This window comes from Arthrobacter sp. UCD-GKA, from assembly GCF_001863355.1.
Lineage (GTDB): Bacteria > Actinomycetota > Actinomycetes > Actinomycetales > Micrococcaceae > Paeniglutamicibacter.
In genome coordinates, this window is sequence record NZ_MOLR01000007.1 from 1 (window position 1) to 57,671 (window position 57,671).

Annotated in this window: 45 protein-coding genes and 3 tRNA genes (1 of these 48 running past the window's edge); 37 read left to right on the forward strand and 11 right to left on the reverse strand. The window is 60.2% G+C overall.

Features of this window, described 5'->3' with window-relative positions; translation table 11 throughout:
• The first annotated feature begins 474 nt into the window (after positions 1 to 474).
• The 9 genes from BLJ79_RS13085 (at position 475) to thiL (ending at position 8,683) form a co-directional block, all read left to right on the forward strand.
• Positions 475 to 1,236 (forward strand): fumarylacetoacetate hydrolase family protein, encoded by a 762-nt coding sequence (locus BLJ79_RS13085; protein ID WP_071215208.1) that lies wholly within the window; start codon positions 475 to 477, stop codon positions 1,234 to 1,236.
• Between the two features lie 131 nt (positions 1,237 to 1,367).
• Positions 1,368 to 2,873: a glutamate--tRNA ligase gene (gene gltX / locus BLJ79_RS13090; protein ID WP_071215209.1), complete on the forward strand. Its 1,506-nt coding sequence runs from the start codon at positions 1,368 to 1,370 to the stop codon at positions 2,871 to 2,873.
• 19 nt (positions 2,874 to 2,892) lie between these two features.
• Positions 2,893 to 3,663, forward strand: a complete 771-nt coding sequence (locus BLJ79_RS13095; RefSeq protein WP_071215210.1) for an HAD family hydrolase — start codon at positions 2,893 to 2,895, stop codon at positions 3,661 to 3,663.
• A 115-nt stretch (positions 3,664 to 3,778) separates the two neighbouring features.
• A tRNA-Gln gene (locus tag BLJ79_RS13100) sits at positions 3,779 to 3,850 on the forward strand.
• 68 nt (positions 3,851 to 3,918) lie between these two features.
• Positions 3,919 to 3,991, forward strand: a tRNA-Glu gene (locus tag BLJ79_RS13105).
• Positions 3,992 to 4,040: 49 nt separating this feature from the next.
• A tRNA-Glu gene (locus BLJ79_RS13110) sits at positions 4,041 to 4,116 on the forward strand.
• A gap of 184 nt (positions 4,117 to 4,300) precedes the next feature.
• Positions 4,301 to 6,040 (forward strand): dynamin family protein, encoded by a 1,740-nt coding sequence (locus BLJ79_RS13115; RefSeq protein WP_071215211.1) that lies wholly within the window; start codon positions 4,301 to 4,303, stop codon positions 6,038 to 6,040.
• A 119-nt stretch (positions 6,041 to 6,159) separates the two neighbouring features.
• On the forward strand, positions 6,160 to 7,677 hold the full coding sequence (locus tag BLJ79_RS13120; protein ID WP_502686100.1) for a GTPase: 1,518 nt from the start codon (positions 6,160 to 6,162) through the stop codon (positions 7,675 to 7,677).
• Complete coding sequence (thiL, locus tag BLJ79_RS13125; RefSeq protein WP_071215213.1) at positions 7,664 to 8,683, forward strand: thiamine-phosphate kinase; 1,020 nt, start codon at positions 7,664 to 7,666, stop codon at positions 8,681 to 8,683. Before BLJ79_RS13120 ends, thiL begins: the two co-directional genes overlap by 14 nt.
• 80 nt (positions 8,684 to 8,763) lie before the next feature.
• Here the strand turns inward: thiL and BLJ79_RS13130 are convergent, their stop codons facing one another.
• Positions 8,764 to 9,483, reverse strand: a complete 720-nt coding sequence (locus BLJ79_RS13130) for an IclR family transcriptional regulator (RefSeq protein WP_071215214.1) — start codon at positions 9,481 to 9,483, stop codon at positions 8,764 to 8,766.
• A 112-nt stretch (positions 9,484 to 9,595) separates the two neighbouring features.
• Between BLJ79_RS13130 and leuC the strand changes: the two genes are divergently transcribed.
• From leuC to BLJ79_RS13160, 6 genes are all read left to right on the forward strand, one after another.
• Positions 9,596 to 11,053, forward strand: a complete 1,458-nt coding sequence (leuC, locus tag BLJ79_RS13135) for a 3-isopropylmalate dehydratase large subunit (protein WP_071215215.1) — start codon at positions 9,596 to 9,598, stop codon at positions 11,051 to 11,053.
• Between the two features lie 9 nt (positions 11,054 to 11,062).
• Positions 11,063 to 11,665: a 3-isopropylmalate dehydratase small subunit gene (leuD, locus tag BLJ79_RS13140; protein WP_071215216.1), complete on the forward strand. Its 603-nt coding sequence runs from the start codon at positions 11,063 to 11,065 to the stop codon at positions 11,663 to 11,665.
• 209 nt (positions 11,666 to 11,874) lie between these two features.
• Positions 11,875 to 13,203, forward strand: a complete 1,329-nt coding sequence (gene murA, locus BLJ79_RS13145; RefSeq protein ID WP_071215217.1) for a UDP-N-acetylglucosamine 1-carboxyvinyltransferase — start codon at positions 11,875 to 11,877, stop codon at positions 13,201 to 13,203.
• 19 nt (positions 13,204 to 13,222) lie between these two features.
• A complete protein-coding gene (locus tag BLJ79_RS13150; protein WP_071215218.1) occupies positions 13,223 to 13,990 on the forward strand; it encodes a lysophospholipid acyltransferase family protein in 768 nt (255 codons plus the stop codon).
• Positions 13,991 to 15,022 carry an NAD(P)H-dependent glycerol-3-phosphate dehydrogenase gene (locus BLJ79_RS13155; protein WP_071215219.1) on the forward strand — a complete coding sequence of 344 codons (1,032 nt, stop codon included), beginning with the start codon at positions 13,991 to 13,993 and terminating at the stop codon, positions 15,020 to 15,022.
• A complete protein-coding gene (locus BLJ79_RS13160) occupies positions 15,019 to 16,143 on the forward strand; it encodes a D-alanine--D-alanine ligase family protein (RefSeq protein ID WP_286135399.1) in 1,125 nt (374 codons plus the stop codon). The genes BLJ79_RS13155 and BLJ79_RS13160 overlap by 4 nt, the downstream gene beginning before the upstream one ends.
• 81 nt (positions 16,144 to 16,224) lie before the next feature.
• Here BLJ79_RS13160 and BLJ79_RS22445 read toward each other — a convergent pair whose 3' ends face one another.
• A complete protein-coding gene (locus BLJ79_RS22445; RefSeq protein WP_083411284.1) occupies positions 16,225 to 16,692 on the reverse strand; it encodes a DUF3515 family protein in 468 nt (155 codons plus the stop codon).
• A 149-nt stretch (positions 16,693 to 16,841) separates the two neighbouring features.
• Between BLJ79_RS22445 and BLJ79_RS13165 the strand changes: the two genes are divergently transcribed.
• From BLJ79_RS13165 to rsmD, 4 genes are read left to right on the forward strand one after another with little or no spacing between them, the layout of a single operon-like run.
• On the forward strand, positions 16,842 to 17,888 hold the full coding sequence (locus BLJ79_RS13165; RefSeq protein ID WP_071215221.1) for an LCP family protein: 1,047 nt from the start codon (positions 16,842 to 16,844) through the stop codon (positions 17,886 to 17,888).
• A 22-nt stretch (positions 17,889 to 17,910) separates the two neighbouring features.
• Positions 17,911 to 18,873, forward strand: coding sequence for a DAK2 domain-containing protein (locus BLJ79_RS13170; protein WP_071215404.1), 963 nt, complete (start codon positions 17,911 to 17,913; stop codon positions 18,871 to 18,873).
• Entirely contained in the window at positions 18,863 to 21,076 is a 2,214-nt protein-coding gene (locus BLJ79_RS13175) for an ATP-dependent DNA helicase RecG (protein ID WP_071215222.1), read from the forward strand. The genes BLJ79_RS13170 and BLJ79_RS13175 overlap by 11 nt, the downstream gene beginning before the upstream one ends.
• Before the next feature lie 7 nt (positions 21,077 to 21,083).
• On the forward strand, positions 21,084 to 21,683 hold the full coding sequence (gene rsmD, locus BLJ79_RS13180; RefSeq protein WP_071215223.1) for a 16S rRNA (guanine(966)-N(2))-methyltransferase RsmD: 600 nt from the start codon (positions 21,084 to 21,086) through the stop codon (positions 21,681 to 21,683).
• Here the strand turns inward: rsmD and BLJ79_RS13185 are convergent.
• Complete coding sequence (locus BLJ79_RS13185; protein WP_353615479.1) at positions 21,645 to 22,373, reverse strand: spermidine synthase; 729 nt, start codon at positions 22,371 to 22,373, stop codon at positions 21,645 to 21,647. The two genes, rsmD and BLJ79_RS13185, sit on opposite strands and share 39 nt — an antisense overlap.
• 53 nt (positions 22,374 to 22,426) lie before the next feature.
• Positions 22,427 to 23,638 carry an aminotransferase class I/II-fold pyridoxal phosphate-dependent enzyme gene (locus tag BLJ79_RS13190; protein ID WP_071215225.1) on the reverse strand — a complete coding sequence of 404 codons (1,212 nt, stop codon included), beginning with the start codon at positions 23,636 to 23,638 and terminating at the stop codon, positions 22,427 to 22,429.
• A gap of 117 nt (positions 23,639 to 23,755) precedes the next feature.
• Here BLJ79_RS13190 and coaD point away from each other — a divergent pair, with 117 nt between their 5' ends.
• The 10 genes from coaD (at position 23,756) to BLJ79_RS13240 (ending at position 33,029) form a co-directional block, all read left to right on the forward strand.
• Positions 23,756 to 24,232, forward strand: a complete 477-nt coding sequence (gene coaD / locus BLJ79_RS13195) for a pantetheine-phosphate adenylyltransferase (protein WP_071215226.1) — start codon at positions 23,756 to 23,758, stop codon at positions 24,230 to 24,232.
• A gap of 49 nt (positions 24,233 to 24,281) precedes the next feature.
• On the forward strand, positions 24,282 to 25,178 hold the full coding sequence (galU, locus tag BLJ79_RS13200) for a UTP--glucose-1-phosphate uridylyltransferase GalU (RefSeq protein ID WP_071215227.1): 897 nt from the start codon (positions 24,282 to 24,284) through the stop codon (positions 25,176 to 25,178).
• A gap of 139 nt (positions 25,179 to 25,317) precedes the next feature.
• Positions 25,318 to 26,373 carry an LCP family protein gene (locus BLJ79_RS13205; protein ID WP_071215228.1) on the forward strand — a complete coding sequence of 352 codons (1,056 nt, stop codon included), beginning with the start codon at positions 25,318 to 25,320 and terminating at the stop codon, positions 26,371 to 26,373.
• Positions 26,374 to 26,508: 135 nt separating this feature from the next.
• Positions 26,509 to 27,354, forward strand: a complete 846-nt coding sequence (locus BLJ79_RS13210) for an ABC transporter permease (protein ID WP_071215229.1) — start codon at positions 26,509 to 26,511, stop codon at positions 27,352 to 27,354.
• Complete coding sequence (locus tag BLJ79_RS13215; protein ID WP_083411285.1) at positions 27,338 to 28,201, forward strand: ABC transporter ATP-binding protein; 864 nt, start codon at positions 27,338 to 27,340, stop codon at positions 28,199 to 28,201. Before BLJ79_RS13210 ends, BLJ79_RS13215 begins: the two co-directional genes overlap by 17 nt.
• A 14-nt stretch (positions 28,202 to 28,215) precedes the next feature.
• Positions 28,216 to 29,244, forward strand: coding sequence for a glycosyltransferase family 2 protein (locus BLJ79_RS13220; RefSeq protein ID WP_353615480.1), 1,029 nt, complete (start codon positions 28,216 to 28,218; stop codon positions 29,242 to 29,244).
• A complete protein-coding gene (locus tag BLJ79_RS13225) occupies positions 29,241 to 30,065 on the forward strand; it encodes a CDP-alcohol phosphatidyltransferase family protein (RefSeq protein ID WP_071215230.1) in 825 nt (274 codons plus the stop codon). Before BLJ79_RS13220 ends, BLJ79_RS13225 begins: the two co-directional genes overlap by 4 nt.
• A gap of 55 nt (positions 30,066 to 30,120) precedes the next feature.
• Positions 30,121 to 30,963 (forward strand): glycosyltransferase family 2 protein, encoded by an 843-nt coding sequence (locus tag BLJ79_RS22450; protein WP_083411310.1) that lies wholly within the window; start codon positions 30,121 to 30,123, stop codon positions 30,961 to 30,963.
• A gap of 53 nt (positions 30,964 to 31,016) precedes the next feature.
• Positions 31,017 to 31,478, forward strand: a complete 462-nt coding sequence (locus BLJ79_RS13235; protein WP_071215232.1) for an FAD synthase family protein — start codon at positions 31,017 to 31,019, stop codon at positions 31,476 to 31,478.
• Between the two features lie 126 nt (positions 31,479 to 31,604).
• On the forward strand, positions 31,605 to 33,029 hold the full coding sequence (locus BLJ79_RS13240; RefSeq protein ID WP_071215233.1) for a bifunctional cytidylyltransferase/SDR family oxidoreductase: 1,425 nt from the start codon (positions 31,605 to 31,607) through the stop codon (positions 33,027 to 33,029).
• Positions 33,030 to 33,111: 82 nt separating this feature from the next.
• On the opposite strand, the gene BLJ79_RS13245 is transcribed toward BLJ79_RS13240, so the two are convergent.
• The 5 genes from BLJ79_RS13245 to BLJ79_RS13265 form a co-directional block, all read right to left on the reverse strand.
• Positions 33,112 to 36,312: a CDP-glycerol glycerophosphotransferase family protein gene (locus BLJ79_RS13245; RefSeq protein WP_071215234.1), complete on the reverse strand. Its 3,201-nt coding sequence runs from the start codon at positions 36,310 to 36,312 to the stop codon at positions 33,112 to 33,114.
• Positions 36,313 to 36,399: 87 nt separating this feature from the next.
• On the reverse strand, positions 36,400 to 37,938 hold the full coding sequence (locus BLJ79_RS13250; RefSeq protein ID WP_071215235.1) for a CDP-glycerol glycerophosphotransferase family protein: 1,539 nt from the start codon (positions 37,936 to 37,938) through the stop codon (positions 36,400 to 36,402).
• The gene (locus BLJ79_RS13255) at positions 37,935 to 41,411 is read right to left on the reverse strand and encodes a CDP-glycerol glycerophosphotransferase family protein (protein WP_139194863.1); all 3,477 of its coding nucleotides are present in this window, start codon (positions 41,409 to 41,411) and stop codon (positions 37,935 to 37,937) included. The genes BLJ79_RS13250 and BLJ79_RS13255 overlap by 4 nt, the downstream gene beginning before the upstream one ends.
• Before the next feature lie 232 nt (positions 41,412 to 41,643).
• Complete coding sequence (locus BLJ79_RS13260; RefSeq protein WP_071215237.1) at positions 41,644 to 43,452, reverse strand: glycosyltransferase; 1,809 nt, start codon at positions 43,450 to 43,452, stop codon at positions 41,644 to 41,646.
• 75 nt (positions 43,453 to 43,527) lie between these two features.
• Positions 43,528 to 44,724: a CDP-glycerol glycerophosphotransferase family protein gene (locus tag BLJ79_RS13265; RefSeq protein ID WP_139194864.1), complete on the reverse strand. Its 1,197-nt coding sequence runs from the start codon at positions 44,722 to 44,724 to the stop codon at positions 43,528 to 43,530.
• 215 nt (positions 44,725 to 44,939) lie between these two features.
• Here BLJ79_RS13265 and BLJ79_RS22455 point away from each other — a divergent pair, with 215 nt between their 5' ends.
• Genes BLJ79_RS22455 through mutM form a run of 4 tightly spaced genes read left to right on the forward strand, consistent with a single transcriptional unit; the run spans position 44,940 to position 47,341 of the window.
• On the forward strand, positions 44,940 to 45,503 hold the full coding sequence (locus tag BLJ79_RS22455; RefSeq protein WP_083411287.1) for a YceD family protein: 564 nt from the start codon (positions 44,940 to 44,942) through the stop codon (positions 45,501 to 45,503).
• A 2-nt stretch (positions 45,504 to 45,505) separates the two neighbouring features.
• Positions 45,506 to 45,709 (forward strand): 50S ribosomal protein L32, encoded by a 204-nt coding sequence (rpmF, locus tag BLJ79_RS13275; protein WP_007273166.1) that lies wholly within the window; start codon positions 45,506 to 45,508, stop codon positions 45,707 to 45,709.
• A gap of 9 nt (positions 45,710 to 45,718) precedes the next feature.
• Positions 45,719 to 46,420, forward strand: coding sequence for a ribonuclease III (rnc, locus tag BLJ79_RS13280; RefSeq protein ID WP_071215240.1), 702 nt, complete (start codon positions 45,719 to 45,721; stop codon positions 46,418 to 46,420).
• A 3-nt stretch (positions 46,421 to 46,423) separates the two neighbouring features.
• On the forward strand, positions 46,424 to 47,341 hold the full coding sequence (mutM, locus tag BLJ79_RS13285) for a bifunctional DNA-formamidopyrimidine glycosylase/DNA-(apurinic or apyrimidinic site) lyase (protein ID WP_071215241.1): 918 nt from the start codon (positions 46,424 to 46,426) through the stop codon (positions 47,339 to 47,341).
• A gap of 26 nt (positions 47,342 to 47,367) precedes the next feature.
• On the opposite strand, the gene BLJ79_RS13290 is transcribed toward mutM, so the two are convergent.
• Positions 47,368 to 48,186 (reverse strand): serine hydrolase domain-containing protein, encoded by an 819-nt coding sequence (locus tag BLJ79_RS13290; RefSeq protein WP_071215242.1) that lies wholly within the window; start codon positions 48,184 to 48,186, stop codon positions 47,368 to 47,370.
• Between the two features lie 135 nt (positions 48,187 to 48,321).
• On the opposite strand from BLJ79_RS13290, the gene smc reads away from it, so the two are divergent.
• A complete protein-coding gene (smc, locus tag BLJ79_RS13295) occupies positions 48,322 to 51,906 on the forward strand; it encodes a chromosome segregation protein SMC (protein ID WP_071215243.1) in 3,585 nt (1,194 codons plus the stop codon).
• A 52-nt stretch (positions 51,907 to 51,958) separates the two neighbouring features.
• Here the strand turns inward: smc and BLJ79_RS13300 are convergent, their stop codons facing one another.
• Complete coding sequence (locus BLJ79_RS13300; RefSeq protein WP_071215244.1) at positions 51,959 to 53,230, reverse strand: MFS transporter; 1,272 nt, start codon at positions 53,228 to 53,230, stop codon at positions 51,959 to 51,961.
• A 36-nt stretch (positions 53,231 to 53,266) separates the two neighbouring features.
• On the opposite strand from BLJ79_RS13300, the gene ftsY reads away from it, so the two are divergent.
• The 3 genes from ftsY to BLJ79_RS13315 form a co-directional block, all read left to right on the forward strand.
• Positions 53,267 to 54,460, forward strand: coding sequence for a signal recognition particle-docking protein FtsY (gene ftsY, locus BLJ79_RS13305; protein ID WP_071215245.1), 1,194 nt, complete (start codon positions 53,267 to 53,269; stop codon positions 54,458 to 54,460).
• A 6-nt stretch (positions 54,461 to 54,466) separates the two neighbouring features.
• The gene (locus BLJ79_RS13310) at positions 54,467 to 56,620 is read left to right on the forward strand and encodes an acyltransferase family protein (RefSeq protein ID WP_083411288.1); all 2,154 of its coding nucleotides are present in this window, start codon (positions 54,467 to 54,469) and stop codon (positions 56,618 to 56,620) included.
• A gap of 230 nt (positions 56,621 to 56,850) precedes the next feature.
• On the forward strand, positions 56,851 to 57,671 hold the 5' portion of the coding sequence (locus BLJ79_RS13315) for an ammonium transporter (protein ID WP_071215246.1). It continues 508 nt past the right edge of the window; only the first 821 of its 1,329 coding nucleotides appear in the window; the start codon lies at positions 56,851 to 56,853; the stop codon falls past the right edge of the window.

Genomic DNA, 57,671 nt, shown 5'->3' on the forward strand with positions numbered 1-57,671 from the left:
GGCCGACAAACCAAACTCTTGCTATCCCGCAAGGCACCCGAGGCCAAGCTCCTCCTGGAGCTCTACGAACGCTTCAAGCACCTGCAGCAACGCTTCAAGGACAGCATCCTGATCACCTGAACCGGTGAACCAACCCATCCAAACGACCAGGAAGAAGCCCAGCTCGGCCGACAAACCAAACTCTTGCTATCCCGCAAGGCACCCGAGGCCAAGCTCCTCCTGGAGCTCTACGAACGCTTCAAGCACCTGCAGCAACGCTTCAAGGACAGCATCCTGATCACCTGAACCGGTGAACCAACCCATCCAAACGACCAGGAAGAAGCCCAGCTCGGACACGTGGAACCCGACGCCCCATACCGGCGACACGGCAACCATCGGCGTGCCCCTAAACAGCAAAACCGCCAACCACGAACCAAAATACGAAATCAGCGGCTTGCCATCACCTTATGAAATGGCTGGGCTAAGCTGTAACCCATGCGTATTGCTCGTTTTGTTGTTGACAGTGACCCCATGTACGGCGTCGTGGAAGATGACGAGGTCATCGTCATCGCCGGAGACCCGTTCTTCCAAGGAATCAAACCAACCGGTGCCAAGCACAAGCTTGAGGACGTCCGCCTGCTTGCCCCGATCATTCCCCGCTCCAAAGTCGTGTGCTTCGGACGCACCTATGCAGACCATGCTGCCGAGCTCGGCAACTCCGTGCCCGCCGAGCCCTTGATGTTCCTGAAGCCGAACACCGCGGTGGTCGGCTCCGGCGATCCCATCACGTTGCCAAGCTTCTCCGAGGAAATTTCCTATGAGGGTGAGCTTGCGGTGGTCATCGGTCGCATCTGCAAGGATGTCCCGGCCGAGAAGGCCCAAGACGTGATCTTTGGCTACACCATTGCCAATGACCTCACCGCGCGCGATGCCCAGCGCACGGACGGCCAGTGGGCCCGTGCCAAGGGCTGGGACGGCTCCTGCCCGCTCGGTCCGTGGATCCAGACGGAATTGGACCACGATGACACGCAGCTGACCACCCGACTGGACGGAAAAGTCGTCCAGGACGGCAACACCTCCGAAATGGTGTGGGGGATCAACGACCTGGTGGCCTATGCCTCCCAGGCCTTTACCCTGCTTCCGGGCGACGTGATCCTCACCGGCACCCCGGCAGGCGTCGGCCTGGTCACCGAAGGACAGCGCGTGGAAGTCGAGATCGAGGGAATCGGCACGCTGAGCAACACGTTCCGCCGCTAATCTCCCTGATTGATCGCTTTCACAGTTTGGCCCCGGCTTCCGGGGCCAAACGTGGTTAAGGGGCGCTGGGTTGCGAGGACAGCCGCGTGCTGGCCGGTTGATTTCCTGTCGCGGCATAGAATGGTCACATCATGACTGATGTATCCCTCATTCCCACCGTGACCGATGAAACCCCCGTCCGCGTACGCTTCTGCCCGTCTCCGACCGGCACACCGCACGTAGGCCTGATTCGCACCGCCCTGTTCAACTGGGCCTATGCGCGCCACACCGGCGGAAAGATGATCTTCCGCATCGAAGACACCGACGCCAAGCGAGACTCCGAAGAGAGCTACCACCAATTGCTTGATGCGTTGGATTGGCTTGGGATCACCTGGGATGAGGGTGTCAACGTCGGGGGACCGCACGAGCCATACCGCCAGTCCCAGCGCGGCGACATCTACCAGGATGTCATTGCCAAGCTGCGCGCCGGCGGCCACGTCTATGAATCCTTCTCCACCCCCGAAGAAGTCGAGGAACGCCACAAGGCAGCAAGCCGCGATCCGAAACTGGGCTACGACGGCTACGACCGCGACCTGAGCGAGGAGCAGATCGCTGCATTCCGCGCCGAGGGCCGCGAGCCGGTGCTGCGCGTGCGCATGCCGGACGAAGACCTGACTTTCACGGACTTGGTCCGCGGGGAGATCACCTTCAAGGCCGGCTCGGTTCCCGACTTCGTCGTGGTCCGCGCCAACGGCCAGCCGCTCTACACGCTGGTTAACCCGGTCGATGACGCGCTGATGGGAATCACGCACGTGCTTCGTGGCGAGGACCTGCTTTCCTCCACCCCGCGCCAGATTGCCTTGTACCGTGCGTTGATTGCCATCGATGTTGCGAAGTACATGCCGCTCTTTGGCCACTTGCCTTACGTGATGGGCCAGGGAAACAAGAAGCTTTCGAAGCGCGACCCCGAATCCAGCCTCTTCCTTCACCGGGACCGCGGCTTCATTCCGGAGGGCCTGCTGAACTACCTGTCGTTGCTGGGCTGGTCGCTGAGCGCGGATGAGGACATCTTCACCCGGGACCAGCTCATCGAGGCGTTCGACGTCCACGACGTGCTGTCGAACCCGGCCCGCTTTGACATCAAGAAGGCCGAGGCCATCAACGGCACCCACGTGCGCATGCTGGAGCCGGAAGACTTCCGCGCCCGTTTGGTTCCCTACCTGCAGGCCCACGGCTTGGTGGGGGAGACGCTCACCGATCGCCAGAACGAGATCCTTGCCGAGGCGGCACCCCTTGTCCAAGAGCGCATCACGCTCCTGGGCGAGGCGCCGGAAATGCTCGAGTTCCTCTTCAGGGAGGATTCGTCCATTGAACCGGCAGCCGACGCCTTGAAGGGTCTCCCGGAGAACACCGCCGAGGTTCTTGACGCCGGCCTGGCCGCGTTGGAGGCTGCACCCGAGTGGAGCGCCGAGACCATCCAAGACGTCTTGAAATCCGCCTTGGTCGAGGGGCTTGGCATCAAGCCTCGCCACGCCTTTGGACCCATCCGCACCGCGGTGTCGGGCAAACGCATCTCCCCGCCGCTCTTTGAATCCATGGTGATCCTAGGCAAGGAATCATCCCTGAGCCGCGTACGCGCATTCCGGGCCACCCGGTAACCAGGAGCAAACAAGAATCGTGCATAACGCGACCAACGCCCTCAACCCAACTCACGGAGCATCCTCCGCGGCCCGGGTTGAGGGCGTTCTTTTTGACATTGACGACACCCTGGTGGACCTGAACTCCGCTTCGATCAAGGGCTTTCACCAGCTCACAGCAGAAGACTTCCGGGATATTCCAGCCGCACTGCGCGAGCATGCGGCCCGGGACTATGCGGATGACGGTGCGGGGGCCTACGAGCGCTACATGGCCGGGGAACTGACATTCCTTGGCCAGCGCGCCGAACGCATCCGCCGGGCCTATGGACTTGTGGGCGTGGAAGCGCCAGCGGCCGAAGCTATCGGTCTGTGGAGCGCCCGCTACGAGGACGTGGTCCAAAGCATGTGGGCACCGTTCCCCGATGTCCATGACTGCCTGGATGCGCTGGATGCGCTTTCCATTCCTTACGGAGCCGTGAGCAACAACGTGGAGGACTACCAGCGCAACAAGCTGTTGCTGGCAGGTCTCGAGCGCATCGCGGTGCTCGTGGGTTCAGACACCGCCGGTGCGCCAAAGCCGGATCCACGTCCGTTCCATGCCGGGTGCCGGCTCTTGGGAACCAGTATCGACGCCACGCTGTATGTTGGCGACAACCCGGTCAACGACGTGCAGGGTGCCAAGGCCGCGGGACTGCAGGGAATCCTATTGGATCGTGCGGCAGATCACAAAAACGGGTCTGCCGGAATTCTGCAAAATCTCGGATCCCTAGCGTCGATAATCCGCGGAAATTCGGGGTTTTTGGGTGCCTAGGCACCTAGTGAGCCCCCGATTTGTACTTTCTGCGGATCCGCCGGTATAGTTATTTCTCGTGCTGAGGCGCAGGAAAGCTTCCGAAAAGGAAAGCCGGAGAGCGAATCAAGCGCTGTGGGGTATGGTGTAATTGGCAACACACTGGTTTCTGGTACCAACATTCTAGGTTCGAGTCCTGGTACCCCAGCGTCACGGTCTTCGCGAAAGCGGAGACCGGTCTGCTTGGGGGATGAAAGTCCTCCAAGCAGAGCATACGGCCCCATCGTATAGCGGCCTAGTACGCTGCCCTCTCACGGCGGTAACGCGGGTTCGAATCCCGCTGGGGTCACGATTCAATTGAATCGGACGGCAACAGTCCTAAAACGTTGCAGCTATGCGGCCCCATCGTATAGCGGCCTAGTACGCTGCCCTCTCACGGCGGTAACGCGGGTTCGAATCCCGCTGGGGTCACCAGCGCAAAGGTTCCAAACCAAGGTTTGGAACCCTTTGTATTTAACCGGTAGTTTCGGATTTTTCCCGGCTAACTCCGCACAGCTTGCGGATAAAGAGCCCAAGTCTTTGGCATGATGTAGTGGTGACTACTAGTAATGGCTCCGGACCCGAAGGTTCGCCACACCTCTCTGCAGTTCCAGCAGACATGGAAGCCATCAATCTGCTCACCGACGTCCGTACCGATCTATCGGGCAACATCCTTCCCCTGGACATTGCGGGTGTTGCCCAGATCCGTGAAAACGCCCGCACCGCAGTGGAACAGCTCGACGACTACATCCTGCCGCGCTACCGCAGCCTAGATGCACCGCTGCTCGCCGTTGTTGGCGGATCCACCGGTGCCGGAAAATCCACGCTCGTCAACGCGATTGTGGGCCACCCGGTGACCCGTGCCGGCGCGATCCGGCCCACGACGCGCCAGCCCATACTTCTGCACCACGAGCTGGACCGCCCCTGGCTGGTAAACGACAGGATCCTTCCCGGCCTGCGTCGCATCACCGGAAGTACCGTCAGCCGCAACCAATCGATTCCGGCGAGCCTAGCCGGTGCCACACCGGACGCCGCCCTGACCGATTCAATCATCCTGCTCCAGGACGATGCCGTCCCGCGAGGCCTGGCGATCTTGGACGCCCCGGACGTGGATTCCATCTCGGATGAAAACCGCCGCCTCGCCGGTCAGCTGCTGGCCGCAGCAGACCTATGGATCTTTGTCACCACTGCCAACAGGTACGCGGACGCCGTTCCCTGGAAGCTGCTATCGGAGGCAGCTGGCCGCAACATCACCGTCGCCGTAGTCCTGGACCGGGTCCCCGCCGGAGTCGAGGACGAGATCGCCAATGACCTGCGTGGCATGCTCCAGCGAGAAGGACTCGGCGGGGCCGAGCTTTTTGTGGTTCCGGAGCTCGATCTGGACGAGATGGACATGCTGCCGGGTATCGCCGTTGCGCCGCTGAAGGCGTGGCTGGGCGAACTGGCGGACAACAGCGAATCGCGCGCCGCCATAGCCCGCCAGACCCTTGCCGGGGTTCTTGGCAAACTTGCCGACCGCGGGGACGTCATTGCCGAGGCCATGGGGGAACAGGATGCCAGCGGTAGCAGGCTGGCCCAATACGCGGAGGAAGCCTTTGCCCAGGCCCACGCCGGAATCCTCGCCAGCGTTCAAGACGGAACCTTGTTGCGTGGCGAGGTCTTGGCGCGTTGGCAAGATTTTGTGGGAACCGGTGAATTCTTCCGATCCCTCGAGTCAGGGATCGGCAGGTTGAGGGATCGGATCGGTGCCTTCTTCACCGGCAAACCCAAGCCCGTGGACAACATCGAGGCCGCCATCGAAAGTGGTCTGCATGCAGTCGTCGTCGACCAGACGGCCAAGGCGAGTGAAACCACCGAGGAACGCTGGAGAGCCGACCCCGCTGGCAAGGGGCTGGTCGGGACCGCCAATCTGGGAGCCCTCTCCGAGGGATTCTCCGACAGGGTTGCCGAGCAGGTGCGAGCCTGGCAGGGAGACCTGATGGGCATCATCCGCACCGAGGGCGCCAACAAGCGTATGACCGCTCGCATGGTGTCCTTTGGCGTCAACGGGGTTGCCGTTGCGCTCATGGTCGTGGTCTTTGCGTCCACCGCTGGCCTGACCGGGCTGGAAGTCGGTATTGCGGGCGGGTCGGCAGTGGTCGGGCAAAAACTTCTCGAGGCAATCTTTGGGGAGGACGCCGTGCGCAGGCTTACCAAGCGTGCCAAGGATTCCCTGGCGGCCCGGTGCACAGATCTTCTCGAGACGGAGAAGGAACGTTTCCTTGTCCGTTTACAAGGTATTCCCAGCACCGAGGACGCCAAACGAATGAAACAGAATTCGGCTGCCATACGCCGACTGGCCCGGGAGCAAGGTGCATGAGCCGCCGCCGTCAAACCACGACCACCAGCCCGCTCGAGCTTCGACTAGAAGCTCTCAAGGAAGCCACGGAGTTGGGGGCCGACCGCATCGACGTTGCGGTGAGTGAAGCTTCCTGGAAGATGCTCGAACGCGCATCAACGCGCAGGACACTTTCCGCGGAACACACCGTGGTCGGATTTTTTGGAGCCACCGGCAGCGGAAAGTCTTCATTGTTCAATGCCGTCGCCGGACAGGACCTCGCGAGGGCTGCAGCAACCAGGCCAACCACAAGCCAGCCACTGGCCGGAATCTGGGGCCGCACCGGTTCCGATCCGCTGCTTGATTGGTTGGGCGTCCAGGAACGCCATGTGCTTGACTCACCCTTGCGCCTGGAAAAGAAGGGAATCTTTGGATCGGAAAAGGAAGCCAGCGGGCTGATCCTCCTTGACCTGCCTGACTTCGATTCCACGGTCGCAGCAAACCGCGAGATCGCCACCAAGCTTGCCGGGCAGGTCGACGTGTTGATTTGGGTCCTTGATCCGCAAAAATACGCGGATGCCGCAGTTCACCACGACTTCATCMGACCACTGGCAACCCACGGTTCGGTCACCCTGGTGGTGCTGAACCAGATCGACAAGCTCAGGGACAATGAGCGTCAACCGGTGATGGATTCCTTGCGCTCGATACTTCTGGCAGACGGCCTGGCCAACCCAAGGTTGCTGGGGGTCTCGGCGCTGACCGGCGAAGGCTTGGACCCATTGCGCCAGGAAATTGCCCGAGTGGTCACTGAACGCGGGGCCACCACACGCCGGCTAACCGCCGACGTGGCGGGCATTGCCGAGCGGATGGGCGAAGGCTCTTCCATGAAAGAGCTTGCTCTTCCTTCGGAACCCGCGAAGAAGTCGCTCACGGGCGAACTGGCAGCAGCAGCCGGGGTCGACACCGTGGTGGATGCCGTGCGAAGCTCGTATCGTCTTGATGCCCACAAGAAAACCGGCTGGCCGCTAACCCGGTGGCTGGCAAAGGTTCGTCCGGATCCGCTGCGCCGGCTCAACCTAAAGAGCACGGAAGTGAATCCGAAGCTCAACCGCACCTCCTTGCCGGCCCCCGGCGCCGCGCAAAAGGCCCAAGCCGATACCGCGGTCCGCCGCTATGCAGACCAAGCCGGTGAAGGTGCACCCGAAGCCTGGCAGGGTTCAATCCGGCGTGCGGCGCGAGCGGGCCAGGAAACCCTGCCCGATGAATTGGATCAAGCCATAGCCAACACCGATATCGGTGCAACGAAGGGCGCCTGGTGGTGGCCGATGGTCTCCGTCATCCAATGGATTTCGCTTGTCACTGCCCTGGCCGGAGCGCTCTGGCTGGGGGCGTTGTTCGCTGCGCAATACTTCCAATTCACTGTGCCCGAGGTTCCCAAGATAGAAGGGTTCCCCGTCCCCACGCTCATGGTCGTCATCGGCATACTATTGGGAATCGTCCTGGGGCTTGCCACGGGACTGGTTGCCCGGATCGGGGCGGCGGGGCGTGCCCGAAAGGCCCGCAAAGCTCTCCACGCTTCCGTGGCAAAAGTCGCGAGCCGAGCGGTCATTGAACCGGTCGGCGCTGAAATCACCAGACACAATCTTTTTATTGGAGCCTTGGAACGTGCCAGAAACTAATGTACTGACCGTCGGAAGCCTTGGGGAAAGCGGGCTTTTGGCAAGGATCCTGCCGCGGCTGAAAGGTGCACCCGCCCTGCTTGGGCCGGGAGACGACGCCGCACTGATCTCGGCGCCGGACGGCAGGTTCGTGATCACGGTGGACACCCTGGTGCAGAACCAGGATTTCCGGTTGCGCTGGCCCAGTGGATTTGAAAGCAGCGGCTTTGACGTTGGATGGAAGTCGGCTGCCCAGAACCTGTCGGACGTGAATGCCATGGGGGCATTTGCAACATCCGCGGTGATTTCCCTGACCCTGCCCCATGAGACACCGGCATCCTGGGTGGAAAACCTGGCGGAGGGATTCAGCGCGGCCGTTCGCGACCTTGGCGCCAGCCATTGTGCAATTGCCGGGGGAGATCTCGGCCGGGGGAGCGAACTATCCATCACGGCGGCCGTCACGGGAAGCCTTGCGACCGAAAAGCCGGTGTTGCGCAGCGGCGCAAGGCCGGGTGATGTGGTGGCGGTCAACGGCGTCCTGGGAGTTGCCGCCGCAGGCCTATCACTGCTTGAGTCCCAGGTCTCCCACCTCGAGTGGACCGAAGCCGAGCGCGTGCTGGTCTTTGGCCAGCGTTGTCCGGCACCGCCATTGGCCGCCGGGCCGGAAGCTGCCTTTGCCGGAGCTACGGCGATGATGGACCTCTCGGACGGCCTGCTCAAGGACGGGCGTCGGATGGCGATTGCCAGTGGTGTGGATATTGATTTCAACACCCAGACAATGGTCAAAGACCTTCATCGCCTGGCTCCCGCTTCCGAGCGCCTTAAAAGGAATCCCATGGATTGGGTGCTCGGGGGAGGAGAAGACCACGGACTACTGGCCACGTTCCCGAGTGCCGAGAATCTGCCGAAGGGTTTCCGGGTGGTAGGCACGGTCAAGAAAAGCGCCGGTGGCATCAACGGGCCCTTGGTATTGCTTGATGGCAAGCAAACTCAATCCCCCCAGGGATTTGACCACTTCGACGGCTGAGCGGGCAGGCCTCGTAAATCCCCCAATGACGTACATGCCCAGGCATTAAGGTACAGCCCTCTTGCAGACGGGCATCGTTGCTAATCGCCGGTCTTGCGAAGTGCGTCACTCAGGGCATTGGCCGTCTGGACCACCACTTCCTGGTGCGCCCGGCCCGGTTGGCGGGAAAGACGTTCGATCGGTCCGGACATGGAAACCGCGGCGATGACACGACCCGAAGGCCCTCGGACGGGCGCCGAGACCGAAGCCACGCCGGGCTCACGCTCACCGAGACTTTGGGCCCAACCGCGGCGCCGGACTCCGGCAAGAATGGTAGGGGTGAACCGGGCTCCGTGCAGCCCATCCAACAAACGTTCGTGGTCCTCCCACGCGAGCAGGACCTGGGCGGCAGAACCGGCTTTCATGGAAAGCTGGGTTCCTACGGGAATGGTGTCCCGCAAGCCAACGGGACGTTCGGCTGAGGCCACACACACGCGGTAGTCTCCCTGCCGGCGGAACACCTGGGTGCTTTCGCCTGTGGAGTCCCTCAATTGGAGCAGCAGCGGGCCGGCCGCGGCAATCAGCCGGTCCTCACCGGCCGCCGAGGCTAGTTCGACGAGGCGACCACCCAGCACGAACCTGCCGTGGATGTCCTTGCCGACCAACCGGTGGTGCACCAGGGCCTGCGCCAGACGGTGCACGGTCGGCCTCGAGATCTTGGTCAGTGATACGAGCTGGGCCAGGGAGGTGGGCCCCGCTTCAAGGGCATTGAGGATGAGGGCCGCTTTGTCGATGACGCCAACGCCACTTGATGTGTCCATAGTTTGATATTGCAGTCTCACTATTTGAGATGCAAGTCCGTGTAGTGGATATTACGAGGGTTGCGATGGAACAGTTGAGACATAGGATTTTAATCAAGTGAGGGAGTCGGTCATGGCCGCACACCAGGCAGCACAGACGCTGGCCGAAAAAGTATGGAACGCGCACGTGGTGCGCAAGGGAGACGGGGCAGGCGCTGCGCGCCAGCCCGACCTGATCTATATCGACCTGCACCTGGTTCACGAGGTGACTTCCCCGCAGGCATTCGAGGGCCTTCGCCTCGCCGGGCGCCCGTTGCGCCGACCCGACCTGACGATCGCCACCGAGGATCACAACACCCCGACGCTGGACATTGACAAGCCGATTGCCGACCTGACCAGCCGCACGCAGATCGAGACCCTGCGCAAGAACTGCGCCGAGTTCGGCGTGCGCCTGCACTCCCTCGGTGACAAGGAACAAGGCATTGTCCACGTGGTCGGTCCCCAGCTGGGTCTCACCCAACCGGGAATGACGGTCGTCTGTGGCGACTCGCACACCTCGACCCATGGTGCCTTTGGTGCCCTGGCGTTCGGCATCGGAACCTCCGAGGTCGAGCACGTGATGGCGACCCAGTCGTTGTCATTGAAACCTTTCAAGACCATGTCGATCAACGTCGAGGGAACACTGAAGCCGGGTGTGACCGCCAAGGACATCATTCTGGCCGTGATCGCCAAAATTGGCACCGGCGGCGGACAGGGCTATGTCCTGGAATACCGGGGTTCGGCCATCCGTGCGCTGTCCATGGACGCCCGCATGACCATTTGCAACATGTCGATCGAAGCCGGCGCCCGCGCCGGCATGATCGCACCGGATGCAACGACCTATGAATATCTCAAGGGCCGCCCGCACGCCCCGCAGGGTGCCGACTGGGATTCCGCGGTGGCCGAATGGGACACGCTGGCAACCGACGAGGGCGCAAGCTTTGACGCCGAGGTGTTCCTGGATGCCGATACCTTGGAGCCCTTCGTCACCTGGGGCACTAACCCAGGTCAGGGAGTCTCACTTTCGGAGACCGTGCCGGCCCCCGAAGACTTCGAGGACGAAAACGCCCGCGCGGCCTGCGAGCGTGCGCTTGAATACATGGACCTGAAGGCCGGGACGCCCATGAAGGAGATCCGGGTGGACACCGTCTTCCTGGGTTCCTGCACCAACAGCCGGATGGAAGATCTCCGTGCGGCCGCTGCGATCATCGAGGGTCGGGAAAAGGACCCCGAGATCCGCATGATCGTGGTCCCGGGGTCCGCGCGGGTTCGCCTCGAAGCCGAGGCTGAGGGACTGGACAAGATATTCAAGGACTTTGGTGCCGAATGGCGTTTTGCCGGGTGCTCCATGTGCCTGGGCATGAATCCGGACCAGCTCGCGGAGGGGGAGCGTTGCGCTTCCACTTCCAACCGCAACTTCGAGGGTCGCCAGGGCAAGGGGGGTCGCACCCACTTGGTCTCCCCGCTTGTCGCCGCGGCCACCGCCATCCGGGGGACCCTGTCCTCGCCGTCCGACTTGGATGCCCCCGCAGCGTCCACAAAAGCAGCCTAAGGATTCATCATGGAGAAAATCACCACGCATACCGGAATTGGTGTCCCGCTGCGCCAAAGCAATGTCGACACCGACCAGATCATCCCGGCCGTCTACCTCAAGCGCATCACCCGCACCGGTTTTGAGGACGCCCTGTTTGCCGGCTGGCGCAAGGACTCTTCCTTCATCCTGAACCAGGAGCCGTTCTCCAAGGGCTCCGTCCTGGTTGCCGGCCCCGACTTCGGCACCGGGTCCTCCCGCGAACACGCGGTGTGGGCGCTGAAGGACTATGGCTTCAAGGCCGTCCTTTCGTCCCGCTTCGCTGATATCTTCCGCGGAAACTCCGGCAAACAGGGATTGGTTGCCGCCGAGGTGGCCCAGAGCGACATCGAATTGATCTGGAAGGAAATCGAGAACCATCCGGGCACCGAGGTCACGGTTGACCTCGAGGCACGTACGGTTACCTGCGGTTCGATCATTGCCCCGTTCGCCATCGACGATTACACCCGCTGGCGCCTGATGGAGGGGCTCGATGATATCGGCCTGACCCTCCAGCACGAGGAAGAGGTTACGGCCTTTGAAGCCCAGCGTCCGGCCTTCAAACCAACCACCCTGCCGGCACGTTACTCCTGAGTATTAGCTCACCGCGTAACCTGCTCTCATGTTCCGCTCATAGTCGCTGATCACCGGCGGAATGCGGTGGATCCGGCCGGTCCGGCGCCCTTAGACGCGACCGGCGTTACACCTTCCATGCAGCCCCCGGCAATGTCGGGGGCTGTATGCTTGCTTAGTCTTACCTTCGGTTTCGAAGGCCAAACAATTGTGGTGAGGTTCTTAAGTTCATGGCGAAAGTCCTAACGATTCATGGTGGCGTGCCACTCAAGGGAAAAGTGACCGTCAGGGGTGCCAAGAACCTGGTCCCCAAGGCCATGGTCGCGGCTCTTCTGGGGGATTCACCCTCTGTCTTGCGCAACGTCCCGGAAATCAAGGACGTTGCCGTTGTCACCAGCCTTCTGAAGATCCACGGTGTCACCGTGACCAAGGACGAGGCCACGGGCGACCTGACCATGGATCCCAGTGGCACCAAGACCGCCACGAGCAATGAGATCGATACCCATGCCGGGGACTCCCGCATCCCGATCCTTTTCTGCGGCCCACTGCTGCACAGCCTGGGCGAGGCACTGATCCCCAACCTTGGTGGTTGCAAGATCGGCGACCGCCCCATTGATTTCCACCTTGATGTGCTGCGCCACTTCGGAGCCGAGATCGACAAGGCCGGCCCGCTGGGCACGAGCATCCGGGCCCCGCACGGGTTGACCGGTGCCAAGATCTCCCTGCCGTACCCGAGCGTTGGCGCCACCGAACAAGTGCTGCTGACCGCCGTGCGTGCCAAGGGCACCACCGAGGTCGAAAACGCGGCCATTGAGCCGGAAATCCTTGACTTGATTTCCTTGCTCCAGAAGATGGGCGCAATCATCACGGTGGGCCGCGACCGCGTCATTCGCATCATCGGTGTCGAACGCCTCAGTGGCTACAACCACAAGGCACTGCCCGATCGCAACGAGTCCGCCTCCTGGGCATCCGCGGCATTGGTCACCAAGGGCGACATCTACGTCGAAGGCGCAGCCCAGCGCGACCTTACCGCGTTCCTTCACACCTACCGCCAGATCGGTGGCGAGTTCGAGGTCACCGATGACGGCATCCGATTCTTCCACCCGGGCGGGGAACTCAAGCCCCTCATCCTTGAAACAGACGTGCACCCGGGCTTCATGACCGACTGGCAGCAGCCTCTGGTTGTGGCGCTGACCCAGGCCACCGGCGTTTCCATCATCCACGAAACCGTGTATGAGAACCGTTTCGGCTTCACCAACGCCTTGGTTGAAATGGGTGCCCGCGTTCAGCTGCAYAGCGAATGCCTCGGTGCGATCCCGTGCCGTTTCGGCCAGCGCAACTTCCAGCACTCCGCCGTGATCACCGGGCCGACCCCGCTGGTCGGGGCCGACATTGACATCCCGGACCTGCGCGGCGGATTCTCGCACCTGATTGCGGCACTCGCGGCCGAAGGCACGAGCCACGTCACCGGGATCGAACTGATCAACCGCGGGTACGAAAAGTTCATGGACAAGCTCACTGACTTGGGTGCGCGCGTCGAGATGAATGAAATCGCCTGATCCGCATAGGCTGACTTGCATGAAAGAATCTCGCGGTACAAAAACCGCGTTTGCCATCGCGGCCGGAATCGTTCGGCCGATCATGAACCTCATGATCAGCCGAACGTGGCGGGACTTCGACAAGCTGCCCGAGGGCGGTTTCATTCTGTGCCCCAACCACGTGACGGAAATCGATCCGCTGGTCGTGGGCCACGCGATCTACAGCTCCAAGCGCTACCCGCGGTACCTGGCCAAGGAATCCTTGTTCAAGGTGCCGGTGCTCGGCACGATCCTGCGCAACACCGGACAGGTTCCCGTGGCCCGCACCTCCGCAGGAGCATCCCAGTCGCTGAAGGCCGCACGTGAGGTACTTGATGCCCACGGCGTCATCGTCATTTACGCCGAGGGTACCTTGACCCGGGATCCGGACCTGTGGCCCATGCGTGGGCACACCGGTGCCGCGCGTCTTGCCCTGCAGACCGGTGCCCCCGTCATTCCCATGGCGCACTGGGGTGCCCAGGAATTGTTCCCCCGCTATGCCAAGGGCCTGAAGCTCTTTCCCCGCAAACGGGTAACGGTCATGGCCGGGGACCCTGTCGACCTTGACGACTTGCGGGATGTCCCCTTGACCCGAACAGTCCTCCTCGAGGCCACCGAACGCATCATGCAAGCCATTGCCAAGGATGTGGGCGTCCTGCGTGGCCAGGAGCCACCGACGGTCCTTTGGGATCCGGCGGACCATGGCCAGGCCGCCCAAGGCCGCAATTTCGACAACGGGGCCCCGACGAACAAAACGAAGGACAAATAGATGAGGCCCGCACCAAGGAAGATTGCCGTCATGGGCGCCGGAAGCTGGGGAACCACCTTTGCCAAGGTGCTTGCCGACTCCGGAGCCGCTGCTGGCACAGAGGTCATGATTTGGGCCCGCCGTGACGAGGTGGCCGTGGAGATCAACACGCGCCACACCAACTCGCGCTACCTGCGCGAGACGAAGCTCCCCGGCAATATTTCCTCGTCCTCCAGCACCGCCAAGGTGCTGGCCGGGGCCGAATTGGTGGTCCTGGCTGTCCCGGCCCAAAGCCTGCGCGAGCAGCTGCGTTCCTTCAAGGAATTCCTGGAATCCAACGCCGTGCTCATGTCCCTGATGAAGGGCCTTGAACGCGACACCGATGCGCGGATGAGCGAAGTCATCTCCGCCGAGGTGGAAATTTCCCCGGAACGAATCGCAGTCCTTTCCGGACCCAACCTGGCCATGGAAATTGCCCGCAAGCAGCCAACCGCCTCCGTGGTGGCCTGCACGGACATCGATACCGCCACGTGGATTGCCACGCTCTGTTCCACCGACTACTTCCGCCCGTATACCAACACCGATGTCATTGGCGTTGAAATCGGGGGCATTGCCAAGAACGTCATTGCCCTGGCCGTGGGAATCTGCGACGGACTGGGCATGGGCGACAACACCAAGTCCTCAATCATCACCCGAGGCCTTGCCGAGACCACGCGCCTCGCCTTGGCGCTTGGTGGAAGCTATGAAACCCTTTCCGGCCTTGCCGGCCTGGGTGACCTTGTCGCCACGTGCTCCTCCTCGCTCTCGCGCAACAACACTGCGGGCCGACTGTTGGGCCAGGGCCTCTACCTGGACGAGGTCAACGACCGCATGTCGCAGACCGCCGAGGGCATCAAGTCGGGACGGGCCGTACTGGACCTGGCGACACGCCACAACGTAGAAGTACCCATTACCGAGGCCGTGGTCATGGTTCTGGAAGGCACGCTCAGCGTGGAGAACATGGGAGCTCGCCTGCTGGGGCGTCAACTAAAGTCTGAAGGTGAACTCAAGTGAGTCAAGTAAACAACCACAAGCCCCGGGTCATGCTGCTCTTTGGCGGCCGCTCGTCCGAGCACCCGGTCAGCTGCGTCACCGCCGCCGGCGTTCTTGAAGCAATCGACCGCGACAAGTACGAGGTCGTGCCAGTAGGCATCACCCGCGAGGGAGCCTGGACCCTGGTGGACCAGGACGTCACGACTTGGTCGCTGGCCAACAGCCAGAAGCCAGAAGTGACCGCAGGCAACGAGGTCCTGCGCCTGACGGGCGAGCCAGGAAGCCACGAACTGCTCGCCTCGGACGCAGCGCACGCCGTGCGCAGCCTGGGCGACATTGATTTGGTCTTCCCGCTGCTGCATGGCCCGTTCGGCGAGGATGGATCCTTGCAGGGAATGCTGGAGATGGTTGACGTTCCCTATGTTGGTTCCGGCATTGCCGCCAGTGCCATTGGCATGGACAAGCATTTCATGAAGGTGGTCTTTGAGGCCGCCGGATTCGCGGTGGGCCCCTACGTTGTTATCCATGACAAGGAATGGGAACGTGACCAGGATGCCTGCCTGGAATCCGTCAATGGACTGGAATACCCGTTGTTCGTCAAGCCGGCCCGTGCTGGTTCGTCCGTGGGGATCAGCCGGGTGGACAGCCCGGACGCACTCGTCGCCTCCATCGAGGCAGCACGCATCCACGATCCAAAGGTGATTGTGGAAGCGGGGATTGTGGGCCGGGAAATCGAGTGCGGTGTCCTTGAAGGACGCGGCTCGCTGCCGCCAAGGTCCTCCATGCCTGGTGAAATCGTAGTGGACAATGCAGGCCACACCTTTTACGACTTTGATGCCAAATACGTTGACGGGGCTGCCGCCCAGCTCAGCTGCCCCGCGGTCCTTGATGCAGCAGCCACCGAGGAAGTGCGTCGACTGGCCGCCGACGCTTTCGACGCCGTGAATGCCGAGGGCCTGTCCCGTGTTGACTTCTTCTACACGCCAGAGGGCAAGTGGATCATCAACGAGATAAACACCATGCCCGGCTTCACCCCGTCAAGCATGTACCCGCACATGTGGTCCAAAACCGGATTGGGCTACGCCGAACTCATTGACGAATTGATCCACCTGGGACTGAACCGGAAAACGGGTCTTCGCTAAGAGCCGTGCCGAATGAACAAGGGGTGTTTAACCAAGTCAATCTTGGCTAAACACCCCTCTTTTCACGTTCCAGCAACTTTGCTAAGGGACATCCACAGTCTTGCTCACCGTCGAGCACGCACGCTCGGCAGGAATCTTTGACGCTGCCGATGACAGGGTCGCCAGAACCGTGCTGGATGGAATCACATTGGGATCGAACACCAATTCGGTGGCCGGAACCCGTCCATAGGTGGTCAAGGTCCATGCCTCGTCACCTTCCTTGGCCAACCAGTCAACCCCATTCACGCTGACGCATGGATCCGTTGACGGCGGCGGGGGCGTGACCCCGCAACGCAGAACCAGCTGCGCAGGGTCTCCCCACACGGCGGTGGCCTGGCTATTGGTCTGGCGCTTCTGCTGGTCCGAAATCTCCGGAGGAAGCACCACCATCATTTCTGCACACAACGGATTGCCTGCATCGTCCGCGGGTTGGACGTTGGCAATCGAAGCGCAGCCGGACAGGAGAAAAAGTCCTGCAAGCGAGGCAACCGCGGCGGTAGCAAATCGCATACGAAGTGTCTTACGGGCTGCGTCTTGTCTGGGAGCCGACTGTGAGTTGAAGGAATCTGAGCTACTAAAAATCAATCTGGGCACTAAAACAGCCTACCGGTCGTGGGACATGACTAGGATGTAAAGGAGTATTTGCTAGAGAGGCATTGATGACACATCTGAACGGGTCCTTCGAGGACACAGGCTACGAATCGCCAAAGAAGAAGAAACGCACCGGGCTGATGATATTGCTGGGCGCAGTATCACTGGTCCTCATCGCACTTCTCGTAGCCGGGGGGTACCTGTTCTCGCTCGCTCGCAGCTTTGACAACAACACCACCAAGCTTACGGATGCATTTCCCGAGGAAAGCTCGCGTCCGCAAAAAGCTGAAGCCGCCAAGGACGCGGTGAACATCCTGCTTTTGGGCAACGACACCCGTGCCAAGGACCAAGGCGAAGAGAACTTTGCCTCGCTGCCCAACGGTGGTCGTTCCGACACCATGATGCTCGTCCACATCCCGGCGAACCGCGAAGGTGTCTACGTCACGTCGATCATGCGCGATACCTGGTTGGACATTCCGGGCCACGGCAAGGCGAAAGTGAATGCTGCGTTTGCCTACGGTGGGGTCGCATTGGCCGTCCAAACACTTGAAGGCCTTTTGGACACACGTATTGACCATGTGGCTTCCATTGATTTCGAAGGTTTCAAGGGCTTGACTGATGCTCTGGGTGGAGTCCAGATCAACAACCCGATCGCCTTTAAGCAGAACCTCAAGAACGGATTCGTGTTCCCCAAGGGAGTGCAGACGCTCGATGGTGACCAGGCACTGGCATTCGTCCGTGAACGCTACGCATTCAAGGACGGCGACTACCAGCGCGTGCGCAACCAGCAGCTTTACGTCAAGGCCGTCATGAGCACTTTGATGTCCAAGGAAACGTTGACGGACCCCGCGAAGATCTCCGAGACAGTCAAGGAATTCGCGCCATATGTCGCAGTCGACGAGACCCTCGATGCAGTCAAGGTTGCCAAGCTGGGAACCACCATGGCCAACGTGCGTTCCAGCGACATGCACTTCTTCACGCTCCCCAACAAGGGAACGGGACGTTCCGCCGATGGCCAGTCCATCGTCATTCCTGACATGGCAGTGATTTCGGACTTTGCAGACGCCTTGAAGAAGGACAAGGTGGGACAATTTGTAGAGGACAACGGTCTCTAAGGATCCAGTGATCACTCACACCATGAACCAAAAAATCCATGCCAATTCCAAGGCCATATCAACGTGGCTTGAACGAATGGTCAAGAGCCTGGGAAACCATAGCGATCGCCTGAACGCGATCAATATCTTCCCGGTGGCGGACGGGGATACGGGCAGCAATCTCTACCTGACCGCACGCAGCGCCCATGACGCGATTTCCAAGTTGGAAACCGAAAACATTGGTGAGCTTCTGACCATGGCATCGCGCGCCGCCATGGAATCGGCTCGTGGGAACTCGGGAACGCTGCTTGCTGTCTTCCTGGCCGGCTTGGCCGAACCCCTGTGCGGGGTGGAGCGGATGACTGCGCCGGCACTGGCAACCGCACTGGAGCGCGGCAAGGTCAGGGCATGGTCTGCCCTGAGCGACCCGGTTTCCGGAACCATGCTCTCGGTCATGGAGGTCGTCGCCACCACCGCCCGGTCCACCCACCGCGCCAGCGCATTGGAGCCGGAAAGCAAGGCCGCGCTGGTCGAACTGCTCGATGCCCTGTGCGTGGCGGCGGAAGCGGCCGTGGTGGCCACGGAGAACGAACTCGGGGCACTGCACAAGGCCAAGATCGTTGACGCCGGTGCCGTGGGCATGCTGATCATCCTGGATGAACTTCGAGGTTCCCTTCTTGGACACATCATCGACCCCGACGAATACTCGAACCTGCACGGCTACGACATCCAGGACCCCCACATCCACCAGGATGTCTCCCCGGAAACCGGAGTCGAGGTCATGTGCACCATCAGCCTCGATGCCTTGGGCGCGGCCACCTTGCGCGGACAGCTGGACACCATCGGCGACTCCGTCATCATGAGCCCGGTCAACCCCACCGAAGACGGATACCGCTGGCGAGTCCACGTGCACGTCCCCGAAGCCGAGAGCGCTCTTGAAGTCATCCGAAGCCTGGGTTCACCGGTCAATATCTCGGTGACCGACCTTTGCACGCATGACGGATGACCAAGACTTCACCAGCAATACGCCATTAGACTCCGTCCTTGGCGTTGCTTCCGCACGCAAGGTGGAAACCGCGTTCGGATACACCACGGTCGGTCAGCTGCTGGGACATTTCCCCCGTCGTTACATGGAGATCGGGGAGCTATCCAAGATTTCGGAACTTCCCGTCGGGGAGGACGTCACGATTGTCGCCGAAGTGAAATCGGTGAACCAACGGCGCATGCACTCGAGGTCAGGATTCCTGCTCGAAGTTGTCGTCAGCGACGCTTTGGGACCCGAACAATCGATCTTGCGGATGACCTTTTTCAACGGCTACGAAGCCAAGCGTGACCTGCAGGTCGGCTCCACTGCCATGTTCAGCGGCAAGGTGACCATCTACCGCAACCATCTGGAACTCACCCATCCCGAATACTCCTTGCTCGACACGGCCGAAGAAGCCGATCCACGGCCCATTCCCATTTACCCGGCCACCGCCAAATTTCCGAACAAGAAGATTCGGGAAACCATGGGGCTCGTGCTGTCCCGGGCGAGGCCAGAGATTTTCGAGGATTTCATTCCGGAACAGGTCCTGGAAACCCAAGGAATCCCGGGCCGGGCCGCGGCCTTTGAAAACATCCACAGACCACAGACCGTTGCCCAAGGTTATGCGGCCAGAAAACGCTTTGCCTTCGAGGAGGCCTTCTTGCTCCAGCTCGCGCTGGCCCAACGCCGCGCCCACCGGATGCAACAGCCGGCAATTGCACGTCACGGAGCCCCGGCAGGCCTGCTGGAAGCCTTCGACAACTCTCTTCCCTTCACCCTCACAGACGGCCAGGTGTTGGCCGGCATGGAAATCGCGGACGATCTCGTGCGCGGCCACCCCATGAATCGTCTCTTGCAGGGGGAGGTCGGCTCGGGCAAGACACTGGTGGCGCTGCGCGCGATGCTGCAGGTCATTGACTCCGGCGGGCAAACCGCCCTGCTTGCACCCACCGAAGTTCTCGCACAACAGCACTACCAATCGATCATGAAATTGCTTGGATCCCTGGGTGCTGGAGGCGAACTTGGATCTGATCCCCGCGCTACCCGTGTGGACGTGCTCACCGGATCGGCCGGGACCGCAGAACGCAAGCGCGTGCTGCTCGGTGCCGCTTCGGGGGAGACCGGGATACTGGTGGGCACACACGCACTGCTCTCGGACACGGTTGGTTTCGTGGACCTTGGCCTGGTGGTTATTGACGAGCAACACCGCTTTGGTGTCGAGCAACGTGACGTCTTGCGGTCAAAGGCCGATACGCCGCCCCACATGCTGGTCATGACAGCCACACCGATCCCGCGCACCGTGGCCATGACCGTCTTTGGTGACCTTGAAGTCAGCCTGATGAAAACCCTGCCCCCGGGCAGAGCACCCATTGCAACCCACCTGGTTCCACTCCAAGTGCCACGGATGCAGGAACGGCTTTTTGCCCGCATCGCAGAGGAAACGGCTAAGGGCCACCAGGTATATGTGGTGTGCCCGCGCATCAGCGAAAAGGCTGTCGAGGACGACTACCTGCCGATGCCCGTGCAACTCGGTGCCAACGAGGCGAGCTCGGATGCGCGCGCGAAGCCGGCATCGATGACGGTCGAGAAGATGCTGGACATACTGACCACCATGCCCATCTTTGCGAACACCGAAATCCGCGCTCTTCACGGACGCATGGCCAGCGACGAAAAAGCCGAAGCCATGAATGCCTTTGACAGCGGCCGCGCCTCCATTCTGGTCTCGACCACGGTGATCGAAGTCGGGGTGGACGTGCACAATGCCACACTCATGGTAATCATCGATGCGGAGAATTTCGGGATCTCCCAATTGCACCAGTTGCGTGGACGCATCGGGCGTGGCGGCCTACCCGGCACCTGCCTGATGACCACATGGCTGGATGCGGAGCATCCCTCGGTGGTGCGGCTGCGGGCGGTTGAATCCACCACTGATGGGTTCCTCTTGGCCGAGTCGGATCTGAACGAACGCCGCGAAGGGGACATCCTGGGGGCGAGCCAGTCCGGCTCCCGGTCCACGCTCAAGGTCCTGCGCGTCATGAGGGACGCCAAACTTATTGCCCGCGCCCGGGAAGCGGCCGAGGCGATCGTGGACGGCGGTGGCGGGCTCGGCTCCTATCCCGGGCTTCAGACCGCCGTCGAGGAATGGGTAGACGAAGACATGCAAGCATTCCTGGAAAGGGGATAGATCAACCATGAGTCGTATCGTGGCCGGTACAGCCGGAGGCACACCACTGAAGAGCGTGCCGGGGGACTCCACCCGGCCCACCACCGACCGCGTCAAGGAAGCATTGTTTTCCAGGCTCGAAAGCTACGACGTGCTGACCAATGCCAGGGTTCTTGACCTCTACGCGGGCGCCGGGTCCCTGGGCGTCGAGGCGGCAAGCCGCGGGGCCCGTTCCGTGTTGCTCGTGGAGCTTGCGCCCAAGGCCGTGGTCGTATGCCAGGCCAACGCAGGACTCGTCAACAAAGCCTTGCGCAAAGACCTGGTCAGCGTCCGCCGGGGCTCGGTCGATTCGGTCCTTGATTCTTTTGCCCCTGTTCCAGGCGGCAGCGCGGGAAAGACCTGGGACTTGGTGTTCATGGACCCGCCCTACCCGCTGACAAACGAAGAGCTCGCCAAGACCCTGGAAAAGGTTTCACTGGTGCTCGACGTCGGGGCAACCGTGGTCGTGGAACGCTCGACCCGATCCGCCGAGCCCACCTGGCCCGCGGGGCTGGAGAAGTTCGCCGACAAGAAATACGGCGAAACCCGGTTATGGTTTGCCGAACCCGTCCAGGTCGCTGCCGAATAGCACCGTGCCCGGGTGCGGACCCGCGGCCCGCACCCGATCCACCATGGCCATGTCGATCTTTGATTGGGTGCCGGCCAGAATCATGTTTCCCGGATACTTTCGGGAAAAGATCTCGGTCGGGGCGCTGGCGATGAGCGTTTGAAAGATTTGTGACATGGCCTGGATCTGGGAATCGGCAAAGGAAAACGGTGGATCGTCGCCCACATTGACCAGTACGATCCCGTCGGGCCGCAGCAACGCGTTCATCTCGGAATAGAAGCCGGGAACGGTCAAATGATGCGGTGCCCCGGAACCGCTGAAGATATCCAGGACGATGATGTCGAATTTCTCAGCGGCCAGTTCCTCCGTCAGTACCCGCCGCGCGTCCCCAATAATCGTTTTGAGATTCTTGGGGTCACCCATGGGAAGAGCCTCAAGGACAAAGTCGAGTAGTTCTCGTTCGAGGTCTACGGCTACCTGCTGGCTTCGGGGGCGCTGCTTCTCGATGTAGCGTGCCAAGGTCAATGCGCCGGCTCCGAGATGAAGGACCCGCAATGGGGCCCCGGGAGCTGCCTGCTCGTCCACATGGTTGGCTAGTCGTCGAAGGTACTCGTAGAAGATCTGCTCGGGGTGGTCTACGTTTACGTGGGATTGTTCCGCGCCGCCCAGGGTCAGCACCCAGGCTCCTGTAACGAAGGCATCCTCCTCCAAGGTGGCGTGGGCTCCGAGGTTGCTGAGCCAGCGGCTGGCACGTTGCACCATGTTCAGCCACCCAGCTTTGTCGTGAGCTGGGACAGCCGCCGGGACGCCTCGATGAGAAGCTCTGGTTTCTTGCAGAAGGCAAAACGCATCAGAGTGCGCGTGCGCTTCGCGCCCTCTTCGTGGCAGAAGACGGACAACGGGATGCCTGCGACACCGATCCTTTGGGGCATTTGGCGCGCCAGCTCCAATGCGTTGTCAAAACCCAGGGGTGCCACGTCGGCGACGATGAAGTAGGTTCCTTTCGGACGGTAAACCGTCATTCCAGCCGATTCAAGGCCCTTGGCCAGTATCTCGCTGCGCTCACCAAGATCATGGGCGAAATCCGTAAAGAAGTTAGCCTTGCTGGCCAGCGCGTCGGCGACCGCCGGCTGGAATGCCGTGCCGGAGGAATAGCTCAGGAACTGCTTGACCGTTCGTACGGCCGCAACAAGATCGGCAGGTCCGGTGGCCCAGCCGACCTTCCAACCGGTGAAGGAAAAGGTCTTGCCCACCGATGAAATGGTGATGGTGCGATCCCAGGCCCCAGGAAGGGTGGCGATAGGGATATGGGTAAGACCAAAAGTGAGATGCTCGTAGACCTCATCTGAGATGATGAGGCAATCGTACTGTTTGGCCAAGGCAACGATCTCAGCAAGCAGCTCCCGGCCAAAAGCGGCACCGGTGGGATTATGTGGGTTATTCAACACCACCATCCGTGTGCCTGCGTTGAACGCTTTGCGGAGGACCGTGAGGTCTGGCTGGAAATCCGGCGCGTTCAGTGCGACGGTCTTGTGGACGCCGCCAGCCAAGCCGATGGTTGCACCGTAGGAGTCGTAGTACGGCTCAAAGGTGATGACCTCGTCTCCGGGCTTCACAAAAGCCAGAATGGCAGCAGCGATCGCTTCGGTTGCACCAGTGGTGACGACCACTTCGTTTTCGGGGTTGACGTCCAGCCCGTAGAAGCGCTTTTGGTGATCCGAGATGGCCATGCGGAGGGGGAGTATTCCGGAACCCGGGGCATATTGGTTCAATTCTCCCGAAATGCCGTGGGCAGCCATGTCCTTGAAGACGCTAGGCCCGTCGGTGTCGGGGAATCCTTGTCCCAGGTTGATGGCTTGGTGCTTGACGGCGAGGGTGGTGATCTCCTCGAAGATGGTGACACCGAGATCGCCGTCGGGGGAGAGGAGGTTGGCGCCTGCAGCCATGCGCTGCCAAGGAAATTCGAATGAGGGCATGCCCCTATTATCCCGTCATCTACAGGCTCCGTGGGCAACCCACCGGGAAACGACACGTTGTGCCATCAAACCATCGGAAGCAACTGTGCCTATACCCGAGTTGATAGATTGCAAGGTATGCGTCGAGCCGTCTGCCCCGGGTCATTTGACCCCATCCATAATGGTCATGTTGAGATCATTGCCCGTGCCAGCAACCTCTTTGACGAGGTCATCGTGGCGGTGTCAACCAACTATGCCAAAAAGTATCGTTTCGAACCAGAGGAACGCCTCGAAATGGTTCGGGAAACCATTGGAGGCCTGCGCGGTGTCAGTGTTGAGCCCATGGGGGATGGACTGCTCGCTGACTTTTGCAAGCTGCATGGGGCCGACGCGATCGTCAAGGGACTTCGGTCCACTGTTGACTACCAGTATGAAACCCCCATGGCGGTCATGAACCGCCACCTTACCGGTGTGGAAACAGTGTTTCTGGCCGCCGATAATCGCTACACGCATCTGTCCTCATCCTTGTTGAAGGAAGTCCAGTCCCTTGGGGGAGACGTTGCGGACTACTTGCCAAGAACTGTGCTCAAGAGGCTGCGAAGCAGCGCGCAATAGGCCCAAAGCGTTTCGATGTTTGTGCATTGAATGACGTAAAGTCGAATCCATGACTCAAAGTAGGCGTGTAATTAAGGCCGTCATCCCTGCGGCAGGCTTGGGGACGCGTTTCCTGCCAGCGACCAAGGCAATGCCCAAGGAAATGCTGCCCGTCGTTGACCAGCCAGCCATCCAATACGTTGTTGCCGAGGCCTCAAAGGCCGGACTTACCGATGTACTGATGATCACTGGGCGAAACAAGCGTGCACTGGAAGATCACTTTGACCGGGTCCCTTCCCTCGAAGCAACCCTCGAGGCCAAGGGTGACACCGAGAAATTGCAGCTGGTGCAGGGCGCCACGGCTCTGGGAGATATCCACTACATCCGACAGCGTGACCCGAAAGGTCTCGGACACGCCGTGCTCTGCGCCAAACAGCATGTTGGAGACGAAGCCTTCGCTGTCTTGCTCGGTGATGACCTCATTGACGAACGGGACGAGCTTCTCTCGATCATGATCGACGTTCAGGAGAAGACCGGGGGCTCGGTCATCGCAGTGATGGAAGTCGATCCGGACCAGATCAGCGCCTACGGTTGCGCCGACATATCCGCGGTGGACGGGGAAGAATATGTCAAGGTCAATGCGTTGGTGGAGAAGCCCGCAGTTGCGGATGCCCCGTCAAACCTCGCGGTCATCGGCCGTTACGTTCTTCACCCACGTGTTTTCGAGGTCCTCAAAGAGACAAAGCCCGGACGCGGTGACGAAATCCAATTGACCGACGCGCTGGAGACCTTGGCCGTGGCGAAAGGGCCGGGCAGTGGCGTCCACGCGGTAGTCTTTCGAGGTCGCCGATACGACACCGGCGATAAGCTGAGCTACCTTCAGGCAGTCATTTCCTTGGCATCCGAGCGGCCGGACATCGGTCCGGAACTTCTCCCATGGCTCAAGGACTTCGTCGCCGGGCGCTAGGATTCTTGTAATTGGCGGGGCTATCCAGCATCCTCACAGGGGTGTTGGCTAGCCTTGCTTTGTTTGTGCGAAAGTTGTCGACCGAAACATTGCCTCGAGTCGTCCAAGGCTTCTCGTTCTGTTTTTATGGAGACGTTGATTGACTGACAAAAGAGAATTTGAAGGCGGTTACCTGCCACGGCGGCTGGCCCGTCGAAAGAAACGAACCGGCCTCGTTGTGCTTTTGAGCGCGATTGCCGTGGTGGTCGTGGCGGCTGTTGTGGCCAGCACGTACCTGGGAAGTCTCGCTCAGACGTTCAACAGCAAGACGCAGGTCATTGCAGAGGCTTTCCCCAATGAGGAGTTGCGCCCGATCAAGAACCCGGATGACGGTTCCTTGAATTTCCTGTTGCTGGGCGTCGACCACGGCGCGGACGGTACTGAGACGTCCGACTTGCTTAAGGGCGGCGGCACGGATCAGCGGTCAGACTCGATGATGCTGATGCACATCCCAGAGGACCGCAAGGGCGTATACGTGATGTCGATCGTGCGGGATCTCTACACTGACATCCCTGGGTATGGGCGCCAAAAGATCAATGCCTCCATGGCGCTTGGTGGTGTCCCCCTGGTTGTCCAAACGATGGAAGGCATGCTGGATACCAAGATCGACCACGTAGCCATGATTGACTTCGGTGGATTCAAGGAGCTAACCACCGCGCTGGGAGGCGTTACGGTTCACAACGATATTGAGTTCTACTCGACGGACAGCAAAAAGTATTTTTACCCTGTGGGTGATGTCGTTCTCAAGGGCAATCAAGCCCTGAGGTTCGTCCGCGAACGAAAGCCCTTCGTCGACGGCGACTACCAACGCGTGAAAAACCAGCAGAAATTCATCAAGGCTGTCATGAACGAGCTACTCTCCAAAAATACGCTTACAAATCCGACGACGATCTACGAGGTTATTGATAAGTTATCCCCGTATCTTTCGCTGGACGATGGTTTTGATGCGGCAACAGCCGCTGGATTAGGACTTCAGCTGAAAGATCTGCGAGCCTCTGGCATCGAAATGTTCACGTTGCCAACAGCCGGAAGCAGTACGGCTCCTGGCGGGGGGGCGATCGAACTTCGTGATGAAAAGGCCATCGAGGACATCGGCAAGGCGCTTCGAACCGACACCTTTAAGGACTATTTGGAAAGCGCAAATTTAGAGCCCTGAGAAGTGATGCGTAGATCACACATCGTGATATGGCACGATGCCAATCGGCCTTCAGTGCACGCATCTACTAGACTTCAATAGGTTCGTCGGCCAGAGCCGGCGAGAAAACCGTGATCAACAGAGGTATCGAAAACTATGACAGCTGCCGAATATGCGGCGCAGTACGGCCTGATTAGGGTCGGTGCTCGTCCGAGCCTGGCGAGCTATCTGAAGCAGGCCTGGGCCAGGCGCGATTTCGCGTACGAGCTGGCAAAAAGCCGCCTGCAAGCAACGAACCAGCGGAACCGCCTCGGGATGTTGTGGGTGGTCATCAAGCCGACGATGAACGCACTGATGTACGGGTTCATTTTCGGGATCCTGCAATCAAGCAAGCCACACGATTTTCCGGTTTACGTTGTCATCGGTGTATTCCTCTTTGAATTTTTCACGGGATCCGTGAACTCCGGAGCAAAGGCAATCACTGGCAATGCTGCTTTGGTTCAGTCACTCGCTTTTCCGCGGATTACCTTGCCCATCGCAGCAGTCATCCAACAGTTTCTGACCCTGGTGCCCATGCTTGGCGTCATGTTTATCTACTGCATGATCCTGGGGACCACACCAAAGTTGAGTTGGCTGATGGTCATTCCGCTGCTCGTCATATTCACCATGTTCAACACCGGGATAGCGCTGGTATGTGCGCGACTTACAGTTCACGTTCGGGACTTTACGCAGATCTTGCCGTTGATCACCCGAATCCTTTTTTACACTTCCGGTGTCCTCTTTGGCGTCGATCGCATCTTGAATGCCTTCCCCGTCTTGGTGCGGATGTTTGACTTCCACCCGATCTACCAGGCGCTGCAAATTGCCCGCGGATCCATTATGAACGGTGCGGAATACCCGTCGTTCTATTGGATCGTTTTGTCCGTCTGGGGCGTAGTTGCCCTCGTCGGTGGCACTATCTACTTCTGGGCAGCTGAGGAGCGCTATGGTCGAGTTGACTAGTTTCGATGATCTGATCAATCCGCGCCTGCATAGTAAATTTGAACCAGAACCTGTTTACGACGTGCCCTCGAAAGCACCGTTGACCAATGAATCGGTCGATGTGGATGAGACTCGAACTCCCGTCGTCATAGTCGACAACCTTCACGTCAAGTACCAGGTCTATTCGAGCGGTAAATCCGTGGGCGCCGCGGGCGCCAAGCGTCTCCTGCAATCGTCAACTCGCGGCATCCGTGAAGTCCACGCCGTGAAAGGCGTCTCTTTCGTGGCATACGAAAACGAGTCAATCGGCGTCATCGGCTCGAACGGTTCAGGCAAGTCGACGCTGATGCGTACGATTACCGGGCTTACATCGCCTGCAGAGGGGTCTGTGTATGCTTCGTCCCGCCCAAACATGCTGGGCGTTGGCGCGGCATTGATTCCGGATCTCTCCGGCGACAAGAACATCATGCTTGGCGGCCTGGCGCTCGGTTACAACCGGCAGGAGATCAATGAGATGCGCGAAGACATCACCAAGTTCGCAGAACTTGAGGAATTCATCGATCTACCGATGCGTACCTACAGCTCCGGTATGTCGGCTCGGCTGAAGTTCGCCATCGCGGCTTCAAAACAGCATGACATCCTCATCGTTGATGAAGCCTTGGCGGTCGGCGATGCACGCTTCCGCAAGCGCAGCGAGGCCAAGATCCGCGAGATTCGCGAAAACGCGGGCACGATCTTCCTGGTTTCCCACTCCATGAATTCCATATTGGATACCTGCAATCGCGTGATCTGGATTGAAAAGGGTGTACTGATGATGGACGGGGATGCCAAGTCCGTCGTCAATGCCTACAAGGGCAAAAAGAAGTGACAGAAGCATGGGACTTGGGCGTTTCGTACGTCATGCCGGTGCTCAACGAAGCCGGGTACCTGCGAGATGCCGTCGCCAGCGTGCTTGACCAGGACTACGCCGGCGACAAGGAAATCGTCTTGGCGCTTGGCCCCAGCACCGATTCCACTGACGAAGTCGCCGCGGCCTTGGCAGTTGAGGACTCCAGGGTCAAGCTGGTCTATAACCCCCAGGGACGCACGCCGATTGGCCTGAATTTGGCGATCAAGGCCTCGCAATACCCGATCGTGGTGCGCGTGGATGCGCACAGCGAACTTGCGCCCAACTACACGGCCCGCGGTGTCGAAACAATGTTCCGGGTCGATGCACACGACGTCGGCGGACTCATGGATGCGCAGGGGAAGAATCCACTTCAGCGCGCGGTGGCAGCCGCCTACCACTCCCCGTGGGGTCTTGGCGGCGCGGCCTATCACAGCGGCGCGCCGGAAGGACCATCGGAATCTGCCTACTTGGGCATTTTTCGCCGCGAGGTCTTTGACGAAGTCGGCTACTACGACGAATCCCTGCACCGTGCGCAAGATTGGGAACTATGCCTTCGTATTCGCCAAGCCGGATTCAAGGTGTGGTTTGATCCTGAACTTGAGACCGCATACTACCCTCGGGACCAGTACAAGGCATTGGCCGCGCAGTCCTACGCCTCGGGTGTCTGGCGGGGCGAACTGTCACGTCGTTACCCGGACGGAAAATCCATCCGCCATGACTTGCCGCCATTGATGGTTGTCGGGACCACTTTGGGAGCTGTTGCTTGGATAGTTGATCCTTGGCTGACAACCGATGCCCCCAGCACCGCAAGGGTGGTCCTCAATTTGTTGAAGCTCGCACCGGTGGCTTACGCCGGTCTAGTGGTATTTGCGACGCTGACTGGCAAGCGAACAACTCTGAAGGAAAAACTTTTGATGCTTGGCGTTTTCCCGACCATTCATTTCCCATGGGCCGTTGGCTTCGTGAAAGGTCGTGTTCATGGCGCTAAAGGCACCTTGGACAGGGGTCGGGTGCGTTCATGAACAACGAGACCATCCGCCCCAGCAACCCGACGCTCGAGCAGCTACGCGCGGTGTGCCAGCCCCCAGAAGTTCGAGCTCGGCGCAACGCAGAGCATTGGACCGCAGAGCTCTACCTGCGGCACATCTCCATTTATCTGACCGCAGCGCTGGTTCGTACGCGCATTAGCGCCAACGGTGTTACCGGGCTCATGATCCTGGCAGGTTGGCTCATGTCGGCAGCGCTGCTGATCCCCGGTGTTTGGGGGCCGGTGTTGGCGGTGGTCCTGTCACAGGTGCAGCTCTACTTCGATTGCAGCGATGGGGAAGTAGCCCGCTGGCGAGGCACGCAGTCGCCGCGCGGCATCTTCATCGACATGGTGGGTCACCACACCACCGAGGCGCTGATTCCCATTGCGCTGGGCTACCGGGTATTCCTTGAAATGCAGGCCCAAGGTGCCGATGCGGCACAGGCATGGCCGACGCTCTTTATTGCGGCGATTCTTTCGGTGCTCCTGGTGTTGAACCGCTCGCAGAGCCTCATGGTCCATGCCGCCCGCAGCATGGCAGGACTGGGCAAGCTCCCTGACACGGCCGAGGCGCGCGCTGTCTCCAAGACAAGCCTCGTTGGCAAACTACGCTCGGCAGCCCGTTTCCTGCCCTTCCACAAGATGCTCCACGCCGTGGAACTCAGTCTCCTCATCTTTGCGCTGTCGATTGTTTCGGCCATTGTGGGCGTTCCGGGCATCGCGGAGAAGTGGATGCTCTGGACCCTCCTGCCGGCCGTGCTGCTGGTGAACATCGGGCATTTCGTTGCGACCATGGCCTCGTCACGGTTGCGGTGATCCATTGAATCAGTCATCAGGAAACGTGCCTACCGTAGGCGTCGTTGTGCTCACCATGGGAAATCGTCCCGGAGAATTGGACCGGGCACTCCAGAGCCTGCTTGGGCAACGCGATGTTGTGCTCGACGTAGTTGTTGTGGGAAACGGGTGGGATCCCGTGGGATTGCCACCCAACGTCAAGGCACATTTCCTTGAGGACAACTTGGGAATCCCAGCCGGAAGGAATGCCGGAGTCCCGCTGGTTTCGGGGGAGTACCTGTGCTTCCTTGATGACGACTCCTGGTTTCTCGATCATGATTTCCTGGATGAGGCCATTTCCAAGTTCAAGCGACACCCAAAGATGGGATTGCTTCAGCCACGGATTACGGACCCCCTGCGAGACGACGATCCCACTCGGTGGATTCCACGTTTGAACAAGCGAACTGCCGAGGAGTCCAGTCGCGTCTTTCATGTGGGTGAAACCTGCCTCATGATGCCACGATACATTTTCGAAGAAACCGGGGGATGGGCAGGCGGATTCTGGTACGCCCACGAAGGAATTGAACTTGCTTGGCGGGTCTGGGACACAGGCCACCACGTTTGGTACGCCGGGGATATGAGAATCGGTCATCCTGTCGTCGATCAGCGACGGCACGAGGAGTTCTACCGGCTCAATGCACGGAATCGAGTTTGGCTGGCGAAACGCAATCTCCACTGGCCTTTCAGCTGGTTGTATGTTTCGAGTTGGGCGCTGCTTGAGACTGCACGGTTGCGCAAGGAACCCGGAGCTGTGCGCCAATACTTCGGTGGATGGCTCGCCGGGTGGCGCGAGGACCCTTGGTATACAACACCACGTCCTAAACTTAAATGGTCGACTCATCTAAGGATGTTGTTGGCCGGCCGACCACCTGTTATCTAAGACTTTCGCGCTTGGCGCTTCCTGGCGCATCAATGCAGTTATTGGAGCTGAACATGACAAAGACCGTCCTGACCTATGGAACTTTCGATCTTTTCCACATTGGACACCTGAACATCCTCAAGCGCCTGAAGGAAAAAGGCGATCGGTTGATCGTCGGAGTATCCACGGATGAATTCAATGGGATCAAGGGCAAGAAACCGATTGTCCCCTTTGAACAGCGAATCGAGATCGTACGGTCCATCCAATACGTTGACGAGGCAATCCCGGAAGAAAACTGGGACCAAAAACGTCTGGATATTGCCAAGTACGATGTCGACGTTTTCGGCATCGGTGAGGACTGGAAGGGCAAATTTGACGACTTGGAAGACAAGGTCGAAGTCGTATATCTCCCGCGGACATCCGGCATATCCACCACCGAACTCAAACGCGTTCTGAGCGCCTTCGATGAACGGCACGTTGCCAAGCTCAAGGACACCCTGGACAGCCTGAGCCAGATCGTGAAGGAACTCAGCTAGGAAGCCCATGGCTGGGCAATTGCCGCGCAGCCATCACAATTAGAAGCAATGCCGCTTCGGTGCCGACTGATAATCTTGGTTGGGCTGTATTCGGCTCACTGAACGTCGAGAGGTACCAACAAACCCATGCGCAATATTGGTGTGATCCTGGCAGGTGGAGTAGGCGAACGAGTCGGCCTCGATATTCCCAAGCAACTCATTAAGATTGCTGGTAGGCCCATCATCGAACATACACTGGCCATATTTCAGGAAAGTGATTGCATCGATGAAATCGTTGTGATGATGAAGCCCGGCTACCTAGATCGGGTACGTGAAATCGTGAAGTCCAACGGCTTCTCAAAAGTCACTCGCGTGCTGGAAGGCTCGGGCACCCGAAACGACACAACGCAGGCAGCATTGGCTGCTCTTGGCGACGAAGAGTGCAACGTTATTTTGCACGATGCTGTTCGACCACTTCTGTCCCAGCGTGTGTTGACAGACGTCGTGGCAGCCTTGGATGAGTATCAAGCAGTTGACGTTGCCATTCCTTCGGCCGATACCATTATCGAGGTCGTCCAGGGCACAGGATCTCTACCTGAAATCAGCAACGTTCCTCCGCGAGCCGCACTGCGCCGAGGGCAAACGCCCCAGGCCTTCAGGCTCACAACGTTGCGCAACGCCTACGTTGGAGCCAACGAGGACCCGAAATTCGCGGCCACCGATGACTGCAGCGTGGTGTTGAAGTACTCGCCAGCCGTGCCGATCGGCGTGGTCCAAGGCGAAGAACGCAACATGAAGGTCACCGAACCGATAGACATCTACATCGCTGACAAGCTCTTCCAGCTCTACAACGACGACGGCCGTCGCATCCTCGAGGATACGACGCTTACTGCGGCCTTGAGCGGCAAGGTCATGGTCGTGTTTGGTGGTTCCTACGGCATCGGTCACGATGTCGCGCAGATGGCTGAGAAGCACGGTTGCATTGTGCGGAGTTTCTCGCGCTCGTCGACCAAGACCCATGTGGATCGCCGCGGCGATGTGGTTAAGGCACGGGAATCGGTTCTGGCCGAACTTGGCCGTGTTGACTTCGTGGTGAATACCGCAGGGGTTCTGCCCCGCGGTCTTCTGTGCGAGGAAAGCGATGAGTCGATCTATCAGGCCACCGAGATCAACTATCTCGGCCCCGTCTTCRTTGCTCAGACCTTCCATGATGCCCTGGCCGAGTCGCAGGGATCCCTTCTGCTGTTCACCTCCAGCTCATACACCCGTGGGCGTTCGGGCTACAGCCTTTACAGCTCGGCAAAGGCCGCCACCGTCAACCTCACCCAGGCGTTGGCGGACGAATGGGCGCATGAGGGAATCCGAGTCAACTGCGTGAATCCCGAACGTACGGCGACGCCCATGCGCACCAAGGCATTTGGCACAGAGGATCCGGGCACCTTGCTCGAATCAGTGACCGTTGCAAGGGCTTCCCTTGAGACGTTGGTGGGCAGCCGTACGGGCCACGTGATTGACGTTCGGCGGGACGATCCATTGTCTCCGGCCTCGTTCTTAGTCCACGAGGAAATCTAGCCACCTTAGACCAGTTACGTGCCGAATGGACGAATGGCCGGCCCCCTTGGGGCCAGCCATCCGTCCATTCCCATTCCTGGGGCTACTCTACCGCGGTGGTGAGCATGCTCTTCAGGCTAGTGATGTGTGTGGCCTGCGATTCACCCAACCAGTGGGCGCCGGCGCTCCCGACAGTTCCGTTTTCCACGTAGTACTCTGCCAATTCATCCGGCAACAGAGCCAGCAGCCGTCTATCCGTGTAACCTCCGCCGCCGAGGAACGCGAGGCCTGTGGCGTCACGGTGTTCCGGAATCACAGCGAAGGCCGCGTGGCTGAGTCCCAGTGTGCGCCGGTACTCCCGCTGGAAGGCTGTACGGGCGATGGCGCGTTCTGCGTCATTTCCCAGAGCTCGTTGCCGATCGATCCGGTCAAGCACGAGTCGTTCCTCGGACGAGAGGACATGCCCCCCGGCCCGCATGACTCGTTGGACATGGGCCGGCAACGAAGCGAGTTCCTTTTGGTTCTGGGGACTGGAGAACAACGCCGCCCTGTCGAAGGTCACCACGACCCTGAATTCTGCCGGGTCGAGTCCGTCCATTGCTTCGCGCAGCGCTGCAGTGTTGGCCGCATCCTTGAAATTGTGCCGGATGAGCACGATATTGCGTTCATCTGCAGGCAATTGAACGACGTGGGAGGAATCGGAGGCCAGGAAGAATGCGACGGCCTTGGCCGCCGCATTCCCATCCTCGGACGGGGCATACTCCTGGATCGCACGATCAAATTCCGCTGGGTCCTGGATTCCGCTGGATACGCCGCGCGCAATTGCAGCGCGTAGTTCCTCGGTGTTTGTGGCCAGTTCACCCGGCATGCTGGCCATGTCAAAGTAGAGACCACGTTCCTCGGTGTACTCGGCCAGGTCGTAGACATGAAACACGATCGGACGCCGCAGGGGCAAGAAATCAAAGAAGATGCTGGAGTAGTCAGTCACCAGAAGGTCCGTCAGCGCCAAGACATCATAGGTGTCGATATCGGATGGCACCACGGACGCACTGAGCTCCACGTTCTTCAGGGCAGCTTCCGCAAGATGGTGGGCCCTGAACACAACGTGGTAGTCGTCCTGGGACAGCCCCTCGAGGTCGTTAACCAGCTGTGTGGCATCGAAATTGCGATTGCCGGCGGTTCCACGCCATGTCGGTGCGTAGAAGACGATTTTCTTGCCATCATCGGGAAGGCCAAGGCGTACCAGGATCTCCCGTCGCGCCTGCTCGTCCTGGTTCAGCATCCTGTCGATCCGGGGGGATCCGAGCCGGGCGATCTGACCGGTGAAAAGGCCTTCGACCTCGTAGCGCTTGATGAGGCTGTCTTGTGTGTGCCGGTTTGGCGCCAGCAGATGGGTGGTTTGCAGAAGGTTGCGGCTGACGTTTCCGTGCTCCATGAATCCGGCTGCAATGTCACGACCCAAAGCCTTGAGTGGGGTTCCGTGCCAAGTGTTCAGATATTGCTGCCCATCCCGGCGGACAAAGTAATTCGGGAACGAAACATTCGACACGAGGTACTTCGCCGAGGCCAGCGCACGGCGATACAGACGGGAGCCACGGGACACGAGGCTGACCCTCGCATCGTCACGCACGTCCTTAGGCACTCGGGTCTTGCCGGTGACTACCCAGGCGAAACGCAGGTGATCATAGTTGGGGTCAGAGCGCAGCTGGCGGTAGATTGCCGCCGGATTGCAGTCGATCTTGCTGCCGTGGTAGCTCTCGAAGAGAACCAGGTTCTCCTCCAGCGGAAGATCTTGCAGGAAGTGAACATACTCCGTGGAGTCCTGTAGCGGCTTCACAGGACTGGAAGAGTTCTGGTCCTGAAGCTTGGCAGTGCCGTGGGCCCGGGTGTCGAGGAAAGCACTTATGGCCGAGGACTGATCGCCGGCGGCAATGTAGGCAAGTCCGAGAAGGAAGTAGGTGGAAGATTCCTGTGCCGGATCCTGGCGTGAGGCCGCCAGCAGAGCCTTGGCAGCCGAATCGATCAGCCCGGCTTGAAGGTAGCGCTTCCCTGCAGCAAGCAGTAGTTCGGGGTCGTGGCTAAACAAGACCGAGTCGAGCTGCTGCTCCAAAAGTTCGGTGGCAATCCCGGCAATGGGCATCTCAACGTCTTGGACCTGGGCCCGTTCGAACCTCTCGGTCAACTGCGGATACATGCGCTTGAATGCCGTGAGTGCTGCCTCCGTATTTCCTGCCGCGGCGAGGACGTACCCATAGCGATATGTCCATKCCGGTTGGGGTGCACCAAGCAAGCGAATGGCTGCCGCATAGGCATTGGAAGCCTCAAGGAAAATCCCTTGCCGTTCAAGGCAAAGGCCCAACGTATAGAAAATATCGGGCTCCGCTGGCGACAGTGCCAGGCCGTGCATCAGCGCCTGCTGCGCGGTGGCCCAATCATGGAGCGCCATTGCTGTCTCGGCTTGCTGAAACCATAAGGCCGGCATGCCGGGGACGGCAAGAACGTATTCCTTATACAATTCTGCAGCGAACTGCAGCTCGCCTCGTTCGGCAAAGAACGAGGCACTGCCGAAGAAGTCCTCCGGACGGTGCCTCCCCTGAAGGGTCCTAACGAACGCTTCTCTCACACTGTCGTGGTCGCCGGCACCCAGATATGCCAAATTGAGAAAATGGGCGGTCTCGGCATCCAGTGGATCTGCGGCCAGCGCGGCCTCGAGGTGTGTGATGGCCTCGACGGCCTTTCCACTTCGAAGGAGTGTTGTGCCGTAATGGAAGAGCCATTGGCGAGACTTTGGGTCCACGGACTTAGACGCGGTGAGCATTGCTTCGCGGTCGAATAGAGAACCCTCCTGCAGGGTTTGGACCTCGGCGAGATTGAAACCTGTGAACTTGTTCGCCGCTGGAGCTGCCGGCGTTTTTGCCGGGGCCGGTGACGTTGCCGCCACGCGCTTGCGCATTTTCTCAACGCGTTTCTTAATCTCAGCATTGGCGGGTTCGAGCTCCAGCGCCGTTTCATAGGCTTGCAGGGCGCGGACAGGGTTCCCCTGTTTCTCATTCAACGCTCCCAGCCGCAGCAGCCAAGCAGGTGTCGTGCCATCAAGTGCCACTGCCCGTTCGGTCGCAGCCAGCGCTTCAGGAAATTTCCCGCATTTGAACTGGGCATTGCCGAGATAGTAGAAGGACGTTGGTGTGGGCGCCTCAAGCACTGCGCGTGCGAACATCCGCTCGGCACGGGCCCACTTGCCGGCACGTGCGTAGAGCCGTCCGAGCTGGGTGTTTATATTGAGTTGCGGTGGTTGCTTGGTCAAGAGATCTACCTTTGCAAGAGATGAAGGATGGCAGTCGTGCCCATCGGACCTCGGCTGCTCATCAGCAAGGACGGGAAATTGTATGGGTCAAGCTCTGCTTCGACCGTCGGGTAGGGCCCGGGATTCTTGTTGGCAAGATTTCGAGGCCAGGCGGGCCAGGATTGCCTCTATGGCCAAATCAAAGCTCTTGGCCGTTGCATCCGAGACGTAGTACTCGGCCAGTTCTTCCCGTTTTGCCGACATGGCGTCGGACCCGAACATCTGCTGCCATCCCGGCGAAGCGGGGGAGGATGCCAGATATGCGCTTGCTGAGGTCGGGAAAAGACGTCGGTACTCCGCCACGTCATCGTTTTCCGTGAGAATCGCGATGGGCTTGTGGGTTGGGAGATAATCGACGACGATGCTTGAAATATCCGTTGCCAGGGCATCGGACTGGTTGAACAGCTCGTATAAAGATTGCGTCGACGCCTGACGTGAACCCACATTCTTTGAGCTGCTTTTCTGCAAGAGGGCGTCTATGAGCGCAACATGCCTTGCATCTGATCCGCGGTTGAGACTGAATGGATGGGGACGAAAAATAATCCGTAGGCCTCGATCCAGGCAGTCCTGGATGAACGGTTCGGCACGGTCCAGGGAGCTGAGCGAAGAAGCCAGGTTGTAGCCCGACCAAGTGGGGGCGTAAAGCATCGTCTTGATGGACCCCGATCCGTGTGCTGGTATGAGCTCGGCCAGTTGGGGCCGGCCCACCAACACGGCTTGGCCGTGATCGAGTTGGACGTTTGCTGTGGCATACCTGTCGATGGCGGCCCGGCCCGAGACAAATATCGAGTCGTACATGCGATGGACCGGATGGGCGGATATTTCCTTGTCCGAATCACCGTGTCCCAGGTACACATGATGCAGCGACCGGTAATTGACCATCGTTGAGTTGCTGCCAACCGAATTCACGTAGAAAACGATTTGGGCACCGCTGTGCATGGCCATGTCGAGGTCGGCGTTTTCCCGGCAGGTCACGATCGGGGTGTTGGCCGGGAGCGCTGCGGCCAGGGCATCTGCGGCGCTTGAATCCCGGGTGACGATCAGGGTATTTGGCAACACGGCTTGGATGATGGAAAGCCATTGCCGAATCTGGTAGTCGCCGCCGTCGCTGCGTCCGGTATAGATGATGGCGTCGGGAGCCAGTTTGGCGATTGTCGCCTTGAGCTCACTCTTCCGGAAGGGGATGCTCCGAAGCCCGATCAGGATCCTGACACCAAGAACCAGCGTCAGCAGCATGGCAGTAAGCGCTGCGATCAAATGCAGCAGCCAGGAGTCCTTCCAAAAGAGGACCACCGCGCCCAGGAGGCCGAGGACGCCGATGCCGATGGTCAGGTATCGGGACAACTCACGGACATCCGGGACCTTGGGTAGGCCCAAGCCGTGGGCCACCGGGATGCCAGGGAATGACGACAAGACACGCAGGCCCGGAATTGGGGCCAAAGCCACGAACCACAGGCAGAATGCCAGAAATGTTTGTGGAATAGATTGATGCACGGTCCAGAACACGAAGGACTGGAGTCCGGCCAGGGGTAGCGTGTACAACAGGCCCAAGAGGGTTGCGCGAAGGGCATGTTTCAACGTTTTCATCTGACCAACACGCCTGGGTTAGACGCTATCCTCTGGCGGGCGGTGTCCAGGAATGCATCGGCGTAACCATTCGATTCGAATGGGCCCAGGTAGTATTCCTTGACCGCCGCACGCACCGGGAACAACGGATCGTCGCCCAGCAGCTTGTCCAGCACCTCGTTGTAGTTTTCCATCGAACCCTCCAAGACGTAGCCGCTGGTGGTGGCAGGCATCGTTTCATGCAAACCGGCCTCGTCGGTGGTGACCGCGACCACCGCGAACGGCTTGGTGGAAAACAAGAAGTCCGAGACCATGGCGGAGACATCGGAGATCATGGCGTCGCAGGCGTTGAAGCACTCAACGAAGGACATCTCCTTTTCAGCGGCCGCCCCAAAGACATGCTGGCGACCGGACACCTCGGCATCCGCGCGCAACAGGTCTATGACTCGGCGGATCATGCGTCGAGCATCGGGGAAGTTGTAATTGAACGGGTGGGCACGGAAGATGACCGTGCAACCGCGCTCCAGCAGACCGGCAACGATTTGTTCGCCCATGGGCAGTGAATAGACCGCCGAATCCGCGTACGGACCACGCCAGGTGGGGGCATAAAGGACAGTCTGCGGTGCGACACCAACGGTGCCCGGGGCAATGTCCTCGACTTGGGGACGACCCACCACGGAAAACTTTTCCAGCGGAATGTGTACGCCGTGGCGGGCATAGCGGTCAATACCGGCCTGCCCTGCGGAGAAGATTTCATCGTAGATTGCGTGGACCGGGTTGAAGCAGGCCGGCTTTTCCGAGTCGCCATGGTTGAGCCAAATATGGTKAAGTTCGCGACGTTCGATCAGGTGTGTGTTTTTCACGGCATTGTTGACGTAGAAGGCAGTGGTCAGCCCCGGGACCAACACGGTCTCCACCGAGGCGAGGGTGCGACGATAGATGACCGGGGCCGCGGTGACCTTGGCGGCGGCACGCATCATTTTCAGGTCGCGGGTCACCACGATATAGGGAACTCCGATGCGATCCAGGTACGGAACCCACATCCCAAGCTGGTAGGAAACCCCGATATTGGATCCGAAGTAGACGACGAAGCGGGGCCCGACCTTGGCCAGCAGCTCGGGCAGCTGAGCCTCGAGCACCTGGTTGATGTAGCGGCGGCGCAATCCGGAGATCAGGACAAAGGAGGTGATGCCGAAGGAGAGAATTCCGAAGACCAGGTAAAGGTAGCCAAGATCGGGAGCGAGGTACGTTGCAACGATCATCGCCAAGAGCAGGAGGCTGCCGCCCATCGCGGCCCAGCCTCGTGCGAAGGGCAACGGCTTTGCCTTTTCGGTTCCAGGGAGGTTGCGAGATTGCAGGCCATCCGCCCGCCACACCGCCACGGCTTGGCCTTCCAATGCGATCCCTAGGAACACCAGGGCCGCCCCGATGGCCGAAGCCACGCTGTGACCATATCCCAGCAACCCGATGGACAAAGTGGCGGCGACCGTTGCCCTGGCCGGTGCGAAGGCACCCAAGGCTTGGTTCATCCGGGTTTGGCTTCGGAAGCCACGCCTGTTCACGTAAACGCAGAACGCGATGGCCAAAGCAGCCGGGATAACGAACCACGGGCTGGAAATATCGGTGATGGCTGCCGCGGTCAGGGCCAGGGCAGCCAGGATGTTCGGCAAGACCTGCTTGGCGACGCGCATCAGTGCGTTCTTGAGCCGGCGTTGCTTGGCCCTCGCCCGGCGGTCGGCCGCTTCGGCGTCGTTGTCGGTGACAGCGATTTCCTCGTCGATTTCCGGAGCCTCGTCGGGCAGGCTGTCGGAATCCTCCGCTCCGGAGGCCGCCTCGTCCTCGTCCTCGGCGAATTCCGCCGGTTCGTCACCTGAAGCTGCGCCGAGTTCGATGGTGCGCGAGGCGGCTTGGATGAACCCCTGGGCGTATTCCTCCTGTGGGAAGTCACCCAGGTAATCGGTTCGCAGTTCCAGGCGTTGGTTGTACATGGGGTCGCTGCCGAGCATCGAAATGATCGCTGCGTCCATGCCCTCCAGCGAAGAATCAAAGACGTAGGCGGCGCGGGCAATCGGGAACTCCGAGGCAAATTCAGCAATCGGCACGTTGACCGCGACCATGGCAAACGGCTTGGCCGAGTAGAGGTAATCCGAAACGACGCTAGAGACGTCCGAAACCATGGCATCGGAGGCATTCATGCAGCCGATGATGTCGAGATCGAATTCGGCTTCCGCACCCCAAAGGTGCTTGCGGCCAGTGCTGGCCGCATCTGCGGCCAGCATCTCCTTGACACGGGCGATGATCGCCGCGTCCTCTTCGAAGTGGTAGCTGAAGGGGTGGGGACGGAAGATCACTGTGCTGCCGGTGCGAAGCAGCGACTCGACGATTCCGGTAGCAACCGGGATGGAGTGGAGGAATGTCTCGTCCACATGTCCGCGCCAGGTCGGGGCGTAGAGAACCGTGGCGTTCTCTGGCACGCCCCGTGGCGCCACCTTGACGAACTCGAGCTGCGGGCGTCCAACGATCTCGAATTTTCCGGCATCGACGACCACGCCGTGATCGCCGTAGCGCCTGGTGGCGGCCGGTCCTGCCGCGTAGATCTTGTCGTACATGGCATGGGTCGGATTGTACGAGGGGGCCTTGTCCGAATCCCCGTGCCCCAGATAGACATGGGTCAGCTGGTTGTAGCGCACCATCGCGCCGTTGCCGGAGGATGCGTTGACATAGAACACCGTGGTCAGGGACGGGACGATCAAGTCATCCAGTCCGGCCAGGCGCTTGCGCATGATCACTGGGGCATCGGTGATTTGCGCCAAAGCAAGGCTGGGGGTCTCTGCGCGGGTGATGACAATGAATTTCTTGCCGGTGCGCTGCAGGTACGGCAACCACATGGCGACCTGGTAGGAGGCGTCGTCGGGCCGGGCTGTGTAGATGGCGAATTCGGGTGCGTAGTCAGCGACCAAGTCGTTGATGGACTTCTCGGTCCGGTTGTTCGCCCTGCGACGGCGAATCACACTGACGGCACGGATCCCGGTGAGACAGACGACCAGCATGCCGCCGAGCATCCACCACAGTGCTGACAGCGAGGTGGTGGCAACGACCACACCAAGGCCCAGAAAGAGCAGTTGGCCGAAGATGATGGACTTGTTCATCCGCAGCACCCTGGGTGCCGGCTCGGTGCCCGGGAGGTTGAGGACGGCGTGGCCGCCTCCAAGACCGATGCGGCGCAGCAGTTGCTCCCCGGCGATGGACACCAGTCCAACGACGATGGCCAGGGCAGCAAACACGATTTCCGTGACGGACTCCGCGCGCGAGGCAGTCAAGGCACCGACGAGCGTCAGGAATCCCACACGTACCGGGGTGAACTTGGCCAACGCGGGTATCGGCGAGAATTTCGGGATCAGCAAGATCAGGGCGCACACAGCCAGCCAGGAAGAGAACAGCAGCCAGTTCCATGAATGGTCCGCGGAGTCCCTGAACAGGGTAAAAGAGGTCATGGCAAGCATTGCCACGACCAGGCTGATTGCCAAAATGGACCTCAACCGAAAAACGGTCTGTTCACGCGCCAGGGAAGTGATCACCGATGGGCTAGACAATGTGGTTGGTTCCTAAACTGCTTGTTTCTTCCCTGGGGCATTCGCTGTGAACCAGGGTTGTAGTGCTTAATAAGCGTCTCATGCCCGAACGACCGTTTTGTCGCTCGATCGGGGCGTGGGCTCGAGAAGAACGCTACTTCCGCATGCTCCAGAAGCCATTGACGGTTCGGTAACTACTGCGGCCGTTGAACTGGATTTCCGAGTGCGGCAATTCAATGGGTACGCGCACACGGCGGGAAAGGTTCTCGCCGGAGATTTGGAGATAGGCATCGAGCGGCTCGTCGTTCTCCATGGGATCAATCTCATGGGGCCAGGCGTTGTCTACGAGAACCTCGCCGGCCACCCGGGTGGCCGCAATCCGCTGCTGCGAGCCGCTGCTGCGATTCATCCAGATGAAGTCGTAGGACAGATCCTGGCCCGATCCGATGGACAGCTCCGTCTGCACGGGCATGCGCAGGGCCAGAGCCAGGCGTTCCTGACTTAGCTGCACCGGACCCACCTCGAGGGTCGTGGGCAGGATGCGCCGGTGTCGATTGGCTGCGGCCGCATTGATGGYGTCCACCCATTGGTCCAATGCCGCCTGGTGCCCGAAGTTCTCGGCGTGGCGCCACGCCTGCTTCGACAGGCGTTGGGCCAGGAAACGCCGACCGGTAATGGCCAAGACCTTCTGGGCCGCTTGTGTTTCGTTGCGCGGTGCCACCACGAACCCGTTGGAGCCGTCTCGAATCATGTCGCGAGGGCCGTACCGGATGTCGTGTGCAATGGGTGGGCAGCCGCGTCCCATGGCCTCCATGACAACCAAGGGCTGCATTTCGCTGCGGCTGGTCAACAGCGTGAACGCTGCCTGGTCGAAGTGTTTGGCCGCGCCGGGCGTGGCGCCATGGAACCGCACAACGGAGTCCAGTCCAAGCTGCGAACGCATCTCGAGAAGTTGCTCGTGGTCCGGGCCGCCGCCATAGATGTCCAAGGTGACCGCTGGATCCTTGGCATGCACTCGTTTCATGATGCGCAGCGCCAAGGGGATGTCCTTCACCGGGCTCAACCGCGCGACCATGACCCCGCGCTTGCGATCGCGCTTGGCAAACTGTGGCAGGGCCTCTAGCCTCGGGACGATGTTGGAGACGACAAAGCGGTTGTTTGTCTTGCCGAACCGCAGCTCAAGATCTTCCTTGTTTCGCTCGGTGAGGGTGATGATCCCATCCCAGCGTTCCTGTCGGGTCAATACCGGGCGTCGCTGCGGCGTCARGGCCGCGGTTATCGCATGGCCGGCGCCGACGGAATGGTAGCCATGCATGATATGGAACTTGTAGGTGTCGTCTCGTTCATAATGCGCGAAGTGCGTGGCCGAGTACTTGGAATCCACGATCAGGTGCGTCGTGGACGCGGAACGGATTTCGTCGAACCATGCACGATAAAGCTCACCGGCGTTTGCATAGCGTGCGGATCCCTGTTCGGTGTGCCGGGTGAACACGCGCGAAGTGCGTTCCCCGGTGCCGTTGTACTGGCGTTCTTCGTGGAGGTAGACGGAGCCCTCGGGAGTGGTGAATGAAATAGTTGCCGGCTGGCCTGAGACCGGATCCATGGTGGTGTAGCTGAAGGGGCGGCCCTCGGAGTCGGCTTCCCATTCTCCGGAATCGGTGTCTGCAACCTTCAGCACCGGTGCACTGGAGACAGTCGGCTGGGAACGCAAGGATTCGTGCAAGTTGAGGATCCGAACCGCAGGGGTGAGGCGGCCCTCTGCGATCATGCGCTGGCGTACCGGGTCGTAGCTGGGGCGCGCATCGAAGGTCAGAATCGTTGTGGGTACGCCTCCCACCTCAACGAAGGTCTTGGCGCGTTCAAGCATTGCTGCTGTCAGACCACCGAATGAATCGGCAATTTGCATGGTGATCATGTAGTAGTCGCCGTCAGGCAGCTGTGCATGGGTCGTTCGTTTGGCCATTCCTACAGCATATCGGGCATTCTACGCCCGACCCGACGTGGCAGGCCGAAGGGAATCGAGCATTACTCCCCACTGCTAACCAAGAAGCTGAAGGGAAGCGGAAATAAAGCGTTCGGTGCCGGTGCCCAGATCCTCGGAGCCAAAGACACGGCTCCGGAAATTTCGCTGGGCTTCCGACAGCTCACTTGAGGCCAGCCGCAGCAGTTGCTCGAGGGGTTGTTCTGGCATTGCACGCCAGTGGCTGGTTGCTTGCAGCATTTCCGAATCTCGGGTTAACGAATCCGGGACTGCGGCAGGTACCAGGATCAATGTGCGCTTGCTTAGCCCGATGGCGTCCATGGCCATGGCGGACACATCGGTGACTACGAGGTCCGCCTGGTTGATGGAATCGACGGGATTGACGTTCTCATCGAGCAGGGGGGATTGAAGCGAGTGAGGGTGGGAACGCAGTTTGATTGCGTCACGGAGCTTCCTGTCCGCCGATCGATGTTCCTGTGACAACGAACCGAGCTTGGGGTGCGGGCGATAAACAAGTCGAAAACGGGGATCCTCGAGAACCAGGCTTGCCAGGTTTGCTCCCAACTGGGCCAGGGATCCGTACGCCATGGTGGGGCTGTCGCCTTCCCACGTCGGTGCGTACAGAACCGATACGGGCTTCCCCTCGGCTGTTGCAGTGGGAACCTTGGCCGCCGCGGTATCAAGCTGCGGGCGGCCAATGTGAACGAGCTTCGTTGCATCGAATCGTGGGATCGTGGAGACGAGTCGGTCTTCGGAAGCCTGGCCGGCAATGAAGCAGTAGTCGTAGGCCTTGAGCTGATTGGAAGTCATCGACGACTTCTCGCTTTCACCATGGCTCAAGTGGACGTGTATTGGGCCGTTGAGCCGCAAAGTTGTGAAGTTCGCTTGGTTGTTGTTGACGTAGAAGATCACATCCACCATTTGCTTTGCCACGAATCCCTCCAACGCCGCGGATGATGTGGCCAACACAATTTGCATGTCCGTAAGTTTCCGGAGCTTTAGTGCTGTCAGTGAGTTGGCTACGAGCAAGGCAACTGGGCCAGCTGCCCGGGAAAGCTCCGACAGCGGCTGAATCCACTGCTCGAGTTGGTACAAGCCCTGGGGGGCATCCGAGAAATACGCCACGAAGGGGATCTTGGCAGGCCTAGGTGCTTGCAATGCCAATGATTTGCGCACCGTGGGTTCGGCCGCTGCCGAGCGAATCCGGGATACCACTGGCAGGATGGCCGACTTGAGAGTGCTGACTTGACGCATTCAAGTAGCATAGACGTTTGGCCTTGGAGGTTTTGGCGCCGCCTGGTGCGCGAGTGTGGGTTGTGTTACAAAGCGCCGCGGGCATGGCTGGTTCGTTTGGGATCTCATGTTCGATCAGGCTAAGATGTAATGTCGGTCTATGTTCTACAGGAGTCATCATTAGCGAAAAGCGTTCAGATCGTTCGTCGTCACACGGCATCGATCGCAGTTCGCCCTTGGTTTTCTTAACCAAGGATCTCGGGCGCAGCCCGGGAAACATGACGACCCTTGATGAGGTGGTCGCCGCACCGGCTGAAATCGGTGTTGCACTCATCGGAGTCCGTGAAGGGTCAGAAATTGACCTCGATCTGCGATTCGAAGCCGTGCACGAGGGCATTCTGGTTTCCGGAATCGCCACCGTCGAAATCGACGGTGAATGCGGCCGGTGCTTGGAAGCCATCGCGTATGACTTCGATGCCGACATTCAAGAACTCTTCTACTACGAGGGCTTACACGAGTTCACCGAAGAAGAAGAGCTTGACCAGTACCAGGTTGTAGACGATCGTATCGATCTCGAACCTGTGCTCCGGAATGCAGTGGTGACCGCGCTGCCGTTCCAACCGGTATGCCGGGAAGACTGTGCAGGGCTTTGCTCCGAATGTGGAAAAAGCCTGAATGAGGATCCTGAGCATCACCATGAGGTCTTGGATCCTCGTTGGGCAGCGCTTGCCGGGCTGACCGACATCGTCGCAGAGGACGCGACACAGAGTACACATTCAGTCGAGAGAGAAGAGAAGTAGCCGTGGCTGTCCCGAAGAGGAAGATGTCCCGCTCAAACACTCGCGCCCGTCGCGCCCAGTGGAAGGCAACCGCGCCTACCCTGGTGAAGACCATGGAAAACGGTCGCGTCACCTACAGCCTGCCGCACCAGGCAAAGGTTGTCACGGATTCCGCAGGCACCGAGCTGTTCCTTGAATACAAGGGTCGCAAGGTCGCAGACGCGTAAGTCTGTCTGATGCCTTCAACAGAAGAGCTTTTGAAGCGTCTCGGGGTCGATATTGACCCCGAGACGCTTCGTCTTGCCCTCACACACCGTTCTTACGCTTACGAGCATGGTGGCATTCCCACCAACGAACGCCTCGAGTTCCTGGGGGATTCGGTCCTCGGCTATGCCGTCACAGACCATCTCTACAAGAACTACCCGGACCTGCCCGAAGGCGATCTGGCCAAGCGTCGCTCCGCAGTGGTCAGCACCCGTGCCCTGGCGGGCATAGCCCGTTCCCTGGGCGTGGGGGAGTTCATCCTCCTGGGTCAAGGCGAGATTCTTACCAATGGCAAGGACAAGTCGTCCATACTTGCCGACACCATGGAATCCCTCATCGGCGCCACGTTCCTGAACCACGGCATTGAAGTTGCCCGGCAAATGGTCATGCGCCTGATCCTGCCGCTGCTGCACGACGTGGACGTCTTGGGCGCCGGCACCGACTGGAAGACGGCCATCCAAGAGATTGCCGCAGCCAAAAAGCTGGGCAACATCGAGTACCGGGTCACGGGTTCCGGCCCTGACCACCAACGCACGTACCAAGCAGTGCTGCACATCGGCGGAACTGCCTACGGCGCCGGAACCGGACCTTCAAAGAAGGAAGCCGAACAGGAATCCGCAGCAGTGTCGTGGAAGATGGTTCGCCCACATGACGATTCCACCGAAGCCAAATAGGCGATGCCAGAGCTGCCTGAAGTAGAGGTGGTGCGGCGCGGCCTGGATGACTGGGTCGTTGGCCGCACCATCGAATCGGTCCAGGTCGTCGATCCACGCTCCGTTCGACGACACGTGGATGGTCCATCCGACTTCGCCGCGAGCCTCACCCACGCACGCATCGCAGCTGCCGTGCGCCGTGGAAAGTTCCTCTGGATGCCGCTGGAAGGCTTGTCCATCCCCAGTGCCTTGGTGGCGCATCTGGGCATGAGCGGACAGCTTCTGGTGGAGGAACCCGCCGCGCCGGATGAAAAGCATCTCAAGGTGCGCCTCGAACTCTCTGGAGAGTCCAACAAGCCCGGCCAGCTGCGCTTCATTGACCAAAGGATCTTTGGTGGCATGTTTCTCTCGCCCATGGTGCAAACCGGTGATCAATTCCCCGGTGGAGTGGGGTCCGAGGATCCTTTTATCCCAGAGGCTGCCGCGCACATCGCTCGGGATGTGCTGGACCCGGCGTCCACTCCCGAAACGCTCCATCAAGCCCTGCGCAAGAAAAACACACAGCTCAAGCGGGCCATACTCGACCAGCAAGTGATCTCCGGTATCGGCAACATCTACGCCGACGAGGCGCTGTGGGCCGCCAAGCTCCATGGGTTGCGCTCCACGGCCACGATCCGCCGCCCGGACGTTGCCAGGCTTCATGCCGCCCTTGTAGACGTCATGGGTAGGGCCCTGGACGCGGGCGGGACCAGCTTCGATGCCCTCTACGTCAATGTCAACGGAGCTTCCGGATATTTTGACAGGTCTTTGAATGCCTACGGTCGTGAAGGCAAGGAGTGCTTGCGCTGTGCCGAGCAGGACCTTGTCTCGCTGATTCGTCGCGACCCGTTCATGGGTCGGTCCTCCTACAGCTGCCCTCGGTGCCAGCGCAAGCCCCGCTAGACTGACCGCCCAGCGGGGCTGAATCTCTACCGACCCCTGACCTCGGAGACAACCGCGTCGTTGAACGGTGTCCACGCCTCGACGGCCCACGGACCGAAGGGCTTGTCCGTCAACGTCACGCACGCGGCGTCCAACGCCGGGTCCACCCACAGGAACGTGCCCGCTTGGCCAAAGTGTCCATAGGTCTCAGATGAATTGAGCAGCCCGGTCCAGTGCGGGGTCTTCTCGGAACGTATTTCGAATCCCAGGCCCCAGGTATTGTCCGTTTGGCGCCCGTATCCGGGCAGGATCCCGGGAAGGCCCGGAAACACCACATGAGTGGCTTGGGAATGGGTTTGCACGTCCAGGAGCGTGGGACTGTGCAGTTCGGTTGCGAATTGCACCAGGTCGCCCAATGTGGAGGTTCCGTCCGCCGCGGCACTGCCGTCCAGCGACGTTGAATCCATGCCCAGGGGTTGCAGGACCGCCTCACCCAGGTAGTCGGCGAAGCTCATTTCCGTGGCCTGTTCCAGGGTCTCTGCAAGCACCTCAAAGCCGACATTCGAATACAACCTCCGAGCACCGGGGGCAAAGCGCACCTTGCGTTCGGCAAAGTCGTAGCCGGAGGTGTGTGCCAAGAGATGCTTGACAGTGGACCCCTCGGGGCCGGCCGGGGTGTCAAGGTCAAAGGCACCCTCTTCCAAGGCCACCAGGAACGCATAGGAACTGAGCAACTTGGTCACAGAGGCCAGCGCATAGCGATGATCCGCATCGCCATGCGATCCCAAGATCGTTCCGTCCGCGGCGACAACGGCGGAGGCCGCGTGTGTCGAAGGCCATGAATCTATGGCCAAAAGACTTTTCAAGGGGTCTGCTCCTAGCATTCGTGATGAAAATACCTGCATGCCGGGCTTGACCTACGCCATCGAGTCGGAGCGACTCGATAGGATGGAAGGCAGCCCAACGACCACTTTAGCCACCAAATACCCAGGACGCCCCACGTGCATTTGAAAACACTCACCGTTCGCGGATTCAAGTCGTTCGCCTCGGCGACGACCTTTGAATTCGAACCGGGTGTCACCGCAGTGGTGGGGCCCAATGGTTCGGGCAAATCAAACGTTGTAGACGCCTTGGCCTGGGTCATGGGGGAGCAGGGTGCCAAGACGCTGCGCGGCGGCAAGATGGAAGACGTCATCTTCGCTGGGACCTCCGGCCGGGCGCCGTTGGGGCGCGCACACGTCTCGCTGACCATCGACAACAGCGATGGCGCCCTACCGATCGAGTACGCCGAAGTCACGATCTCCCGGACCCTGTTCCGGGCAGGCGGATCCGAGTACGCCATCAACGGCAATTCCTGCCGCCTGCTGGACATCCAGGAGCTCCTGTCCGATTCCGGCTTGGGCCGCGAAATGCACGTCATCGTCGGCCAGGGGCAGCTGGACCGGATCCTGCATGCCACCCCCGAGGACCGTCGCGGTTTCATCGAGGAAGCGGCCGGCGTGCTCAAGCACCGGCGGCGCAAGGAAAAGACCGTACGCAAACTTGACGCCATGCAGGGGAACCTGAACCGGCTCGAGGACCTCACCGGTGAAATCCGCCGGCAGCTCACCCCCTTGGGAAAACAAGCCAAGATTGCCCGCCGCGCACAGGCCGTCCAATTCGAGGTCCGCGATGCGAAATCACGGCTCCTGGCCGATGACCTGGTGACGCTGCGCGCGGTCCTGGAAAAAGACATTGCCGATGAGGCCAGCCAGCGAGCTGCCCAGCAGGTGGTCCAGGGACGGCTCGAGGAATCCAGGGCGGAACTGGCCCGCCTGGAGGTGGCCGCCGCACATGCTACCCCGGCACTGAACAAGGCCCGGGACCTCTGGTTCGGGCTGACGTCCACCCGAGAGCGCTTCAGGTCCCTGGGCGCCTTGTCAGCCGAACGCTCACGCCTGCTGGGTACCGACGGCCCCGAATTCGACCCAAGCCGCGATCCCGACAGGTTGGAGTCGCAGGCGGAACGCCTCGGCGACGAACTCGAGGAATTGGAAGAAAACCTGGAGATGCGCCAGGAACTTCTGGAAGAAGCACTCGAAGCCAAGACGGAAGCCGAGGAAGCCGCCCACGCGGAGCAACAGCGGCTCACCAATGAATTGCGCACGGCCGCGGATCGCCGCGAAGGATTGGCGCGGCTGGCCGGACAGATCGGTTCATCCCGCAGCAAGGCCGAAGCCACCGAGGGTGAGCTGGGCCGCCTGAGGCAGTCCCTGGCGGACTGGGCCGAGCGCCGAGAGGGGACTGCGAACGAGTTTGCCGCCCTCGAACAACAGGCCGCCTCCGTCCAAAGCGGCGAGGAGGACCTCGACACGGCCTATGAGAATGCAGCCGACCGCCACGAGGCCTTGGTGGCCAAGATGGATGCCCAGCGGGTGGCCGAGCAGGAACTTGCCACCAGGCTGGGTGCCTTGCGAGGAAGGCTTGAAGCGCTGCGCATGGGGGCAGTCCGCAAGGATGCCTCCGAAGAAATCCTTGCCGGTGGGCACGAAGGTTTGATGGGCCGTCTATCGCAATACCTCGAGGTCGAAAACGGCTATGAAGTCGCCGTTGCCGCAGCCTTGGGCCCGGTTGCCGAAGCCATCGCCGTGGAAGAAATTGACCACGCCTTGGCAATCCTTGGGGACCTGCGGGAAACCGACGGCGGCCGGGTGCACTTGGTCAACGGCAACCTTGATGCAGCAACACGGCCCAACGCCGCAGCTCCACTTGGAAAGCACGTGCTTGAGGTCATCGGAACTCCCGAAACGCTGGCAGGTACGCTGGCTCACCTGCTGCACTCCACAGTGGTCGTGGCCGACCTGCCCGAAGCCCAGCAGCTGCTGGAGAACGACCCACACTTGACGGCCGTGACACTGGCCGGAGACATTCTTACCTCGGGCACGGCCAGCGGCGGAACGACAGCCGCGCCCTCATTGATTGAACAGAATGCCGCCATCATTGAAACCGAGGCTGAGCTGGCCGTGATTGACGAGAAGCTTTCGGGTATGCGGCTGGAAGCAGCGGAGCTCACCACCCAGCTCATGGCAGCGGAGGAAGCCGCGGATGCAGCGCTGAGCAGGCTGCACGATTCCGATGCCAGGATCTCCGCCGTGGCCCAGCGCATGGAACATCTTGGTTCCTTGCTGCGCCAGGGCCACGGCGAGCGTGAACGCCTCGAACAACAGATCGCCGTGGCGCAGGAAAAGCTCGAAGTGGAGCAGGAAAAACTCGCCGAACTTGTCGAACGCCTGGACATGGCGCAGGAAACACCCGAGGACCACGAACCCGAAACGGACCAACGCGACGAACTTGCTGCGGCCGCCTCCGCAGCCCGGCAGAAGGAACTCGACGCCCGGCTGGCCCTGCGCAGTGCGGAGGAACGCGCCAACGCACTCCGTGGCCGCGTCGAGTCGCTGAATCGGGCGGCCGAGACCGAACGACGGGCACGTGCCGAGGCACAGCGCCGCGCCGAGATTCGCCGAAGCCAGGCATCAGCTGCCCGAGAAGTCTCGGCCAAGGTCGAGCGCGTCATTTCGTTCATGGACGTGTCGATCGAGCTTGCCGACAGGGAACGCGAGCAGCTCCAGCAGCGGCGCGAAGAACTGGAAGGAGAACTGTCGCTGGTCCGCGCGCGGGTGGACAAGCTGGGCCACGAATTGGCCGAACTGACCAACTCGGTGCACCGCGATGAAATGGCTCGCGCCGAACAGCGCCTGCGCATTGAAACGCTTGAGAACCGTTCCATTGAGGAACTCGGGCTCACGAGCGAGCACCTCGTTGAACACTTTGGGCCACATTTGCCGGTGCCACAGCCACCCCCCGAAGATGACAAGTGGGCAGCCCTTCGCCAGGAAGTCGACGACGAGGGCAACTCGGTTCCTGAGGGAATTGCCTTTGACCGTGTCGACCAGGAAAAACGGTTGAAGAAAGCCGAAAGGGATCTTGCGGCCTTGGGTCGGGTCAATCCGTTGGCCTTGGAAGAGTTTGCTGCGCTCGAGGAACGGCACACGTTCCTGACCTCGCAGTTGGAGGATTTGAAGAACAGCCGCAAGGATCTGTTGGACATCATCAAGGACGTTGACGAGCGAGTTGAGCGGGTCTTCACCGAGGCCTACAACGACACCGCCGCACAGTTCGAGCGGGTCTTCGGCCGTCTCTTTCCCGGGGGAGATGGACGCCTTGTCCTTACCGACCCGGACAATATGCTCACCACTGGCATCGAAGTTGAAGCACGCCCTGCGGGCAAGAAGATCAAGCGACTCTCCCTGCTCTCGGGCGGGGAGAGGTCGTTGACAGCGGTTGCCTTGCTGGTAGCCATCTTCAAAGCCCGGCCCTCGCCCTTCTACGTCATGGACGAGGTGGAAGCGGCGTTGGACGACACCAACCTGGGTCGGCTGATCACGATCTTTGAGGAGTTGCGCGAGTCAAGCCAGCTCATTGTGATCACCCACCAGAAGCGCACCATGGAAGTCGCGGATGCGCTGTACGGGGTGACCATGCGTGGAGATGGAGTTTCCATGGTGATCAGCCAACGCGTGGAGCGCGAGGACGCCCAAAGCGCATAGCTTTGCCAATTTCTTTGCCGGGAGATCCTGCAATGGAGGAAGCGCGCATTAACTAGGGCATTGGTGAGTCCTGGGTGGAGGGTTCACGTTTCTCCTTGACCAGCAACCAAGCCAGGACACCGAAGAAGCCCAAGGCGCCGCTGACGGTAAAGGCCCATCCGAAGCCCACCTGGTCGGCAATGAGGCCCGCAAGGATCGGGCCAATGATGGAACCAAAGTCGGTGGCCATCTGGAATGTAGCCAAGACCTTGCCTCCGTTTCGACCTTGGCCCACCACATCGGCTATCGCTGCTTGTTGGGCCGGCCCCATGAGCCCGGTGCCGATGCCGCCAATGACGGATAGGGCAATGAACCACGGGATGTTGTCCACCCAACCTATTGCGGCCGTGGAAAGCGATGCGATAGACAGTCCCACAAGAATCGGGAGTCGTCGACCGTATGAGTCCGTGAGCCTGCCGGCAACGGTCAACGCCGCACCGTTTCCCACGGCAAAGATTGCCAACGCCAGGCCAGCCAGCAAGGTTCCCTTTGAAGCAAACGCGGCGACGGCAAAGAGCGGGATCAAGGACATCCTCACGCCAAAGGCCATCCAGCCATTGGTGAACCCAGACACCAGAGCCGCCCTGAAGGCGGCCGCGCCCCAGGCCTCGGACAACGGGATTCGTTCAACCACAACGGCTTCCTCGGTTGCGCTCTTCTCGGTGGCTCCACGCGAATGAGACAGGGAGAAGTACACAATTGCCGCAGCCACGATGAGCGCACCGCCATAGATGAAAAACGGGATTCGGAAACCCATGCCGGCCGCAAAGGAGCCAAGCACTGGCCCTGCGACATTTCCCAGCAGGAAGGAGCCGGAATACAACCCGGCGATCCGGCCCCGGATCTCCCGCGGCGACATCCGGGCAATCAGGGCCATGGCCGAGACCGTGAACATGGTCGATCCCAAGCCTCCCAGACCGCGGAAGATCAGCAGTTGGGTGTAGGACTGCGCAAAGCCGCACAGGATCGTCGAGGCGGCGACGACCAGCACACCCGTGACATAGACGGTGGGTTCCCCCAGCCGATCGGTGAGCTTCCCGCTGACGGGCGCGAAGATCAGCCGGGCGAAAGCGAAGATGCTGACAATGACGCTGGCAGCGGCAACGCCGACGTTAAAGCTGGTGGCAAATTGGGGAAGGATCGGGGCAATGAGCCCGAAGCCCAAGGCAACAACAAAGGCGGCCGCGACTAGGACACGGATTTCTCGGGGGACCGACGGCAATTTCCGTAAATCCGGATTAACCGGTTTTTCAGGGAAATCGGAGGTCGAAGCATTCTTAGGCATAGGTAAGACCAGTTTAGTCTGTGAGAAGCTAGGACGGTGTCAGAACAACTTAACTTGATCATTGTCCTCGTTGCAGTGGTTGCCGTCATCGGTATCGGTGCTGCCTTCTTCCTTGTGCGTGGCCGTAAGGCTCCCAAGGGAACGTACACCGGTCCGCGCGACGCCAACGACCCAGCGCCCACGCTCACCACGGATGCACCATCCACCGAGGCCCCGGAGACGACGGCCTCCGCCGATGCCGAGGCCGCGGCTATCGACGTTGTCGACGAAACCGCCGGCAAGGTGCTCGTCCCCACCGATGTCCCCGAACCGGTCCAGGGGCGTCTGGCACGGCTGCGCGCCCGCCTGAGCAAGTCCAACAACGTCCTGGGCAAGGGCCTGTTGGCCCTTTTGAGCCAGGACAAGATCGACGAAGACGTCTGGGACGAAATCGAAGAGACCTTGCTCCTGGCAGACTTGGGCACCGAACCGACCCTTGAGCTCGTGGACGCCTTGCGCGAACGCGTCAAGGTTGAAGGCAGCCGTGACCCGCAGCGGGTCCACGACATGCTCCGTGAGGAGCTCATCAAGCTCGTCGACCCCACCATGGACCGCAACTTCATCCCGGTTCGCCATGCTGACCGCCCGAACGTGATCATGGTGGTCGGCGTCAACGGCGTCGGCAAGACCACCACCATCGGCAAGATGGCCCGCGTGTTGGTTGCGGAAAACAAGGACGTCATCCTCGGTGCAGCAGACACCTTCCGTGCCGCTGCAGCCGAACAGCTGGCCACCTGGGGCGACCGCGTGGGTGTACCCACCGTCAAATCCGACATTGATGGCGCCGACCCGGCATCCGTTGCCTTCGAGGCAGTGACCGCGGGCATCGAGCAAGAGGTCGACATTGTCATGATCGACACCGCCGGCCGCCTGCAGAACAAGGTCGGCCTGATGGATGAGCTCGGCAAGATCAAGCGAGTCATCGAAAAGAAGGCAACCGTTGACGAGGTCCTTCTGGTGCTTGACGCGACGACTGGCCAGAACGGCCTGAACCAGGCCAAGGTCTTCTCCGAGGTCGTCAACGTCACCGGCATCGTCCTCACGAAGCTCGACGGCACCGCCAAGGGCGGCATCGTCGTGGCCATCCAGCGGCAGCTCGGTGTTCCGGTCAAGCTGGTCGGCCTGGGCGAAGGCCCGGATGACCTGGCACCGTTTGATGCCGAAGCGTTCGTCGACGCATTACTGGACTAAGGGCCGATGATTCAAGATACGAAATTGACCGCGCAGGTCAAAGGCCGGCATTTTGGCGACCCGCGTGGCCATGGCCTCGAAGCTGTGCCCGGCGCAGCCCACAAAGGTGGCAAGCCCAAGGTCTTTCGCGGTGATATCCAAGGGCTGCGGGCGATTGCAGTCTCCTTGGTCGTTATCTATCATTTGTGGCCACAGCGGCTGACCGGCGGCTTCATTGGCGTAGACGTTTTCTTCGTGATCTCCGGTTTCCTGATCACGTCGCACCTAATGAAACGTCCGCCAAAGACGTGGAACGATTTGGTGACATTCTGGTTGAGGCGAGTCAAACGCCTGCTGCCTGCGTCATTCCTTGTGTTGGGCGTGACGCTCGCAGCGATTCCCCTCGTTGCCCCCGTTACCGTGTGGAAGGAATGGGCGACCCAAGTTGTAGCCTCGACTTTCTACATCCAGAACTGGCGCCTGGCCTCCACCAGCGTAGATTACCTGGCGGCCGATAACGCCGTCTCAGCGGTCCAACATTTTTGGTCCTTGTCCGTTGAAGAACAGTTTTACCTTTTCTGGCCTGTCATTGTTGCGGCACTGGTGGGGCTCGCCTTCATGCTTCGAAAGAACCGCACGCTGGTCGTGGCGACTGGCATCGGGTTGATCATTGCTGGCTCGCTCGTCTTTTCCGCGGTGTCGACGGTGACTGAACCCGGCATCGCATACTTCTCCACTTTTACCCGGGCATGGGAGCTGGCCGCAGGAGCATTGGTTGCGGTGATTGTGCCCGCCACGGCTGGGCTGCGACGCTCGAAGCTTGGCGGATTCCTTGCTTGGATCGGGTTGCTCGCGATTGCCTATGCAGGTGTGACCTACAGCGGTGCCACGGCCTTCCCGGGCTATGCGGCGGCCCTGCCCGTGTTCGGAACAGCGCTGGTTATCTGGGCGAACGCCTCGCATACGTTTTCTCCCAACGGGCTTCTCAGCCATCCAGCGGCACGTTTCCTCGGTGACCACTCGTACTCGATTTACTTGTGGCACTGGCCGCTCATCGTCTTTCTCCCGTTCTACAGCGGCGAGCTTGGGATTTTGGATAAGGTAGTCGTTGTTGCTGCGACCCTTCTACTTTCAATCCTCTCCAAGCGATACGTGGAAGACCGTTTCCGCGCCTATTTGGACACAAGCAAGATCCTCACGGGAGGACGATTCCTGCTCGTTGGAACCTTGGTCCTTGGTCTGCTTGGAACTGCCATGATCAATGTCGGCAGCAGCAGTGAAGAAACGGGTTCCAAGCTGTCTACGGAGATCCAGCGGGTTCAGGCACAAGTTGGCATTGACTGCTTTGGCGCCGCGGCCATGGTGAATTCCTGCACGAATACCGGCCTGTCACCGATGGTGCCCTCGCCTGCTGCGGCCAAGAATGACAAGTCCCAGGCCTACGCGGACAAATGCTGGTCAAACGGCGACTTCAGTGATCGACCGATCTGCACGTACGGCACTGGCAAGACACAAGTAGCTTTGACGGGAAATTCACACGCCGGGCAATGGCTGCCAGCGCTCACCGAGATCGCCGACCGGCAGGGATGGACCATCACCACGTACTTGGCCTCCAGCTGCGCACCGACCGATGCGCCAACCGCATTCAACACACCTGCAAAAATCGAAGGGTGCCTTGACTTTGGCCGGTGGGTCCAGGATAAAACGGAATCCGGTCAGTATGACCTCATCATCACGTCCGATAGGCAGAGCCTTCCGGTGGAAGGCTACGAACTGGAGAACACGGAACAGGCGGCTATCGATGGATACGCAAGCTATCTAGCTCGCTGGGCCAAAGCTGATACGCCAATAGTGGTTATCCGTGACACACCATTCCCCGCACACACCGTCAGTAATGTGCCGGACTGCCTGGCAAGCAGCGATGATCCGTTGCAGGATTGTTCTGGAACGCCGAAATCGTGGAAGTCTTTGGATCCGCTTGCGACAGCGGCCCAGGAGAACAACTTTCCGTTCGTGCACACGATTAATATGACTGAATACTTTTGCAACCAGGATGTCTGCCCCGCTGTGATCGGGTCCGTAGTCCCGTACTTCGATGGTTCGCACCTGACTGCCACATTTGCCCGAACGCTCTCGGACAAGTTGGAGAAGAAGGTCTTTGACGTGCTTCCGCATCTTTGAGACGTTCAACAGTGACTCATGAGAGAGGCGGCCACGCGAAAAAGCGTGGCCGCCTCTGCCATGCCACCACGATTGGGAAACAAGCACGCAATCTTTCAGACACGAGCCTTTTACTTCGAGAAGGATTCGGTAACCACCCCGAAACGGTTGGTCGAATCGCACGTAACACCGTCAAGGAATTCTTGAATCAGGCGAGAAAGTCTCGCGAGCGATTCAGGGAGGCGTTAGACATGGACCTAACAACGACTCAGGTATGGATGATGGTGTGTGCCGCGCTCGTCCTGCTGATGACCCCGGCACTGGCATTCTTCTACGGCGGGATGACCCGGGCCAAAAGCGTACTGAACATGATGATGATGAGCTTCTCGGCCATCGCCCTGGTCACCGTGGTGTGGGTGCTCTGGGGAAACTCCATGTCGGGCGGCGGCGCAAACATTGGCGGCTTGTTCGGAAACCCCGTTGACGGGTTCGGGATGGGATCGATGCTCGGCACCGACGGCTTCATTGCCGCCGGTTACGGAGCGACCTTCGCGATCATCACCGTTGCGCTGATTTCCGGAGCCGTGGCGGACCGCGCAAAATTCAGCGCCTGGATGGTCTTCGTCCCCGTCTGGGTGACCGTGGTCTACGCACCGATCGCCTTCTGGGTCTGGGGCGGCGGCATCCTCGGCGCCGWCGGCGCCATCGGCTCGGTGGTGGGCGAGGCCATTGACTTCGCCGGAGGCACCGTGGTGCACATCAACGCCGGCGTTGCCGGACTGATCTTGGCGCTCATCCTAGGCAAGCGCCGCGGCTTCGGGAAAGATCCGAGCCAGCGTCCCCACAACATCCCCTTCGTCATGCTCGGTGCGGCCCTGCTCTGGTTCGGATGGTTCGGGTTCAATGGCGGCGCCGCCAGCACCGCCGAGGAGGCAGGCCTGATCTGGGTGAACACCCTGGCAGCCCCCGCCGCAGCTTTGCTTGGCTGGATCCTGGTCGAGCGCCTTCGCGACGGCCACAGCACGTCCTTGGGCGCTGCCTCTGGCATCGTGGCCGGGCTGATGGCCATCAC

What these genes read in the sequence shown, in the direction of transcription:
- BLJ79_RS13085 (WP_071215208.1), top strand. Translation starts at nt 475, where the DNA reads ATGCGTATTGCTCGTTTTGTTGTTGACAGTGACCCCATGTACGGCGTC.
- gltX (WP_071215209.1), top strand. Translation starts at nt 1,368, where the DNA reads ATGACTGATGTATCCCTCATTCCCACCGTGACCGATGAAACCCCCGTC.
- BLJ79_RS13115 (WP_071215211.1), top strand. Translation starts at nt 4,301, where the DNA reads ATGGAAGCCATCAATCTGCTCACCGACGTCCGTACCGATCTATCGGGC.
- BLJ79_RS13130 (WP_071215214.1), bottom strand. Translation starts at nt 9,483, where the DNA reads ATGGACACATCAAGTGGCGTTGGCGTCATCGACAAAGCGGCCCTCATC.
- leuC (WP_071215215.1), top strand. Translation starts at nt 9,596, where the DNA reads ATGGCCGCACACCAGGCAGCACAGACGCTGGCCGAAAAAGTATGGAAC.
- leuD (WP_071215216.1), top strand. Translation starts at nt 11,063, where the DNA reads ATGGAGAAAATCACCACGCATACCGGAATTGGTGTCCCGCTGCGCCAA.
- BLJ79_RS13150 (WP_071215218.1), top strand. Translation starts at nt 13,223, where the DNA reads ATGAAAGAATCTCGCGGTACAAAAACCGCGTTTGCCATCGCGGCCGGA.
- BLJ79_RS13155 (WP_071215219.1), top strand. Translation starts at nt 13,991, where the DNA reads ATGAGGCCCGCACCAAGGAAGATTGCCGTCATGGGCGCCGGAAGCTGG.
- BLJ79_RS22445 (WP_083411284.1), bottom strand. Translation starts at nt 16,692, where the DNA reads ATGCGATTTGCTACCGCCGCGGTTGCCTCGCTTGCAGGACTTTTTCTC.
- BLJ79_RS13165 (WP_071215221.1), top strand. Translation starts at nt 16,842, where the DNA reads ATGACACATCTGAACGGGTCCTTCGAGGACACAGGCTACGAATCGCCA.
- BLJ79_RS13170 (WP_071215404.1), top strand. Translation starts at nt 17,911, where the DNA reads ATGAACCAAAAAATCCATGCCAATTCCAAGGCCATATCAACGTGGCTT.
- BLJ79_RS13175 (WP_071215222.1), top strand. Translation starts at nt 18,863, where the DNA reads ATGACGGATGACCAAGACTTCACCAGCAATACGCCATTAGACTCCGTC.
- rsmD (WP_071215223.1), top strand. Translation starts at nt 21,084, where the DNA reads ATGAGTCGTATCGTGGCCGGTACAGCCGGAGGCACACCACTGAAGAGC.
- BLJ79_RS13190 (WP_071215225.1), bottom strand. Translation starts at nt 23,638, where the DNA reads ATGCCCTCATTCGAATTTCCTTGGCAGCGCATGGCTGCAGGCGCCAAC.
- coaD (WP_071215226.1), top strand. Translation starts at nt 23,756, where the DNA reads ATGCGTCGAGCCGTCTGCCCCGGGTCATTTGACCCCATCCATAATGGT.
- galU (WP_071215227.1), top strand. Translation starts at nt 24,282, where the DNA reads ATGACTCAAAGTAGGCGTGTAATTAAGGCCGTCATCCCTGCGGCAGGC.
- BLJ79_RS13210 (WP_071215229.1), top strand. Translation starts at nt 26,509, where the DNA reads ATGACAGCTGCCGAATATGCGGCGCAGTACGGCCTGATTAGGGTCGGT.
- BLJ79_RS13215 (WP_083411285.1), top strand. Translation starts at nt 27,338, where the DNA reads ATGGTCGAGTTGACTAGTTTCGATGATCTGATCAATCCGCGCCTGCAT.
- BLJ79_RS13225 (WP_071215230.1), top strand. Translation starts at nt 29,241, where the DNA reads ATGAACAACGAGACCATCCGCCCCAGCAACCCGACGCTCGAGCAGCTA.
- BLJ79_RS22450 (WP_083411310.1), top strand. Translation starts at nt 30,121, where the DNA reads ATGGGAAATCGTCCCGGAGAATTGGACCGGGCACTCCAGAGCCTGCTT.
- BLJ79_RS13235 (WP_071215232.1), top strand. Translation starts at nt 31,017, where the DNA reads ATGACAAAGACCGTCCTGACCTATGGAACTTTCGATCTTTTCCACATT.
- BLJ79_RS13250 (WP_071215235.1), bottom strand. Translation starts at nt 37,938, where the DNA reads ATGAAAACGTTGAAACATGCCCTTCGCGCAACCCTCTTGGGCCTGTTG.
- BLJ79_RS13265 (WP_139194864.1), bottom strand. Translation starts at nt 44,724, where the DNA reads ATGCGTCAAGTCAGCACTCTCAAGTCGGCCATCCTGCCAGTGGTATCC.
- rnc (WP_071215240.1), top strand. Translation starts at nt 45,719, where the DNA reads ATGCCTTCAACAGAAGAGCTTTTGAAGCGTCTCGGGGTCGATATTGAC.
- mutM (WP_071215241.1), top strand. Translation starts at nt 46,424, where the DNA reads ATGCCAGAGCTGCCTGAAGTAGAGGTGGTGCGGCGCGGCCTGGATGAC.
- BLJ79_RS13300 (WP_071215244.1), bottom strand. Translation starts at nt 53,230, where the DNA reads ATGCCTAAGAATGCTTCGACCTCCGATTTCCCTGAAAAACCGGTTAAT.
- BLJ79_RS13310 (WP_083411288.1), top strand. Translation starts at nt 54,467, where the DNA reads ATGATTCAAGATACGAAATTGACCGCGCAGGTCAAAGGCCGGCATTTT.